Origin of the sequence: Streptomyces aquilus (assembly GCF_003955715.1) — a bacterium.
GTDB lineage: Bacteria > Actinomycetota > Actinomycetes > Streptomycetales > Streptomycetaceae > Streptomyces > Streptomyces aquilus.
In genome coordinates this window covers 4,617,883-4,674,859 of the sequence record NZ_CP034463.1, presented here as the reverse complement: position 1 = coordinate 4,674,859, position 56,977 = coordinate 4,617,883, and the positions used below count along the sequence as shown (strand labels likewise).

Here is a 56,977-nt window from a genome sequence, read left to right as displayed (position 1 = left end):
ACGGCGTGCAGACCGCGCCGACCCCGCCGATGCCGGTGGCGTACGAGGAGCCGATGCCGGTCGCGTACGAGGACACGTACCGGCCCGCCTACGACCTGCCCGGCGCACCCGCGCCCGCGTCGGCGCCCGAGCCCGCCTCGCGCGCCGGAGCGAGTCGGCGGGCCGCGCGCCGGCGGAAGATGCGGGGCGCCGAGCGCGCGGACAGCACCATGCGCCGACTGCTGCCGCAGGCGCTGGTCGTCGCGTTCCTCGCGGGCGGGACCACCGCGTTCGTCGCCAAGGACAAGGCGATCGAGCTGAACGTCGACGGCAAACCGCGCACCCTGCACACCTTCGCGGACGACGTGACCGAGCTGCTCGCCGAGGAGGGCGTCGACGTGGGGGCGCACGACGTGGTCGCGCCCGCCCCCGGGACGGCGCTCAGCAGCGGCGACGAGATCGCCGTGCACTACGGGCGCCCCGTCCGGCTCACGATCGACGGGCAGCGGCGCGAGGTGTGGACGACGGCGCACACGGTGGAGGGGGCGCTCAAACAGTTCGGGGTGCGCGCGGAGGGCGCGTATCTGTCGGCCGCACGCTCCCAGCGCATCGGGCGCGAGGGGCTCGCGCTGGACGTACGCACCGAGCGCGCGGTCACCGTCATGGCCGACGGACGGTCCCGGACCGTCCGCACCAACGCGGCGACCGTGCGGGAGGTGATCGAGGAGGCCGGCATCACGCTGCGCGGGCAGGACACCACGTCGGTCGCGCCGGGGAGCTTCCCGCGCGACGGGCAGACGGTGACCGTCCTGCGGATCACCGGCACCAAGGAGGTCCGCGAGGAGACGATCCCGTTCCGGGTCGAGCGCCGTGAGGACGCCTCGCTGTTCAAGGGCACGGAGGTCGTCGAGCAGGCCGGACGGGAAGGGGTGCGGCAGGTCACGTACTCCCTGCGCACCGTCAACGGCGTCAAGCAGAAGCCGCGGCGGATCAGGACCGCGGTGGTGCGCGAGCCGCGGGCGCAGGTGGTGAAGGTGGGGACCAAGCCGCTGCCGACGTCCGTGCAGGGAGCGGACGGGCTGAACTGGCAGGGCCTCGCGACGTGCGAGTCCGGGGGCCGGCCGAACGCGGTGGACCCCTCGGGGACGTACGGCGGGCTGTACCAGTTCGACACCCGCACCTGGCAGAGCCTCGGCGGCAGCGGCCGCCCCCAGGACGCCCCGGCGGCGGAACAGACGTTCCGGGCGAAGAAGCTGTACGTAAGGCGGGGAGCGAGCCCCTGGCCGCACTGCGGGCGGCGGCTGCACGGCTGACGGCCGCGGTGCGGGGGGCGCAGGCGCGGCCGGCGGTCGCGGTGCGGGGTGGCGGAGGCGTGGTCGGCGGTCGGGGTGCGAGGGGGCGGAGGCGTGGCCGGCGGTCGCGGTGCGAGGGGCGGAGGCGTGGTCGGCGGTCGCGGTGGGCGGGCGAGCGGTGTCGGGACCGGCGCAGCCGCCCCCGTACCCTTGTCCCGTGACCAGCAGCCCCACCCCCGACGCCCTCCTCGGCCCCGCCGACATCCGTGAGCTCGCGGATGTTCTCGGTGTGCGGCCGACCAAGCAGCGCGGACAGAACTTCGTCATCGACGCGAACACGGTCCGCCGGATCGTGCGCACCGCCGACGTACGGCCGGACGACGTGGTCGTGGAGGTCGGGCCGGGGCTCGGGTCGCTCACGCTCGCGCTGCTGGAGGTCGCCGAGCGCGTCACGGCCGTCGAGATCGACGACGTGCTCGCCGCCGCCCTGCCCGCCACCATCGCCGCGCGCATGCCGCAGCGGGCCGAGCGGTTCGCGCTGGTCCACTCCGACGCCATGCACGTCGAGGAGCTGCCGGGGCCGCCCCCGACCGCGCTGGTCGCGAACCTGCCGTACAACGTCGCCGTGCCCGTGCTGCTGCACATGCTCGACACGTTCCCGACCATCGAGCGCACCCTCGTGATGGTGCAGGCCGAGGTCGCCGACCGGCTCGCCGCCGGGCCCGGCTCCCGGGTCTACGGCGTGCCGTCCGTGAAGGCCAACTGGTACGCCGAGGTCAAGCGGGCCGGTTCCATCGGGCGCAACGTCTTCTGGCCCGCGCCCAACGTCGACAGCGGGCTCGTGTCGCTGGTGCGGCGGGCCGAGCCGATCAAGACCAGCGCCTCCAAGCGTGAGGTCTTCGCCGTCGTGGACGCCGCGTTCGCACAGCGCCGCAAGACCCTGCGGGCCGCCCTGGCCGGCTGGGCGGGGTCCGCGGCCGCCGCCGAGGCCGCCCTCGTCGCCGCCGGGGTCTCGCCGCAGGCACGCGGGGAGTCGCTGACGGTGGAGGAGTTCGCGCGGATCGCGGAGAACAAGCAGGACCCGGAGCCGACGCCGGAGAACAAGCCGGAGCAGGAGCCGGAGAACAAGCAGCAGCCGCAGCCGGAGCAGGAGCAGGAGCAGCAGTGAGTGTCACCGTCCGCGTTCCCGCGAAGGTCAACGTCCAGCTCGCCGTCGGCGCCGCGCGTCCCGACGGGTTCCACGACCTCGCCAACGTCTTCCTCGCCGTCGGGCTGTACGACGAGGTCACGGTCACGCCCGCCGACGAGCTGAGCGTCACCTGTGAGGGCCCGGACGCCGCCCTCGTCCCCCTCGACCGGACGAACCTCGCGGCGCGCGCCGCGCTGATCCTCGCCGAGCGCCGCGGCATCGAGCCCGCCGTGCACCTCCACATCGCCAAGGACATCCCGGTCGCCGGCGGCATGGCCGGCGGGAGCGCGGACGGCGCCGGTGCGCTGCTCGCCTGCGACGCGCTGTGGGGTACGAACGCCTCCCGTGAGGAACTCCTCGACATCTGCGCCGAGTTGGGCAGCGACGTGCCGTTCAGCCTGGTCGGCGGGGCGGCGCTCGGGACCGGGCGGGGGGAGAAGCTGACCGCGCTCGACGTCGGCGGGACCTTCCACTGGGTGTTCGCGATGGCCGAGCGCGGGCTGTCCACCCCGGCGGTGTTCCGCGAGTTCGACCGGCTCACGGAGCACGCGGACGTGCCCGAGCCCGTCGCCTCCGAGTCGCTGCTCGACGCGCTCGCCGAGGGCGACCCGGACGCGCTCGCCGCCGCCGTCTCCAACGACCTCCAGCCCGCGGCCCTCTCCCTCTTCCCGGAGCTCGCCGACACCCTCGCCGCGGGCCGCACCGCCGGTGCGCTCGCCGCGCTGGTGTCGGGGTCGGGGCCGACGACGGCGTTCCTCGCGCGCGATCCGCGGTCCGCGGCGAAGGTGGCCGAGGCGCTGCGCGCGTCCGGTACGTGCCGTTCTGTGCGGGTGGCGTCGGGACCCGCGCCGGGCGCGACCGTGGTGGCCGGAAACTGACGTTCTCCTGACTGTCCCCGAAGATCCACAAGACCCTCACCAAGTGCGGGTTGACTGCATGAATATGCAGGTCAGGTGTAACCCACGCCACAGTACTTTAATGTTCACCAATGCGGTTCCTGGCCCTTTTTCGCCCCCTCTGTGTCATCGGAACGGCTGGCATGATCAGCCATCCCCGGTCCCCATTACCGGTGGTATTTCATGGCGAGAGGAAGTCCCCCCATGGGCCACATGGATCACTTCAGTGCCGGCTGGATCACCCCCGTCCTTTCCTATGTCATGGCGTGCGTCGGCTCGGCGCTCGGGCTGCGCTGCACCGTCAGAGCGCTCGAAGCGGACGGTGCCTCGAAACGGAACTGGCTGACCCTCGCCTCCGTCGCCATCGGCTCGGGCATCTGGACCATGCACTTCGTCGCCATGCTCGGCTTCAGCGTCGAGGGCACGCCGATTCGCTACGACATCCCGCTCACCGTCCTCAGCCTGCTGATGTCCATCGGCGTGGTCGCGGCCGGCGTCTTCACCGCCGGGTACGGCAAGTCCCGGGTCACGTCGGTGGCGTTCGGCGGTCTCGGCACGGGAGTCGGGGTGGCCGCGATGCACTACACCGGCATGGCCGCGCTCAACCTGCACGGCCAGGTCGACTACGACCCCGCGCTCGTCATCGCGTCCGTCGCGATCGCGGTCGTCGCGGCGACCGCCGCGCTGACGCTCACGCTGATTGTGCGCGGCGGTGTGCTGGCCGCTCTTGCCGCGCTGGTCATGGGGCTTGCCGTGAGCAGCATGCACTACACCGCGATGTACGCCGTGAGCATTCAACTGTCGCCCAGCAGTGCGGGGTTGGCCGGTGCCACGCCGACCGAGTTCATCTTTCCGTTGGCCGTGGTGCTGGGGTCGTTCCTGTTCCTCGCCGCTGCGTACGTCGCGTTGTCGCCGACCGGGAAGCGGCACGAGTCGGCTGTTGCCGCGGAGATTCTTCGTGAGGTCGAGCTGGCTACCGCGTAAGGCCGCCAACTGATCCGCTGCGCCATGGGGTGTGGCGTCCGCGGGTTCGTTGTGGCTGGTCGCGCGGTTCCCCGCGCCCCTGACGGGGCGCTGTCCGGCCGTACCCGGAAAACCGTCCCGAATGAGGTCCACCCTTATGCGCGTTCTTCGCAGTACTACCGGCCGGCTCCGGCCCAGATCCGTCCGAGCCAAGATCGTCTCCCTGCTCATGCTGCCCATCGTGTCCCTCATGGCGCTGTGGGGATTCGCCGCCGTGACGACCGCGTCCAGCATCGGGGACACCGAGCGGGCCAAGGACGTCAACGCCGAACTGCTCACGCCTGTCGGTGAGTTCGTCACCGCGTTGCAGGCCGAGCGGACCGCCGTCATGGGGCGTCGGGCCGTGCCCGCCGATGTCCGCAAGGCCACCGACCGGGCCGCCTCCGCGCTGCGGGACGGCATCAACGCCTCCAGTTCGGACGCCGCGCTGCTCGACGCGGGCCTTCCCCGGCGCATCGACAAGCTGAAGCGGGCGGCCGGCGGGCTCGCGGAGCTGCGCACCGAGGCGACCGCCAAGGGCGCCAAGTCCACGGTGGCGTACGCCGGGTACTCCGCGATCGTCGAGGACGCCTTCTCGGTCGCGGGCGGCCTCACCGGCGACCAGAGCACCGATGCCGCGTCCGACGCGCGCGTGGTGCTCGAACTCGCCCGCGCGCGCGAGACGTTGGCCCAGGAGCAGGCGCTGCTCGGGGCGGCGCGGGCGGCCGGGACGCTGACCGGGCAGCAGTACGCGCAGTTCGTCGGCGCGGTCGCCACCCGCAGCCGGCTGCTCGAGCCCGCGGTCGCCGACCTCAAGGCCGAGCACCGGGCGGCCTACGAGGAGATCCTGGACGGCGACGCGTACGCCGGGCTCCAGGCCGTCGAGAACCGGGTGCAGAGCGCCGGACCGGGGACCTCGGCGGTGGCGTCGGGGCTGCTGCGCGGCTGGGACACGGACGTCGCCGCGACGCTCAAGGACCTGACGGCCGCCGAGACCGGCGCCGGTACGGGCGCCACCGCGAAGGCCGACCCGTTCGGCTGGGACACCCTCGGCGCCTCCGGGGTCGCCGTGGTGCTGGGTCTCGTCGGTGTGCTGCTGTCGCTGCTGGTGTCCGTGCTCGTCGGGCGCGGGCTCATCGTCGAGCTGCTCGACCTGCGCAACGACGCCCTGGAGGTGGCCGGCCGCCGACTGCCGCAGGCCATGCGGAAGCTGCACGCCGGACAAGGCGTCGACATCGACGCCGAGGCCCCCCTGCGGCGCCTCGTCGGTGACGAACTCGCCCAGGTGGGAACCGCGTTGACCGCCGTGCAGCGGGCCGCGCTCAAGGCGGCCTCCGAGCGCGCCGAACTCCTCAGCGGCATCTCCGGCGTCTACGTCAGCCTCGCCCGCCGCAGCCAGGTCCTCCTCCACCGCCAACTCGACCTGCTGGACGGCATGCAGCGCCGCCGGCAGGACCCGCAGGAACTCCAGGACCTGCACCGCGTCGACTACCTGGCGACCCGCATGCGCCGCCACTCCGAGTCCCTGCTCATCCTGTCCGGCATCGCCCCCGGCCGCGGCTGGCGGGACCCGATCCCGCTGGCGGACGTGCTGCGCGCCGCCGTCGCCGAGATCGAGAACGCGCCGCGGGTGCAGATCTGGGCCGTGCCGAAGGTGTCCGTGCTCGGCGGCTCCGTCGCCGACGTCATCCACCTCCTCGCCGAACTCGTCGAGAACGCCGCCGCGTTCTCCCCGCCCAGCGCCAAGGTGCAGCTGCGCGCGGCCCGGATGCGCGACGGTGTGCTCATCGAGGTCGAGGACAGCGGCTTCGGCATGAACGAGGAGGCCCTCGCCGAGGCCAACCGCAAGATCCAGTCCGAGAAGGTCGACCTCCTCGACGCCAAGCAGATCGGCCTGTTCGTGGTCAACCGGCTGCGCGAGCGGCAGGGGCTGCGGGTGGAGTTGCGCTCCTCGCCGGGCGGCGGGGTCACGGCCGCGATCCTCATCCCCGAGGCGCTCACGCGGGACGACATGCCGGTCGGCGAACGCGCCGGCGGCGGACGGGGACTGGCACCGGCGGCGGCACTGATCCAGCAGCAGCGGCCGGGCTTCGGTGGCGCCGGGGCGTGACCACGTCTTCGCGCTATCTCCACACCGCGTACCGCGAAAGCGGTACGCGAGGGAAACCAACGGCCTCTAGGGTCACTTGACACTTCGAACGCCACCGGCGTCCGGCCAGCCGGACGCCGCCCGGCGCGCTGTCGAGTGACCCCCCTTGGAAGGCAAGGCACGTCCGTGTCCGAACAACCCCCCACCCCCTCCCACCGCCGCAAGCGGTCCCTCTCCCGGCGCGGCGTGATCGGCGCCGCCGGAGCCGTCGCCGCCGGGGCCGCCCTGACCCCGGTGGTCTTCGCGGCCGGCTCCGACGCCGACTCCGGTACGGCCGAGGCCGGTACGACACCCGAGAAGTTCCCGACGACCCGCTCGGACGCCACCACCGGCGCCGGCCCGGCCACCATCGCCTTCGCCGCCTCCTACGTCGGCGTCCGCTGGGCCGGCGACCGCGAGGGGGCCTCTCTGCGCCTCGCGGACGGCGCCTGGAAGACCCTGAGCGGCGGCTGCGCGACCGTCGACGACGGCGGCACGGCACTGGTCGCGGCCGGCGACGTCACGTCGTACGAGGTGAAGGCGGCGGACGGCACGACCGACGTGCGCTCGCTCGCGATCGACACCACCGACGGCCCGCAGCGCACCGTGCGGGTGCCCGCGGAGCCCACCCGGGTGCGCGGCGTGCGCTATCTGTCACGGCCGGCGTGGGGCGCGGACGAGTCGAAGCGGTACAAGGACGGCGTCGTCAACTCGCCGGAGAAGTACTACCCGTTGCAGGCGATCACCGTCCACCACACGGACACCCCGAACGGCGACGCCGACCCGGCCGCTACCGTCCGGGCGATCTACGAGTATCACGCGGTCACCCTCGACTGGGGCGACATCGGCTACCACTTCCTCATCGACGAGGCCGGGGTCGTCTACGAGGGCCGCTACTCCGGCGACGACGGCGTGCCCGCCTTCGACCCGGACGGCAACGTCGTCACCGCCTTCCACACCGCCGGCTACAACTCCGGCAACCTCGGCATCGCGCTGCTGGGCACCCTCACCGACCAGGGCCCCACGGACGCGGCGAAGGCCTCGCTGACCCGCCTGGTCAAGGTCGTCGCCCGCTTCAAGGGCCTCGACCCGCAGGCGAGGATCACCTACACCAACCCGGTCAACGGCGTGACCAAGGACGTGACCACCGTCGGCGGACACCGCGACTGGCTCCAGACCGAGTGCCCGGGACAGACGATGTACGACCTTCTCGACGAGGTCAGGGCGGCCGCAGAGCGCTGACCTGCGCGGGGATCGGTCGGTCGGCGGCGCGCATTAGGCTGGGAGGCTGATCGATCCCCCTCGTCAGGAGAGAAATGGCCGTCAACCTGGTCAATGTCGAGAACGTCAGCAAGGTGTACGGCACCCGTGCCCTGCTGGACGGCGTCTCGCTCGGCGTCTCCGAGGGCGATCGGATCGGTGTCGTGGGCCGCAACGGCGACGGGAAGACGACCCTGATCCGGATGCTGGCCAAGCTGGAGGAGTCCGACACCGGCCGGGTCACGCACTCCGGCGGACTGCGCCTCGGCGTCCTCACCCAGCACGACTCCCTGGACTCCACGGCGACCGTCCGCCACGAGGTCATCCGGGACATGGCCGACCACGAGTGGGCCGGCAACGCCAAGATCCGGGACGTGCTCACCGGGCTCTTCGGCGGGCTCGACCTGCCCGGCTTCCCGCAGGGCCTCGACACCGTCATCGGCCCGCTCTCCGGCGGCGAGCGGCGCCGCATCGCGCTGGCCAAGCTGCTCATCGAGGAACAGGACCTGATCGTCCTCGACGAGCCCACCAACCACCTCGACGTCGAGGGCATCTCCTGGCTCGCCCAGCACCTGCGCGAGCGCCGCTCCGCGCTCGTCTGCGTCACCCACGACCGCTGGTTCCTCGACCAGGTCTGCACCCGCATGTGGGACGTGCAGCGCGGTGACGTCTACGAGTACGAGGGCGGCTACTCCGACTACGTCTTCGCCCGCGCCGAGCGCGAGCGCATCGCCGCCACCGAGGAGACCAAGCGGCAGAACCTGGTCCGCAAGGAGCTGGCCTGGCTGCGCCGCGGCGCCCCCGCCCGTACGTCGAAGCCGCGCTTCCGGGTCGAGGCCGCCAACGAGCTGATCAAGGACGTGCCGCCGCCGCGCGACAAGAGCGAGCTGATGAAGTTCGCCTCCTCGCGGCTCGGCAAGACGGTCTTCGACCTGGAGGACGTCACCGTCCAGGCCGGCCCCAAGGTCCTCCTCAAGCACGTCACCTGGCAGCTCGGCCCCGGCGACCGCATCGGCCTCGTCGGCGTCAACGGCGCCGGCAAGACCTCGCTGCTGCGGGCCATGGCCCAGGCCGCCCGCACCGAGGGCGAGGCGCAGCCGGCCGGCGGGCGGGTCGTCGTCGGCAAGACGGTCAAGCTGGCCTACCTCTCCCAGGAGGTCGCCGAGCTCGACCCGAACCTGCGGGTCCTGGAGGCCGTCCAGCAGGTCCGCGACCGCGTCGACCTCGGCAAGGGCCGCGAGATGACCGCCGGGCAGCTGTGCGAGACGTTCGGCTTCTCCAAGGAGAAGCAGTGGACGCCGGTCGGGGACCTGTCCGGCGGTGAGCGCCGACGGCTCCAGCTCCTGCGTCTGCTGATGGACGAGCCCAACGTCCTCTTCCTCGACGAGCCCACCAACGACCTCGACATCGAGACCCTGACCCAGCTGGAGGACCTCCTCGACGGCTGGCCCGGCTCGATGATCGTCATCTCCCACGACCGCTTCTTCGTCGAGCGCACGACCGACCGCGTCTTCGCCCTCCTCGGCGACGCCACCCTGCGGATGCTGCCGCGCGGGATCGACGAGTACATCGAGCGCCGCCACAAGATGGAGGAGGCCGCGGCCGCCGCCACGCCCGTCGTGCAGAAGGCCGTCCCCGAAAAGAGCGCGGCCGACCAGCGCGCCGCCAAGAAGGAACTCCAGAAGATCGAGCGGCAGCTCGACAAGCTCTCCGAGAAGGAGACCAAGCTGCACGCCCAGATCGCCGACCACGCCACGGACTTCGCGAAGGTGGCGGAACTCGACGCCCAGCTGCGCGACTTGGCCGGCGAGCGCGAGGAGCTGGAGATGCGCTGGCTGGAACTCGCCGAGGACGCGTGAGCCGCCCGGGGGCGGCGCCTGCGGGCGGCGCGCGCGCCGCGTGAAGAGGGCGTGAAGGCGCATAACAGTGGCATCACGGGCCGGTCCTCCCTTCGGTACAGGGGGTGATCGGCCCGGGTTTCTGTCAGTCCCGAGTGATAGAAAGAGCCGTCTGAGAACTTTCTGAGTACGACTCTGAGCCGTTACGTACCTCAGGGCGTGGCTAAAAATCAGTGAACGAGGGGGAACGCGCTGATGACCCAGCCGCCCGGTTTTGGAGCACCGCAGGACCCGCCGCCGCAGGGCGGTTTCGGCGCACCGCCGCCGCCCGCGGGCCCGCCGCAGACGCCGCCTCCACCGCAGGGTCCGCCGCAGCCCGGTTACGGCTACCCGCAGAAGGTCGACCAGCCCGGTCCCTACGGCCAGCCGCAGCAGCAGCCGGGTCCGTACGGCCAGCCCGGTCCCTATGGTCAGCCCCAGCAGCCGGGCCCGTACGCCCAGCCCGGTCCCTACGGTCAGCCCCAGCAGCCCGGCCCCTACGCCCAGCCCGGTCACGGCTACCCGCCCCAGCCGCAGTACCCCGGCGGCCCCGGCACCCCGCCCGGCAACTCCGGTTCCCGCAACCCCTTCAAGGGGAAGCCGGCCCTCGTCGTGGCCGCCGCCGTGGCGGGCCTGCTCGTCGTCGGCGGCGCGGTGTGGGCGGTCGGCAGCGGGGGCGACGACCCGAAGAAGCCGGTCGCCGAGGAGAGCGACAGCGCCAAGCCGTCCGCCTCCGACGACCCGGTCAACCCCGGTGACGGCGACGGTGGCGGCGGCGAGGAGCAGGAGGACCTCAACGCGGGCCGCCAGGCGGGCGAGTCGAAGGTGCTCTGGTACAAGACCGGGCCGGACGCGCCCGGTTCCGGCGCCGACGCCCCCGGCATGTGGATCACCGACAAGACCGCGGTGAAGGCGGCGTACAAGCAGCTCTTCGGCTACCAGGTCGGCGACGGCAACCCCGCCTGGGACCCGATCACCTTCGACCAGAAGATCTGCGCGGTCACCCCGCAGAAGACCGCCGCGAACAAGATCGTCGTCGCCTACATGAGCGGCAGCAGCGACCGCGCGGAGTGCAACAAGCTCCAGGAGGTCGACCTCGACACCGGCGCCAAGGGCTGGACCGGGGAGGTCGCCGACGGCGACCTGTTCGACTCCACGCTCCAGATCGAGCTGACCATCACCGGCAAGACCCTCATGGTGGGCCGCTCGATGTCCGGCACCGCCTACGACGTCACCAACGGCAAGAAGCTGTTCGACAAGGAGAAGTACGGCGACGCCTGCTTCCCCAGCGCCTTCGCCGGCGGCCCCAGGCTGATCGCCGTCTCCTCCTGCGACGCCTCCGGGAAGAACGAGCACGACGAGGTGCAGGAACTGGACCCGACCACCGGCAAGGCCAGGTGGACCCAGAAGTTCGACAAGGGCTGGCGGGTCGCGCGCGCCTACTCCGTCGACCCGCTCGTCATCTACAGCACCAACGAGGACAAGAACGCCTGGAACATCTCCACGTTCACCTCGGGCGGCAAGTTCCGCTCCCAGGTCGCCTTCGACGAGGACTTCAAGCCCGCCTGCGACTGGGCGATCTTCGCGCGCGACCTGACCGGCTGCACCGGCACGGTCGCCGACGCGAACACCCTCTACCTGCCGACCGAGGCGACCAGCGGCGCGAACGAGATCGTCGCGGTCAACCTGGCCAACGGCAAGGAGAAGTGGCGCGTGAAGTCCCCCGCGGACGAGACGATGCTGCCGCTGAAGATCGAGAACGGCAAGCTCATCGCGTATGTCGAGCCGTCGTACGACGCGGGCGGCCAGGTCGTCTCCATCGCGACGACCGGCTCCGACCACAAGCCGGCGAAGCTGCTCCAGAACCCGGCGTCCGCCGCCAAGGTCGAGGACGGCTTCTACTCCAAGGCCATCGACTGGGTCGGCGGACGCTTCTACCTCTCCACCACCCGGCTGAGCGGCGACGACGACACGCAGGAGAAGTTGATGCTCGCCTACGGCAAGTAGCCCTCCCCGCCGCTCGATCGTCCGCTTCCGTCCCCGCTCCTCCGAGGTAACCCGCCATGACCCAGCCGCCGCCCCCGCCGAACCAGCCCCCGCCCGGGGGAGGCTTCGGCCCGCCCCAGGACCAGCCGCCGCAGCAGCAGCCCGGATACGGATACCCGCAGGCTCCGCAGGCACCTCAGACGCCCCCGCCCCCGCAGGGCCCGCCGCAGACCCCGCCCGGTCAGGGCTACGGCTACCCGGGCCAGCCGCCGCAGCCGCAACAGCCGTACGGCCAGCAGCCGGCCCCGGCGCCGAACCCGTACGGTCAGCCGCCCACCCCGGCGCCGAACCCGTACGGTCAGCCGCAGCCCGGTGGTTACGGCCAGCCGCAGCCGAACCCCTATGGCCAGCAGCCCGGTTACGGCTACCAGCAGCCGACCATGCCGCTCCAGCCGCAGGCCGGGCAGCCGGCCGGCGGGCGGCGGATCAACTCGCAGCTGGCGATCATCGTCGCGGCGGTCGTGGCGATCGCCCTGATCGTCGGCGGCGGTCTGTGGTACGCCAACTCCTCCGGCGACGACGGCAAGAAGGACACCGCGAACAGCAGCGGCGGCACCGGCGGTGGCGGTGGCGGCGACGAGAAGGGCGGCACCAGCAGCAAGGGCGAGGAGAAGGTCCCGGCGAACACCGCCGCCTCCGTCCTCTTCCAGGTCCCGCAGCCCGAGGTCAAGGCCGACACCACCATCACGGTCAACGGTTCCTGGCTGACCGACACCGTGTACGCCAAGAGCGGCATCGCCGAGGTCGTCGGCTACGACCCCGACAAGGGCACCGAGAAGTGGACGATCAAGCTGCCCGGCCCGGTGTGCGCGGCCAGCCGCCCGATGACCGACAAGCATCTGACGGCCATCGCCTACGAGCCCGCGATGCCGACCAAGGAGAGGCCGTCGGCCGGGTGCAGCCAGGTCTCGGCGATCGACCTCGACGCGGGCAAGCAGCTGTGGACGAAGACCGCCAAGGCCGGTGACCGGCTGATCACCTGGGACAACGTCACCGTCAGCGCGAACACCGTCGCCACCGGCTCCACCAACGGCGGCGCCGCCTGGGACATCACCACCGGCAAGTCCCTGTGGTCCCCGAAGCCGACCGACTCCTGCTACGACGCGGGCTACGGCGGCGGCGCGAAGCTGGTCGCGGTCCGCAAGTGCGGTGGCTTCGACGCACGCCAGCTGCACATCCAGACCATCGACCCGGCGTCCGGGAAGGTGATCTCGGAGTACAAGATGTCGCAGGGCATCGAGTACGCGAGCATCGTCTCCACCGAGCCGCTCGTGGTCGCCGCCGAGGTCGGCGAGGACACCGGCGCCAGCGGCATCTCCGACGTCTTCTCCATCGACAACAAGACCGGCAAGCTGCGTACCCGCATCTCGCTGCCGGGCGACGAGTACGCGGCCAGGTGCGACGGCATCTACCGGACCGAGTACTGCTTCCAGATCGCCGTCGGCAACGACAGGGTGTACGTGCCGACGGAGGCGCACCAGGGCGCCGGCAGCGGCTACAGCCGGACCAACGAGATCGTCGCCTTCGACCTGGCCACGGGGAAGCAGACCGGTCAGCGCGCCGACGCGGGCGACGGTTACACGATCAGCCCGCTGCGCATGGACGGCGGCAATCTGATCGCGTACAAGAGCCCGCCGTACAACAAGGGCGGACAGATCGTCAGCATCGACGGCGGCACCTTCAAGGAGACCAAGCTCCTGGAGAACCCGGCGACCAAGCCGGTGCGCGACGTGGAGACGAGCATGCTCCCCGACTCGGCCGAGTACATCTACCACGACGGCCGGCTGTTCATGTCGGAGGTCTACGCGAGCGATTTCGGCAGCAGTACGGGTGAGAAGGAGTACCTGGCGATCGCCTTCGGCGCGAAGTGATCGCACCATCGCCTCCACGCACTGCCCCGTCCCTGCTCAGGGACGGGGCAGTGCGCGTACCACCCATCAGTCTCGAATGACGGAAATTCCGTCGATCCGGGGCACTTCTCACCGGTAGGGGGAGCGCAACGTCGAACAAGCGTGTAGCTTCCGGGGGCATGAAGAGCGGGGGAGCCGGGCGGGGGCTCCTGTCCGTGCGGAGGGGGGACTGGGGGGTTGCTCGATGGGAGTGCGGCTCATGGTGGTCGACGACCACCGACTGCTGGCCGAGGCACTGGCCTCGGCGTTGAAACTGCGGGGGCATCGGGTCCTCGCCGCGGCGGCACCGGCCGCGGGGGCGGCGGAGCTGGTGATCACCCGGGCGCCGGAGGTGTGCCTGCTGGGCACGGCGACCCCGGCCGAGCCGGGCATCTTCGACCCGGTGGTGAAGATCAAGCGGGACCGTCCGCAGGTGGCGGTGCTGGTGCTGGGCCCGGTACCGAGTCCGCGGGGCATCGCGGCGGCCTTCGCCGCGGGCGCCTCGGGCTATGTACGGCACGACGAGCGCATCGAGGGCGTCGAGCGGGCGATCATGAAGGCGCGGGCGGGTGAGGCGGCGGTGGCACCTCAGCTGTTGCAGGGGGCCTTCAGCGAACTGCTCAACCCCGCCGCCCAGCCCGACGACGAGGGCCAGCGGCTGTTGCAGATGCTGACGCCGCGGGAGGTGGAGGTGCTGGTCCGGGTCGCCGACGGCGAGGACACCCGGCTGATCGCGGCGGGCATGGGCATCGCCCCGTCCACGGCCCGCACCCATGTGCAGCGGGTGCTGATGAAGCTGGGGGTGGGATCGAGGCTGGAGGCGGCGGCGCTGGCGGCGCGTACGGGGCTGCTGGACCGGGCGGGTCCGGTGCCGCACTCTCCTCCTGACCTGGGGGCGGGGCCGGAGTCGTAGCGGACTCCGGCCCCGTCCGGGACGAGGGGGCTACTCGCCCGGGTGGCCACCCGGGTGGGCGCCCGGCCCGTCGCCCGCCACGTCCTCCGGAGTGACCTCGGGCGTGGTCGGCGGCGTCGGCCGCAGCTTCAGCCAGACCAGGAAGAAGATGCCGAGGAGCAGCATCCCGATCCCGGTCCACAGGTTGATGTTGACGCCCTCGGCCTTGTCGAGGGTGGCGTCGGAGGGGTTGACGCCGGCGATCGTGACGATGACGCCGTACAGCACGAACAGGCCGCCGATGATGCGGCGCAGGTCGAAGATGCGGGCCGCGGTGGCGGACTTCGCCTGGAGTTCGGCGACTTCCCGCTGGACGTCCTGCTCGGAATATCCGTGATGGTCGGACATGGTCTCTCAATCCTCCCGCGACTAGAACGAGAACGGGATGTAGCAGGCGGCGGCCAGCACGATCGCGCCCCAGCCCAGCAGGGCCGGCCTGCGGTACCAGGCGTCGTCGCCCTCGGCGGGGGCCTCGGACATGCCGGGGGAGCGGGTGCCGTAGACCAGGCCCTGGAGCTCCTCGGCCGGCTTCGGCGCGGTGAACAGCGACACCGCGACCATCACGACCGCGCCCGCGACGAAGCCGACGATCGCGGAGACGAAGTTGGCGCCCTGGTCGGAGGGGATGTCGATGATGCCCTGCTTGTAGATCCAGAAGTAGTTCACCATCGCCGCGACCGTGCCCGCGAGCAGGCCCCAGAAGCCGGACTTCACCGATGCCCGCTTCCAGAACATGCCGACGATGAAGACCACGAACATCGGCACGTTGAAGAAGGAGAACAGCGTCTGGAGGTAGCTCATGATGTTGGAGAAGGACGAGGCGAGGAACGCCGTGCCCACCGACGCGCACACGCCGATCACCGTGATCAGCCGGCCGAAGCGCACGTAGTACGCGTCCTCGCGGCCCTTGACGACGTACCGTCCCCAGATGTCGTTGGTGAACACCGTGTTGAAGGACGACACGTTGGCCGCCATGCCCGCCATGAACGCGGCCAGCAGGCCGGTCACCGCGATGCCCAGGACACCGTTCGGCAGCAGCTGTTCCATCAGGTACGGGATGGCGTCGTTGTACTGGTAGCCCGACTGCTCCGTGCCGAAGCCGGGGATCAGGGCGGCGGCGGTCAGGCCCGGGATCATCACCAGGAAGACGATGAAGATCTTGGGGAACGCGGCGATCAGCGGGGTGCGCTGGGCGGCGCTCAGGTTCTTCGCGGACAGGGCGCGCTGGACCTCGGCGAAGTTCGTCGTCCAGTAGCCGAAACTCAGCACGAAGCCCAGGCCGAGCACGATGGTCAGCCAGTTCGCGCCGAGCGGGTTGTCCGAGCCGATGCCGGTACCGCCCCAGGCGGTTGTGAAGTTCGCGCCGTGCTCGGCCGTCAGCTTGTCGGTCAGGCCGTCCCAGCCGCCGACCTTCTTCAGGCCCAGCACCACGATCGGGATGAGGGCCGCGAGGATCACGAAGAACTGGAGCACCTCGTTGTAGATGGCGGACGACAGACCGCCGAGGGTGATGTACGCCAGCACGAACGCGCCGGCGACCACGATCGCCACCCACTGCGGCCAGCCCAGCAGCGCCTCGACGACGATCGCGAGGGCGTACAGGTTCACACCGGCGATCAGGATGGCGGCGAAGGCGAACAGGGCCGAACTCAACAGGTGTGCCCATTTGTCGAAGCGCAGCAGCAGCATCTCGGGGACCGAGCGGACCTTGCTGCCGTAGTAGAAGGGCATCATCACCAGGCCCAGGAAGACCATGGCCGGGATGGCGCCGATCCAGTACCAGTGCACGGTGTACGCGCCGTACTGGGCGCTGTTGGCGGCCATGCCGAGGATCTCGGTGGCGGCCAGGTTGGCCGAGATGAAGGCGAGGCCGGTGATCCAGGCGGGCAGCGACCGCCCGGAGAGGAAGAAGTCGAGACTGGTCTTCACCGATCTGCGGGCGGCGAAGCCGATGCCCAGGACGACGACGAAGTAGATGGCCAGGATCGTGTAGTCGAGCCAGTTCGTGGGGAGACGTAGCTCGGCGGCCAGATATGTCGCATGTGTGGGGGTCTGCATGGATTACTCGCTTCGTTGCGTGAATAGATCCAGAGCGGAACCTACGCCTCCGCGTTCAGTAATTGAACACTTTTATTGATGCTCTTTGTTTGATTGTGATGTTGACTCCTCTGTCGAGTTATGGTTACTTGTGTTTAGTTCTGTTTGAGTGAAGGAGTCCGGCGGTGAAGAAGACCTCGACCCGGCTGGCCGACGGTCGCGAGCTCATCTACTACGACCTGCGTGACGACACGGTGCGGGACGCGGTCGACCGCCGCCCGCTCGAGCGGACCGTCACCACGTCGGAGATCCGCCGCGACCCGCTGCTCGGCGACTCGGTGGCCATCGCCTCGCACCGACAGGGCCGCACCTACCACCCGCCGGCCGACGAATGCCCCCTGTGCCCGTCCGAGGGCGACCGGCTGAGCGAGATCCCCGACTCGTCGTACGACGTCGTCGTCTTCGAGAACCGCTTCCCCTCCCTGGCCGGTGACTCCGGCCGCTGCGAGGTCGTCTGCTTCACCTCCGACCACAACGCGTCCTTCGCCGACCTCACCGAGGAGCAGGCGCGTCTGGTCCTGGAGGCGTGGACGGACCGGACGTCCGAGCTGTCGCATCTGCCCTCCGTTGAGCAGGTGTTCTGCTTCGAGAACCGCGGCGCCGAGATCGGTGTGACCCTCGGACATCCGCACGGGCAGATCTACGCGTACCCGTTCACCACGCCTCGCACCGCCCTGATGCTGCGCCAGGTGGCCCAGCACAAGGAGGCGACCGGCGGCGAGAACCTCTTCGACAGCGTGCTGGAGAGCGAACTCGCCGGTGAGCGGGTCGTCCTGGAGAGTGAACACTGGGTCGCGTTCGTGCCGTACGCCGCGCACTGGCCCTACGAGCTCCACCTGTACCCGAAGCGCCGCGTGCCGGACCTGCTGGGCCTGGAGGAGGACGCGCGCTCAGAATTCCCCAAGGTTTATCTGGAACTCTTGAGGCGCTTCGACCGGATCTTCGGCGAAGGTGAGCCCGCCACGCCCTACATCGCCGCCTGGCACCAGGCGCCGTTCGGGCAGCTGGAGGAGTTCGAGGGTGTCAGCCGTGACGACTTCGCGCTCCACCTCGAGCTTTTCACCATCCGCCGCACCTCCGGCAAGCTCAAGTTCCTCGCGGGTTCCGAGTCCGGCATGAGCGTGTTCATCAACGACATCCGGCCGGAGGCCGCGGCCGAGCGACTGCGAGAGGTAGCGAGTTCATGAGCGGTAAGTACCTGGTGACGGGTGGCGCGGGTTACGTCGGCAGCGTGGTCGCCCAGCATCTGCTGGAGGCGGGCCACGAGGTCGTCGTCCTCGACAACCTCACCACCGGCTTCCGCGAGGGCGTCCCCGCCGGCGCCAGGTTCGTCGAGGGCGACATCCGCGACGCCGCCAAGTGGCTGGACTCCTCCTTCGACGGCGTGCTGCACTTCGCCGCCTTCTCCCAGGTCGGCGAGTCGGTCGTCAAGCCCGAGAAGTACTGGGACAACAACGTCGCCGGCACCATGGCGCTGCTCGGCGCGATGCGCGAGGCCGGCGTGCGCAGGCTCGTCTTCTCCTCCACGGCCGCCACCTACGGCGAGCCGGAGCAGGTCCCGATCGTCGAGACCGCGCCGACGCGGCCGACCAACCCCTACGGCGCCTCCAAGCTCGCCGTCGACCACATGATCACCGGCGAGGCGGCGGCCCACGGCCTGGGCGCGGTCTCCCTGCGCTACTTCAACGTCGCGGGCGCGTACGGCGCCTACGGCGAGCGGCACGACCCCGAGTCGCACCTCATCCCGCTGGTCCTCCAGGTCGCCCAGGGCAAGCGGGACGCCATCTCGGTCTTCGGCGAGGACTACCCGACGCCGGACGGCACCTGCGTCCGCGACTACATCCACGTCGCGGACCTGGCCGAGGCCCACCTCCTCGCCGTCGAGGCCGCCACCCCCGGCGAGCACCTCATCTGCAACCTCGGCAACGGCGAGGGCTTCTCCGTCCGGCAGGTCATCGAGACCGTCCGCCAGGTCACCGGCCACCCGATCCCCGAGGTCGTGGCCCCCCGCCGCGGCGGCGACCCGGCGACCCTGGTGGCCTCGGCCGCCACCGCCCGCGAGAAGCTGGGCTGGAACCCGTCCCGCGCGGATCTCGCGGGGATCGTCGCGGACGCGTGGGAGTTCGCGCAGAACATCTCGAGGGAGCAGTAGTGCGGGCACAGCAGGTCCGGGCCGGTTTCGTGGAGCTCTACGGCACCGAGCCCGAGGGTGTCTGGTCGGCGCCGGGGCGCGTCAACCTCATCGGTGAGCACACCGACTACAACGACGGCTTCGTGATGCCCTTCGCGCTGCCGCACACCGCTGTCGCCGCGGTCTCCCGCCGCGCCGACGGCGTGCTGCGGCTGCACTCGGCGGACATCGAGGACGGCGTCGCCGAGCTGCGCCTGGACGACCTCGCCCCGGAGTCCGACCGCGCCTGGACGGCGTACCCGGCGGGCGTGGTCTGGGCGCTGCGCGAGGCGGGCCACGCCGTCACCGGCGCCGACATCCACCTCTCCTCGACGGTCCCGTCCGGCGCCGGCCTGTCGTCCTCGGCCGCGCTGGAGGTCGTGGTCGCCCTCGCCCTGAACGACCTGTTCGAACTGGGCCTACAGCGCTGGCAGTTGGCCCGCCTGTGCCAGCGCGCCGAGAACGTCTACGTCGGCGCCCCCACCGGCATCATGGACCAGACGGCGTCGGCGTGCTGCGAGGAGGGCCACGCGCTCTTCCTCGACACCCGGGACCTGTCCCAGAAGCAGATTCCCTTCGACCTGGCCGCCGAGGGCATGCGCCTGCTGGTCGTCGACACCCGGGTCAAGCACTCCCACAGCGAGGGCGAGTACGGCAAGCGCCGCGCCGGCTGCGAGCGGGGCGCGGCCCTGCTGGGCGTCGACGCGCTGCGGGACATCCCCTACGCCGACCTCGACGCGGCCCTCGCCCGGCTCGGTGACGACGAGGAGGCGGTCCGTCTGGTCCGGCACGTCGTCACCGAGGACGAGCGGGTCGAGAAGGTCGTCGACCTGCTCAGGTCGGGTGAGACGCGGGCGATCGGCCCGGTCCTGGTGGCCGGTCACGCCTCGCTGCGCGACGACTTCCGCATCTCCTGCCCGGAGCTGGACCTCGTCGTCGACACGGCGATGAGCGCGGGCGCCCTGGGCTCCCGGATGACCGGCGGCGGCTTCGGCGGCTCGGCGATCGTGCTGGCGGACGTGGCCGACGTCGACACCATCACCAAGGCGGTCGAAGAGGCCTTCGCCGCGGCCGGGTTCACCGCACCGCGCGTGTTCGAGGCGGTGCCGTCACCGGGGGCGCGCCGGCTCGTCTGAGATCCCGGGCCGGCCCCGCACCCACCTGACGGGGGGCGGGGCCGGCCCATGCTTTGCCCGCGTTGGCGCGATCTTGGCGAATTCCCGGCGAATCCCTGACGCCGCCCCGAGTAGCGTCGCTGTGTTCGAGTGGATGCGGACGCAAACGGGGGCACGATGAGCGACCTGTCGGTCGACTACGCGGTACTGAACCGCGTCAGGCACAACCTCGACCACATCGCCGAGCTGATGAAGAAGCCGGGCCGCGAGATGCGCGACGTCACCGGCGACTCCATGGGCGTGCCCGAACTCGCCCGCCGCATGGACCACTTCGGCGAGGAGTGGTCGTACGGCATCAAGCAGCTGACCAGGTTCTCCGAGAAGGCGTCCAAGGCGCTGCTCAAGGTCGAGGAGTCCTTCGAGAAGCTCGACCACGAGCTGGCCGAGGCGCAGCGGCGGCGGGGCGGCAAGTAGCGGTGGCGAAGGCGGAGGACTTCCCGGCGCTCGGCTTCGTGCCCTGCCCCGGTGATCACGAGGCCGCCGACGAGGTGGCGAAGACGGTCCGTCGTACGGCGACGGCGCTGGCGGAGATCTCCCAGGTGCTGCACGGCACCGGCGCCGGCGACTGGAAGGGCCGGGCGGCGGAGGCCTTCCGGGAGAAGTTCGACGACGAGTTCCGCCCCCGCGTCGACGACGCCCGCGACTCCTTCGCCGGCGCGGCCACCGCCCTGGAGGACTGGGCCTCCCACATGGCCCACCAGCAGGCCGCGGCCCGCCGCCTGGAAGCCCGCGCCGCCGAGGCCGCCGGCCAGGTGGACAGCGCGCACGCCAAGGCGAAGCAGCTCAAGGACGCCAAGGACAGCGACGCCCACGCCGTGCACGACGCCGACCGGGCCGTCCACGCCCGCCAGGCCGAACTCGACGACCTGCGCCGCCAGGCCCACCGGATGTCCGAGCAGTACCACGCGCACGGCGAGGACATCGCCGAGCGCCTCAGGGCCGCCATGGACATCGCCCCCGACGAGCCCGGCATCTGGGACCGCCTCGGCGACGCCATCGCCGACCTCGGCAAGGCGCTGGCCGAGCTGCCGGGCCAGGTCGGCGAGTTGCTCGCGGACGTCGGCGACTGGCTGAAGGCCCACGCGGACTGGATCACCGTCGCCGCCTCCGTCGTCGGCGCCATCGCGATCTTCTGCCCCGCGCTCGCCCCGCTCGCGATCGGCCTGAGCGCGCTCGCCCTGTTCGCACACGCCGCGTCGTACGGCATGAGCGGCCTCTTCCCGCCCACCGGCGACCACATCGGCAACTGGCTCACCCTCGGCGGTGACGCCCTCGGCATGATCCCCGGCGTGGGCGCGGCGAAGTCGGGCCTGACGGCCGGGTTCAAGGCGGGCCGGGCCGCCGAGGGCTTCGTCGCGGGCACCCGCGTCGGCATCAGGACCGCCGCCGTGACGGCGAAGGACGCCATGAAGGCCGCCGACCCGGTGGCCAAGATGATCGACCGTCCGGTCATGGCCGTGGCCACCCGCCTCGGCGTCTCCCGCGGCGCCGCCCTCACCGCCACCGAGGGCGTCCAGGCCGCCGCCACCCTCGCCTGGACGGCCCCCACCGCCCTCAACGCCTACGCCACCAGCACCGGCCGCTACGACGCCGCCACCTGGGGCACCGGCGTCGGCAACATCACCATGGGCACGGGCGGCGGGAAGTTCGGCGGCCTGGTGGCGGTGGGCAGCGCGATCGGGCTGGGCGCGTGGGAGCTGACCGACTGATGACCGATGTGGACGTGGCCGATCTCTGGTTCGAACTCCCCGCGGGTTTCGTCGAGTTCGACCTCGCCGAGGACCCGGAGTCCCGCATGCTGCGCATGGCGGACGCGGTCGACACGCTCTTCACCGACGCGACCCCCGAGCAGAAGTTCAGCCTCGTCATCTCCGGCGAACACGTGCTGACGACGATGATCGCGGCCGGCGCCGCTCACGTCTCCAGCTGCCTGCTGCGCATGCCAGGCGACGAACCCTCCCAGGCCACCCTCTGCGTCCTCGTCGAACGCCCCGCCACCGGCCCCGAGGTCCAGGACCGCCAGGCCGCCGCCCGCCGCACGGCCGCCCAGTGGCGCGAGCTGCACCCGGACGCCGAGGTCGGCCTCGTCATGCTGCCCTACGGCATCTGCGCGCTCTGCGTCCGCGAACAGCACCTGGCCGTCCCCGGCGCGCTGTTCGGCCTGCCCGACCCGGTCCCGGCGACGGTCCGCCAGGCCGAGGTCTGGGTGCCGCTGAAGACGGGCCCAGGCGCGGTGCTGTTCGTGCTCACGACGCAGGACGTGCGGCACTGGGCGCAGTACGTCGACGTACTGAGCGGCATAGTGAAGTCGATCTCGGAGGAACGGGTATGAGCGGCGAGATCAAGGAGGAGGCCGGGCAGAGGACGCGCACCCGTCGTCCGGTGGCACTGGCGGCGGGGATCGGCGGGTACGCGCTCGCGGTGATCGCGGGGATGTACGTCCTGGCGGACGCCGTGGGCCCCGCCCTCCAGATCCCCCTGTGGATCGCGCACGCGGTCGTCCTGGCCCTCCTGATCCGGCGGCTGGGTGCGAAGGAGTCGAGCGCGTACGCCGCCCTGTTCGTCGTCCTGACCTCGGCGTCGGCCGTGTACGTCATCGGCCTGGCCCGCGACGACCTCGCCCTCCGGCAGCGCGGCGAGAAGGTCACGGTCACGGTCGTGAAGGAGTGGCGCGACCCGGCCGAGGGCCGCAGGGGCCGCGACTCCCACTACGCGCTCGCCCGCCAGGACGGCACCCGGCTGCCGGGCCCCGCGATGACGACGACCTCGGACCGCTACGACGTGGGCGAGACCCTGACGGTCATCGAGGACCCCGAGGCGAAGCTGGCCCCCGAGACCCCCGGCCAGGCGGACCCCACCGCGGAACTCCTCGGCGCGGCCGCCCTGGCCCTCGCCGCCCTCGGCGCGATCGGCTGGATGACCTGGCGAGCCACCCGGAACGGCAAGGAGAAGCCCAGGAGCACCTCCGGCCCCGAGGCCCGGGCGGCACAGGAGGAGCGGCTCCGCGAGGCCCTGCGCACCCACCCCGCCGACCGCCGCGGTTACATCAAGCTCCACCCCGAGGACTACCCCGCCCTCACCCACCGGCGAGCCGCCCGCATCGCCTGGGAGACGGGCCTGCGCACGGAGGCCGCGGGCAACCGGGGTTCCTGGCGCTTCAAGGAGACGGTGGTGGAGCAGGTCCCGCTCGACTAACGGAGTCTCTTCGTCAGCGTGTACTCCGTGATCCCCGGCGGATAGTCGGGGATCACGCACACCACGTCGTACCCCTGCTTCCGGTAGAACTCCGGCGCCTGGAAGTCCCACGTCTCCACCCGGGACATCGCACAGCCCCGTTCCTCACGTGCGACCCGCTCCGCCTGAGTGAGCAGCCGCGATCCCAGGCTCGCGCCCCGGTGGCGCTCGTCCACCCACAGGTACGTCACATGGAGCCAGGCCGTCCAGGTGTGGCCGACCAGCCCGCCGGCGAGTTCCCCCGCCGCGTCCAACACCCAGACATGGAGCGGAAGTTCGCGTTCGCCCGGGGTGCCGCGCAGGGCCCGCAGCACCGGGGAGGCCGCGGTGTTGGTGTCCCGCAGCCGGATGCGCAGCAGATCGCGCCGGTCTTTGTCGACTTCTGTCTCCATACGAAACATGCGGCTCACCATAAACGCGCTGGACAGCCAGTTCTGCAAATTACCTTCCGCTCCTGCCCCCCGGCCGTACCCTGATGAACAGCACCGGTGGGGGCCGGTGCTGTTCAGGGGGCGAGACAAGTCGGGTACGACACCCGAAGTGGGGGTAGCAGTTCGGGCACGGCGGCGGCCGTGCGCAGCGCCATCGCGCTTCGGGCGTCGTACCTGCGCCTGGTCTTCCGTCTCCCGACGATGGGGTATCCCCTGCTCTTCAAGAGCTTGGGGAAGGGGGTTTCGTGGTTCGCATCCGAGTCCTGGTCGTCGACGACCATCGCATCTTCGCCGAATCGCTCGCCGCAGCTCTGGCGGCCGAGCCCGACGTCGACGTCTCCGCGGCCGGCAGCGGTCCCGCCGCGCTGCGCAGCCTGGAGCGCGCGGCGGCCGAGGGCCGCCGTTTCGACGTGCTGCTGGTCGACGCCGACCTGGGCGGCAACGTCCAGGGCATCCGGCCCGCCGTGCCCGTCCAGGAGGCGGGCGAGGACGGTCTCGTCGACGGCATCTCACTGGTGGCCGGGGTGCGTTCCGCACAGCCCGGTGTCCGGATCGTCGTACTCGCCGAGAAGGACGATCCGCGGCGCGCCGCGCTCGCTCTTCAGGCCGGTGCGTCCGGCTGGGTGGCCAAGGACTGCTCGCTGTCCCGGCTGCTGACCGTCATACGAGGGGTGCTGCGCGACGAGACCCATCTGCCGCCCGCCCTGCTCACCGGGGTGCTGCGGGAGCTGACCGCCGCACGCAAGCACCGCACCGAGAGCGAACGGCTGGTGGAGTCGCTCACCCCGCGCGAGCGCGAAGTGCTGCGCTGCATGGTCGCCGGGCTGGGCAGAAAGGCCGTCGCCGAACGGCTGTTCCTCTCCCCGCACACCGTGCGCACCCATATGCAGAACGTCCTCGGCAAGCTGGGCGTGCACTCCACGCTGGCCGCCGTCGCGCTCGCGCGGCGTGCCGGGGTCGGGCCCGTGGACCTGGAGCCGGCCGGACGCATCCGGCCGGAGGAGACGCACACCGCCTGAGCGGGGCGAGCCCTCAGCCGGGGATGTTGTCGAACGGGGCGGTCAACTGGCGCAGCAACCCGGCCAGTTCGCCCCGCTGGGCCCGGGAGAGCTCCGCGAGGATCGCCCGCTCCTGGTCGAGCAGTCCGGCCAGGGCCTGGTCCGCGCGGTCCCGGCCCTCGTCCGTCAGCCGGACCAGCACGCCCCGGCGGTCCGAGGGGTCCGGCAGTCGTTCCACCAGGCCCTTCTTCGCCAGCCGGTCGATACGGTTCGTCATCGTCCCCGACGTCACCAGGGTCTGCGTCAGCAGCTGCCCCGGCGAGAGCTGATACGGCGTTCCCGCGCGCCTGAGCGCCGTCAGGACGTCGAACTCCCAGGGCTCCAGACTGTGCTCGGAGAAGGCCAGACGGCGCGCGCGATCCAGGTGCCGGGCCAGTCTGCTCACCCGGCTGAGCACCTCGAGCGGTTCCACGTCGAGGTCCGGGCGCTCCCGGCGCCACGCAGCGACCAGCCGATCGACCTCGTCCTCCATGACGATCAGTGTAGTGGTTGTGTCGATGTGAAGTCTCTTGACGTCAAGTCTCTTGACGTCAAGAGATATGGAGGGGCACAGTGGATCTCATGACGACTTGGGACCCCGCCCAGTACCTGCGCCACGCCGACCACCGCGCCCGCCCCTTCATCGACCTCCTCGCCCGCGTACCGGACCTTCCCACCGACCCGGCACGGATCGCGGACCTCGGCTGCGGCCCCGGCAACGTCACCGCCCTCCTCGCCGACCGCTGGCCCACCGCCCGCGTCACCGGCTACGACAACTCGCCCGAGATGCTCGACAAGGCGCACGCCGAGCACGCCGGCCCCACCCCGGGCGGCGGCAGCCTCGACTTCGCCCACGCCGACGTACGGACCTGGGCGCCCACCGGCTCCTACGACCTCGTCATCAGCAACGCCACGCTCCAGTGGGTCCCCGGGCACGTGGAGCGCTTCGCCGACTGGATCGGCGCCCTCGCGCCCGGCGGCACCCTCGCCTTCCAGGTCCCCGGCAACTTCGGCGCCCCCAGCCATCGGCTGATGCGCGAACTCGCCGCGTCCTTCGGCCTCCCCGTCGCCCTGCGCCACGACGATGCCGTCCACACCCCCGAGGCCTACCTCGCCCGCCTCACCGCCCTCGGCTGCACCGCCGACGTCTGGGAGACGACGTACATCCACCTCCTCACCGGCGAGGACCCGGTGCTGGACTGGGTGAAGGGCACCGGACTGAGGCCCGTCCTCACCGCCCTCGCCGACGACCCGGCGGCCCGCGAGAAGTTCCTGACCGCCTATCGCGCCGCCCTGCGCGAGGCCTATCCGGCGGGCCCGCACGGCACGCCGTTCCCGTTCCGCCGCGTCTTCGCGGTCGCCCGCAAGGAGGCGTGAGGGATGATCACCGCCGTCGACCATGTGCAGCTCGCCGCCCCGCCCGGCTCCGAGGACCGGCTGCGGGCCTACTACGCCGGCGTCCTCGGTATGACCGAGATCCCCAAGCCGCCCGCGCTCGCGGCCAGGGGCGGGTGCTGGTTCCAGGCCGGGCCCGTCCAGCTCCACCTCGGCATCGAGGCCGCCTTCCGGCCCGCGCTCAAGGCCCACCCGGGGCTGCGGGTCACCGACATCGAGACCTACGCCGCTCGCCTGGAGACCCGGGGCGCCACCGTCACCTGGGACACCGACCTGCCGGGACACCGGCGGTTCTACTCCTACGACCCCGTGGGCAACCGGCTGGAGTTCCTGGAACCGCGCGTTTGAGCGGGCCGGTCACGGTTCACCCGGCAGCCGGGAAACACCAACGCGATCGGGAGTGAGTGACGTGGCGAAGGACCAGAAGGCCAAGGCCAAGAAGGAACAGGCCAAGGGCAAGGCCAAGGAGACCGTCGGCCGCGCGGTCGGCAACGAGCGGCTGACCACCAAGGGCCGCGCCGAGCAGATGAAGGGGGACGCACGCCAGGCGAAGGAGAAGGAGAAGGACATCTTCAAGCACTGACGTCCTGAAGCACTGCACTGACGTCCTGAAGTACTGCACTGACGTCCTGAAGTACTGCACTGACGTCCTGAAGTACTGCACTGACGTCCTGAAGCACTGAGGATCGGGTCGCCGCCGCCCGGCTCAGCTCTTGCGGCGCCCTATCAGATGCGGCTTCGCCTCCAAGCCGTCCAGGCCGTGCCAGGCCAGGTTCACCAGGTGGGCCGCGACCTCCGCCTTCTTCGGGCGGCGGACGTCCAGCCACCACTGGCCCGTCAGCGCGACCATGCCGACCAGCGCCTGCGCGTACAGCGGGGCCAGCTTGGGGTCGAAGCCGCGGCTCTTGAACTCGCGGCCCAGGATGTCCTCCACCTGCGTGGCGATGTCCGAGATCAGCGAGGCGAAGGAACCCGTCGACTGCGGGATGGGGGAGTCACGGACCAGGATGCGGAAGCCGTCCGTGTACTCCTCGATGTAGTCGAGGAGCGCGAACGCCGCCTGCTCGCACAGCTCGCGCGGATGCCCCGCCGTCAGCGAGCTGGTCACCATGTCCAGCAGCCGCCGCATCTCGCGGTCCACGACCACCGCGTACAGCCCCTCCTTGCCGCCGAAGTGCTCGTACACCACCGGCTTGGAGACCCCGGCCTTCGCCGCGATCTCCTCCACCGACGTGCCCTCGAAGCCCTTCGCGGCGAACAGGGTGCGGCCGATCTCCAGCAGCTGGGCGCGGCGCTCGGCGCCCGTCATCCGTGTGCGACGGGTGCGCCGCGGCTTGTCATTGCTCTCGGTGCTGCTGGAGTCGGTCGCCACGGCGTCAATCATGCCGCCTCGACGGTGTCCTTCCGGCGTCGGGAGCCGTCTTCACCGGTGTTGCGGCGCGAATCGATACGCGAGCGTGACGGCCAGCGCACGTCGTACGCCCACCCGGCCAGCTCGAACCAGCGGATCAGCCGCGCCGAGGAGTCCACCTGGCCGCGCATCACACCGTGCCGCGCCGACGTCGGGTCCGCGTGGTGCAGGTTGTGCCAGGACTCGCCGCACGACAGCACCGCCAGCCACCACACGTTGCCCGAACGGTCCCGCGACTTGAACGGCCGCTTGCCCACCGCGTGACAGATCGAGTTGATCGACCAGGTGACGTGGTGCAGCAGGCAGACCCGGACCAGCGAGCCCCAGAAGAAGCCGGTGAACGCGCCCCACCAGGACATCGTCACCAGACCGCCGATCACGGCCGGCAGGGCCAGGGACAGCATCGTCCAGTAGATGAAGTTCCGGGAGATCGAACGGATCGCCGGGTCCTTGATCAGATCCGGCGCGTACTTGTCCTGCGGCGTCTGCTCCTCGTCGAACATCCAGCCGATGTGCGCCCACCACAGGCCCTTCATCAGCGCCGGGACCGTCTCGCCGAACCGCCACGGGGAGTGCGGGTCGCCCTCGGCGTCGGAGAACTTGTGGTGCTTGCGGTGGTCGGCCACCCAGCGGACCAGAGGGCCCTCGACCGCCATCGAGCCCGCGATCGCCAGCGCGATCCGCAGCGGGCGCTTGGCCTTGAAGGAACCGTGTGTGAAGTAGCGGTGGAAACCGATCGTGATGCCGTGGCACCCGAGGTAGTAGAAGAAGACCAGCAGGCCGAGGTCCAGCCAGCTCACCCCCCATCCCCACGCCAGCGGCACCGCCGCCAGCAGCGCGAGGAACGGGACGGTGATGAAGAGCAGCAGCGTGATCTGTTCGATCCCGCGCTTCTGCTCCCCGCCGAGGGTGGCGGAGGGCATGGGTGAGCCGTCATTCGCCTTCGGGGCGTCTTCGATCACATCGGAGCTCGTGGTCATGGGGCGTCCCCTGTGGGGTTCGAGGGTGGGAGAAGAACCGTGGTACCGGTAACCACGCGAGAAGCAGAGCGGGACTTCCCTACGGTTCCGTAACCTACGGCGTCGTAAGTATGGCAGCGCGTCGTCCCACGGCAAGAGCCCAAGAGCCTGCGCGTCCGCACCGGCACCTATCCTGGAGTCGTTCGGACAGCGCGGTCCGCTCTCATTTCTTCCCGGATGATCCGGCCCGTATGCGGCAGCCGCCGCGCGACGGTCACCCGGGTTCCCTCCCGGACGAGCTTCAACACTGCAAGGAGCCGCACCTGTGAGCAGTGCCGACGACCAGACCACGACGACGACCTCCAGTGAGCTGCGCGCCGACATCAGGCGACTCGGTGACCTCCTCGGCGAGACCCTCGTCCGGCAGGAGGGCCCCGAGCTGCTGGAACTCGTCGAGAAGGTCCGCCGCCTCACCCGCGAGGACGGTGACGCCGCCGCCGAGCTGCTGCGGGGCACGGAACTGGAGACCGCCGCCAAGCTGGTGCGCGCCTTCTCCACCTACTTCCACCTGGCCAACGTCACCGAACAGGTGCACCGAGGCCGCGAACTCAGAGCCAAGCGCGCCGCCGAGGGCGGCCTCCTCGCCCGCACCGCCGACCGCCTCAAGGACGCCGACCCCGAGCACCTGCGCGCCACCGTGCAGAACCTCAACGTGCGCCCCGTCTTCACCGCGCACCCCACCGAGGCCGCCCGGCGCTCCGTCCTCAACAAGCTCCGCCGCATCGCCGAGCTGCTGGAGACCCCGGTCCTGGAGACCGACCGCCGCCGCTACGACACCCGCCTGGCCGAGAACATCGACCTCGTCTGGCAGACCGACGAGCTGCGCGTCGTACGCCCCGAGGTCACGGACGAGTCCCGCAACGCGATCTACTACCTCGACGAACTGCACGCCGGCGCCGTCGGCGACGTCCTGGAGGACCTCACCGCCGAGCTGGAGCGCGTCGGCGTCACCCTCCCCGAGGAGACCCGCCCCCTCACCTTCGGCACCTGGATCGGCGGCGACCGCGACGGCAACCCCAACGTCACCCCCCAGGTCACCTGGGACGTCCTGATCCTCCAGCACGAGCACGGCATCAACGACGCGCTCGACATGATCGACGAACTGCGCGGCTTCCTCTCCAACTCCATCCGCTACACCGGAGCCACGGAAGAGCTGCTGGAGTCCCTGCGCGAAGACCTCGAACGCCTCCCGGAGATCAGCCCGCGCTACAAGCGCCTCAACGCCGAGGAGCCCTACCGGCTCAAGGCCACCGCGATCCGCCAGAAGCTGGAGAACACCAAGCTCCGCCTCGCCAAGAACACCCCGCACGAGCCGGGCCGCGACTACCTCGGCACCAGCGAGCTGCTGGGCGACCTCACCCTCATCCAGACCTCCCTGCGCGGACACCGCGGCGGCCTGTTCGCCGAGGGCCGCATGAACCGTACGATCCGTACGCTCGCCGCCTTCGGCCTCCAGCTCGCCACCATGGACGTCCGCGAACACGCCGACGCCCACCACCACGCCCTCGGCCAGCTCTTCGACCGCCTCGGCGAGGAGTCCTGGCGCTACGCCGACATGCCCCGCGACTACCGCGGCAAGCTGCTCGCCAAGGAGCTGCGGTCCAGGAGGCCGCTGGCCCCGACCCCGGCCCCGCTGGACGCCGCCGGCGAGAAGACCCTCGGCGTCTTCCACACCGTCAAGCGCGCCCTCGACGTCTTCGGACCCGAGGTCATCGAGTCGTACATCATCTCGATGTGCCAGGGTGCCGACGACGTCTTCGCCGCGACCGTCCTCGCCCGCGAGGCCGGCCTCATCGACCTGCACGCCGGCTGGGCCAAGATCGGCATCGTGCCGCTCCTGGAGACCACCGACGAGCTCAAGGCCGCCGACACCATCCTGGAGGACATGCTCTCCGACCCCTCCTACCGGCGCCTGGTCGCGCTGAACGGGGACGTCCAGGAGGTCATGCTCGGCTACTCGGACTCCTCGAAGTTCGGCGGCATCACCACCTCCCAGTGGGAGATCCACCGCGCCCAGCGCCGCCTGCGCGACGTCGCCCATCGCTACGGCGTCCGCCTGCGCCTCTTCCACGGCCGCGGCGGCACCGTCGGCCGCGGCGGCGGCCCCTCGCACGACGCGATCCTCGCCCAGCCCTGGGGCACCCTGGAGGGCGAGATCAAGGTGACCGAGCAGGGCGAGGTCATCTCCGACAAGTACCTGGTGCCGTCCCTGGCCAGGGAGAACCTGGAGCTGACGGTCGCCGCCACCCTCCAGGCCTCCGCCCTGCACACCGCCCCCCGCCAGTCCGACGAGGCCCTCGCCCGCTGGGACGCGGCGATGGACGTAGTGAGCGACGCCGCCCACGCGGCCTACCGGCGCCTGGTCGAGGACCCGGACCTGCCGAACTACTTCCTCGCCTCGACACCGGTCGACCAGCTCGCCGACCTGCACCTCGGCTCGCGGCCCTCCCGCCGCCCCGGCTCCGGCGTCTCCCTCGACGGGCTGCGCGCCATCCCGTGGGTGTTCGGCTGGACCCAGTCCCGGCAGATCGTCCCCGGCTGGTTCGGCGTCGGCTCCGGCCTCAAGGCGCTGCGCGAGGCCGGCCTCGACACCGTGCTCGACGAGATGCACGAACAGTGGCACTTCTTCCGGAACTTCATCTCCAACGTCGAGATGACCCTCGCGAAGACCGACCTGCGCATCGCCCGCCACTACGTCGACACCCTCGTCCCGGCCGAGCTCCAGCACGTCTTCGCCACCATCGAGGCCGAACACGCCCTCACCGTCCGCGAGGTCCTCAAGGTCACCGGCGAGAACGAACTCCTCGACGCCCAGCCCGTCCTGAAGCAGACGTTCACCATCCGCGACGCCTACCTCGACCCCATCTCCTACCTCCAGGTCGCCCTGCTCAAGCGCCAGCGCGACGCGGCCGCGGCGGGCGAGGAGCCCGACCCGACCCTGGCCCGCGCCCTCCTCCTCACCGTCAACGGTGTGGCGGCGGGCCTGCGCAACACCGGCTGAGACCCCCGCGCATACGACGGTGCCCCCGAGGCTCAACCCCGGGGGCACCGTCGTGTCAACGCTGACGCGTCATGCCTTACGGCGGCGGAACACCAGGTAGCCGCCCGCGGCCACCAGCGCGGCCGCGGCACCGCCCAGCAGGCCCACCGGGGCGCCGTTGCCGGTCTCCGCGAGGTCACCGCCGTCGCCGTCGCCGCTGCCGCCACCCTGGGCGGACGGCGACGAGGACGCCGAAGGCTCCGAGGACGACCCGCCGGCGGGCGCCGACTCGGACGGCGAGGCGGAGGGCGAGGAAGAAGCGGACGAGGAAGCCGACGGGGAAGCCGACGAGGACGGCGTCTCACTCGGCTTGCCGTCGTCCGAGCCCTCGCAGTCGGTCCAGAAGACCTTGTGCTTGGCCGCGCCCTTCTCGCCCTCGAAGTTCCAGAACAGCTTGTAGTGACCGTCGGGCAGCGACAGGTCCTGGGTCCGGCCGTGACCCTCGGCGTCAAGGGTGATCTCGCCGGACTTCACCGTCTCGCCCTTGACGTCGGCCGTCGGCGCCCAGGCCTCGATGTGCCAGTCCACCTCCTGGACGCCGTCGAAACCGAACGCGTCCAGATAGAACGTGCAGACGTGCGGCTCGTTGCGCCGCAACTCCTCGCCGGTGGAGGCGTCGTGGATCTTCACAGTGCCGTTGTCACCGGGAGCGGTGGCGTAGGCGTTCGGGGCCGCGAACAGGGCGGCGGCGGTGACGGCGGACAGGGCGCCGGCACGGATGAGGGTACGCATGGGGCAGTCCATCTTCGAGATGTGACAGGGAAGATGTGGAGGGGGCGGCTCAGCTTCCAGCCCCGACTGACCTCAGGTCAATCACGAACAGACAACACTCACACCCTCCACAGAAACGCAGAACGGCGAAAGGCGTCAGATCGTCACGAAAGCAGCGGTGAGCAGGACGACACCCGCCCCCGCCATCACCCACGCGCCCCGCGTACGCTCCAACCCGCCCGCCACCACGACCGACGCCAGCAACAGCGCACCACCCAGCGGAACCCAGGCGTAGAGAACCCCGGCCGGACCGGACCGTACGACCTCGTCACTGCTCGGCTTCACGACGACCGCGTACGTCTCGCCCTTGCGCACCGCCACCGTCTTCTCGATGACGACCTCGGCCCGCGCCGTGGACCCCTCGGAGACCGGCGTGTACGGCCCGCTGCACGTGTCCTCCCCGCACCGCGTCACCTCGATCGTGCCGCTCTCCCGGCCCTTCGTCAGCATCACGTGCTGCGCGGTACCCCACGACGCCCACACCCCCGCCACCAGGATCAGCACCGCGACCGCACCCATCGCCGCGAGCCGCCCGAACCGGAGGGCGGCAGCCGAGGCCTGGCGGGCGGAGACAGAGGCAGGGGCAGGCATGGCCGGGATCATTGGCCATGCCTCAACGGCCCGTCAACCTGGGCCGGTTCCGCGACCGGACAAGTCAGGAGTTGTACGTGCTTTGCGCCCGCTCCAGCCCCTCGATCACCAGACACTCCACCGCGTCCGCCGCCCGGTCCACGAAGTAGTCGAGCTCCTTGCGCTCCGCGGAGGAGAAGTCCTTCAGCACGAAATCCGCGACCTGCATCCGCCCCGGAGGCCGCCCGATCCCGAACCGCACCCGGTGATACTCCGCGCCGAACGCCTTCGTCATCGACTTCAGCCCGTTGTGCCCGTTGTCCCCACCACCGAGCTTCAACCGCAGCACCCCGTAGTCGATGTCCAACTCGTCATGCACGGCCACGACGTTGGCGACGGGCACCTTGTAGAAGTCCTTGAGCGCGTTCACCGGCCCACCGGACAGGTTCATGTACGACATCGGCTTCGCCAGGATCACCCGGCGGTTCAGCGGCCCCGGCGGCCCGATCCGCCCCTCCACGACCTGCGCCTGCGCCTTGCCGGCCCGCTTGAACCTCCCCCCGATCCGCTCGGCCAGCAGATCGGCCACCATGAAACCGACGTTGTGCCGGTTGGCCGCGTACTCCGGCCCGGGGTTGCCGAGGCCGACGATCAGCCAGGGGTCGTTGGCGGGGCTCGTCACGTCCATCTCTCCTCGATACGCGCCAGCCGCCACTCCCGTACGGAAGCGGCGGCTGACGAATTCTTGCAGAGCTCCTGCGAGCTCCCGCAGAGCCTCACAGCTCCTGCATGCAGAGCCTCAGGCTCAGGCCTCGGCGGCCTCGTCGCCCTCGGCAGCCTCCTCCGAGGCCTCCTCGGCCTGCGCGGCCAGGACCTGGAGAACGACAGCGTCCTCGTCGACGGCGAGCGTGGTGCCGGCCGGCAGCTTGATGTCCTTGGCGAGGATGGAGGCACCGGCCTCCAGGCCCTCGATGGAGACCGTGACGGACTCGGGGATGTGGGTGGCCTCGGCCTCGACCGGAAGCGCGTTCAGCACGTGCTCCAGCAGGTTGCCACCGGCGGCCAGCTCGCCCTCGGTGTGGACCGGGATCTCGACCGTGACCTTCTCGCCACGCTTGACCAGCAGCAGGTCGACGTGCTCCAGGAAGCCCTTGATCGGGTCACGCTGAACCGACTTCGGGATCGCCAGCTCGTTGGTCTTGCCGTCGATGTCCAGGGAGATCAGGACGTTCGGCGTACGCAGCGCCAGCAGCAGGTCGTGGCCCGGGAGGGTCAGGTGCAGCGGGTCGGCACCGTGACCGTAGAGAACACCGGGAACCTTGGCGTCACGGCGGATGCGGCGGGCAGCGCCCTTGCCGAACTCGCTGCGGGTCTCGGCGGAGATCTTTACCTCGGACATGCGGATCACTCCTCGTATGGGTGAGAGCGGACAAGGTCACCCGGCCACGAACGGCCTGCTACGAAGAGCGCGTCGATAACGGAGGCGTGGCCTCCCTCGCCGAGCAACCTCGGCAGTCTACTCGGCAGGGGAGGCCACAGAAAAATCGATCATCAGCGCCCGCCGGGCGCGGGCGATCATGCAGAAGCGTTTTTACGGCTTCGGGAAGCGTGGAGCGCAGGACTCACTGCTCGTCGAACAGGCTCGTCACCGAACCGTCCTCGAACACCTCACGCACCGCACTCGCGATCGTCGGCGCGATCGACAGCACCGTCATCTTGTCCAGGTCACGACCCAGCTCACCCGGCGTCGGCAGCGTGTTCGTGAACACGAACTCACTCACCCGCGAGTTCTTCAGCCGGTCGGCGGCCGGACCCGACAGCACACCGTGCGTCGCCGTCACGATGACGTCCTCCGCACCATGCGCGAACAGCGCGTCCGCGGCCGCGCAGATCGTGCCACCCGTGTCGATCATGTCGTCGACGAGAACACAGACGCGGCCCTTCACCTCACCGACCACCTCATGCACGGTGACCTGGTTCGCCACGTCCTTGTCACGCCGCTTGTGCACGATCGCCAGCGGAGCGCCGAGACGGTCGCACCAACGGTCGGCGACGCGCACGCGCCCCGCGTCAGGAGAGACGACCGTCAGCTTGTCCTTGTCGACCTTCGCCCCCACGTAGTCCGCCAGCAGCGGCAGCGCGAAGAGGTGGTCGACCGGTCCGTCGAAGAAGCCCTGGATCTGGTCCGTGTGCAGATCGACGGTGAGAATGCGGTCCGCACCGGCGGTCTTCATCAGATCGGCGATGAGACGGGCCGAGATCGGCTCACGCCCACGGTGCTTCTTGTCCTGACGCGCATAACCGTAGAACGGCACGATCACGGTGATGGAACGCGCCGACGCCCTCTTCAGGGCATCGATCATGATCAGCTGCTCCATGATCCACTTGTTGATCGGAGCCGTGTGGCTCTGGATCAGGAAGCAGTCCGCACCACGCGCCGACTCCTGGTAACGGACGTAGATCTCGCCATTGGCGAAGTCGAAGGCCTTCGTCGGGACGACCCCGACACCCAACTGCTGGGCGACCTCCTCGGCAAGCTCGGGGTGGGCGCGGCCGGAGAAGAACATCATCTTCTTCTCGCCGGTCGTCTTGATCCCGGTCACAGCACTGTCTCCTCAGAGGTGTCTCAGCTGGGTGTCGAGAGACCTCGCCGCTGGGCGCGACGGGCCGTCTCAGCTGGTGGGGTGCGGGTGTGCACTTATCACGGTACGCCGTGTTTGACGCACCTGTTTCCGGTCAGCCGTCGCTACCCGGCTCCCGGGACGCCGCCTCGGCCGCCTTCGCCGCCGCGCTTCCCGGACGCTTACGGGCCACCCAACCCTCGATATTCCGCTGCTGGCCACGGGCCACGGCCAGCGAACCGGGCGGCACGTCCTTCGTGATCACCGACCCTGCGGCGGTGTAGGCGCCGTCCCCGACCGTGACAGGCGCCACAAACATGTTGTCCGAACCCGTCCGGCAGTGCGACCCGACGGTGGTGTGATGCTTGTCCTGCCCGTCGTAGTTCACGAACACGCTCGCGGCACCGATGTTGGAGTACTCACCGATCGTCGCGTCACCGACGTAGGACAGGTGGGGAATCTTCGTCCCCTCCCCGATCGAGGCGTTCTTGGTCTCCACGTACGTCCCGATCTTGCCCTTCGCGCCGAGCCGGGTACCGGGCCGCAGATAGGCGTACGGCCCCACGCTCGCGGCCGGGCCGATGTGCGCCCCGTACGCCACGGTGTTGTCGACCCGGGCTCCGGCGCCGACATGGGTGTCGGTCAGACGGCTGTTGGGACCGACCTCGGCGGTGGAGCCGACGTGGGTGGTGCCGTGCAGTTGGGTGTTGGGGTGGACGACGGCGTCCTGATCGAAGGTGACGGTCACGTCGACCCAGGTCGACGCCGGGTCGATGACGGTGACTCCGGCGAGCATGGCCTCGGTCAGCAGCCGGTCGTTGAGAATCCGGCGGGCCTCGCTGAGCTGGACGCGGTTGTTGATGCCGGCGATCTCACGGTGGTCGGCGGCGACGGAAGCCCCGACACGATGACCGGCCTCCCGGAGGATCCCGAGAACGTCGGTGAGGTACTCCTCGCCCTGCGAGTTGTCGGTACGGACCTTCCCGAGAGCGTCGGAGAGCAACTGCCCGTCGAACGCGAAGACTCCGGAGTTGATCTCCCGGATCGCGCGCTGCGCGTCGGAGGCGTCCTTGTGTTCGACGATCGCGGTGACGGCACCCGAGGCGCCGTCCCGCACGATCCGCCCGTACCCGGTCGCGTCCGGGACCTCGGCGGTGAGGACGGTGACGGCGTTGCCGTCGGTGGAGTGCGTCGCGGTGAGGGCGCGGAGGGTCTCACCGGTGAGAAGGGGAGTGTCACCACAGACGACGACCACAGTCCCGTCGACGACACCGCCCAGCTCTTCGAGCGCCATCCGTACCGCGTGCCCGGTGCCGTTCTGCTCCGCCTGCACGGCGGTCCGTACGTCGGGGTCGATGACGTTGAGATGCGCGCCGACCTTCTCACGCGCGTGCCCGACGACGACGACCAGATTCTCGGGGTCCAACTCACGGGCTGCGGCCAGCACATGGCCCACGAGGCTGCGGCCGCAGAGCTCGTGGAGAACCTTGGGTGTGGCCGACTTCATACGGGTGCCCTCACCCGCTGCGAGAACGACGACGGCTGCCGGGCGGTTGGCGCTCACGGGATGCCCTTCGGCTGTGGAGGGGGTGGGGTGACATCCGCAGGATACCGGGGCGTTTATTGGGGGACATGAGTGTGGGCCCTGACTGTGCTGTCAGGGCCCACTACTTGTCATGCTCCCGGGGAAGGAATCGAACCCTCATTCAATGGACCAAAACCATTTGTCCTGCCTTTAGACGACCCGGGATGGTTCGTCCGCTATGTCCGATTCTCTAGATCGGTGCGGTGTGCAGCCCCTACTATGCCGTACCACCAGCCTTCGATGCGACGGTACAAGTCGGCTCCCTTCAGGACTCTGACGGCCAGGCAGCCGCGGTAGGAGTCGCCGGTGTTCTTCCGTACCGTCTTCGGGTTGTGTTTCTTCGGCGTGGTTTTGTAGAAGACGGAACGGTCGGCATCGACGAGTTCGGCCCAATACTGTTCGGCGGCGGCCACGTCGGCGGTCTCGTGGATCATCACGGAGTACCGCAGTCGTTCCCGCTCGATGCCGAGAAGGTCGAGCCAGGCGTGGAAGACCTTGATCATCCCAGGGTCGCTGTTGACGAAGATTACGTTCTCTCGGCGGGCGTACGGCTTGTCCTTGCCGCCTTCGGCCCAGTAGAGGGCGACGCCGGCAATGAACAGATCCCGATCGGACAAGTCGCCGATTTCTGCGGTTGCGGCTGCCTTGGTTTGCTGGCGCTGCTCATCCCGTACTGCCAGTTCGTGCTCCCGGCGTTTCCGGCCCGCCAGCCTGGCCTGATCCGCGGGGTCACGTCGCTCCGGCTTAGGCAGATCCCGCACCCACAACGAGATCGAACTCTTGGAGCACCCCAGCTCCACCTGGATCTGGTCGCACGTCCAGCCCTGGAGCCGTAGCTCCCGCGCCCTGGCCCTCAGGTCGTCCTTCGCGTTCGGGCGCTTCGTCCATTCCGGAGGGGGCTCGCCCTCCAGGAGGCGGTTGAGGATGTCGTTGTTGTGGACGTGCAGGCGGTCGCGGATCCGGCGTCGGCTGAGTCCTGCCCGCCGTAAGGTCACCGCCCGCTCCCGCAGTCCCTCGAAGTCGGCGTATTTGCCAAGTGAAGTTGCCATAGGCATACCGTCCAGACGGAATCTCCGCTTCCGGGGTCGAACAGGGGCTGGTTCAGCAGTTCGAGGGAAATCGGGTGGTTTCGCTTCTGGCCGGTCACGGCGTGTGGTGTAGGCCAGTACCGGAAACTCACCGGAAAAGCCGCGCCCGCCGCCCGTAGGCTGGGAGGCATGACCACGACGGGGGAAGACCACGCCGCGGCCCGGACGGGGCCGTGGTGGTGGGCCAGGTGGCGTACCGCACTGTTGGACATCGGCCTCGCGTTCGTTTCCGTGCTGGAGTGCGCGGTCGAGGGCGTCGACTTCGCGAGGGACGCGGGGATCCCGACGGCGGCGGGGGTCGTCTTCGGGGCGCTGGCCGGGGCCGCGCTGCTGGTGCGGCGGAAGTGGCCGATCGCGGTGGTGCTGGTGTCCATCGCGATCACGCCTGCCCAGATGGGGTACCTCATGGGCATCGTGGGGCTGTACACCCTCGCCGCCTCCGAACTGCCCCGGCGGATCATCGGGTCGCTGGCCGGGATGTCGTTCGTCGGCATGCTGATCGTGATGTTCGTGCGGGTGCGGCAGAGCATGGAGACGGGGGAGAGCGACCTCGGGGGGTGGTCCGTTCCGTTCGCGGCCATCGCGATTTCCATTGGGCTGACCGCCCCGCCCTTGCTGCTCGGGCTGTATGTGGGGGCTCGGCGGCGGCTCATGGAGAGCTTGCGCGAGCGTGCCGACAGTCTTGAGCGGGAGCTTCAGCTGCTCGCCGAGCGGGCGGAGGAGCGGGCCGAGTGGGCGCGCAACGAGGAGCGGACCCGGATCGCCCGGGAGATGCATGACGTCGTCGCGCATCGGGTGAGCCTGATGGTCGTGCATGCCGCCGCGTTGCAGGCCGTTGCGCGGAAGGATCCGGAGAAGGCCGTCAAGAACGCCGCGTTGGTGGGGGACATGGGGCGGCAGGCGCTGACCGAGTTGCGGGAGATGCTCGGGGTGCTGCGGAGCGGGGACGGCCGTCGCGGTGGTGTGCGGCAGGCTGCCGTGCCGTTGGCCGCTGTGGGGGTTGCCGCTGCCGCTGCTGCTTCGCGGGTCGTCGACGAGTCCGACGGGCCCTGTCTGTCCGAGTTGGAGGAGTTGATCGGGCAGTCGGCGGCCGCGGGGATGGTCGTGGATCTGACCGTGGAGGGCGATGTGCGGTCGTACGCGGGGGAGATCGAGCAGACCGCGTACCGGGTCGTGCAGGAGGCGTTGACCAACGTCCACAAGCATGCGGCGGGGGCGAAGACGCATGTCCGGCTCGCGCATCGGGGGTCGGAGATCGCGATGCAGGTGGAGAACGAGCCGCCGCCGGAGGTGTCGGTGGCGTCGTCGGCGCGGTTGCCGTCCGGGGGGAACGGGCTGGTGGGGATGAAGGAGCGGGTCGTCGCGCTGGGCGGGGTGTTCGTGTCCGGGCCGACGGATGCGGGGGGTTTTCGGGTGTCGGCGGTAATTCCGGCGTCGTAGCGCCGCGTTGGTCGGCGTTGGTCGGCGTTGGTCGGCGTGGCTTGGGGTGGTTCTGGGTGGTTCAGCCTGCCGTGAGCCGTACCGGTTCCATGCCTGCGACGAGGGCGGCCAGCGCGTGGTCGATGTTGGGGCCGAGGTACCAGTCGCCGGTGTGGTCGAGGGCGTAGGCGCGGCCTTCGGTGTCGATGGCGAGGAGGGCTTCGGTCTCGGTCTCGGTGCCGAGGGGGCAGACGTCGGTGTCGAGGGCGCGGCCGAGGTCGGCGAGGGTGCGGGCCATGTGGAGGCCGTGCAGGGGGTCGAGGTGGAGGTGGGCGGGGGCGACCTGGCGGCCGGGGCCGGTGGGGGTGATGTGGAGGCCGCCGAACTCGGCCCAGGCCTCCACCGCGGCGGGGAAGACGGTGTGGCGGTGGCCGGCGGGTGAGGTGTGCTCGCGGAGGGCGTCGGCCCATATCTCGGCCTGTTTGATGTCCCAGCGTCCGGGTTGCCAGCCGGCTGCGCGCAGGGCGGCGTCGACGGGTACGGGGAAGCGGGTGGTGCTGGTGCGGTCGGGGTGCATCTGCCCTTCGATCGTCGAGGTCATGGTCGTGGTGCTGGTGGTGCTGGTGGTGCTGGTGGTGCCTGTGGTGCCTGTGGTGCCGGTAGTGGTGGTGCCGTTGGTCGTGCGTGGGGGTTAGTCGTCCGCCGCCGGGTCGACGATGCGTACGCCGAAGTGGGCGCTGAGGGCGGTGCAGGCGCGGCAGGGGGCGGCGAAGCTGCCGTGGAGGGGGTCGCCGTCCTCGCGGATGCGGCGGGCGGTGAGTTTGGCCTGCTTGAGGGCTTTGCGGGCCTCGCCGTTGGTCATGGGTTTGCGGGCGGCGCGTTTGGTGCGGGCGGCGTCGGCGGCGGCGAGGTGGCGGGAGATGAGGATCGTCTCGGCGCAGCGGCCGGTGAAGCGGTCGCGCTGGGCGGATGTGAGGGTGTCGAGGAAGTCCTGCACGAGGTGGTGCAGGGATGGGGCCTCGTCGCCGCGGGCCGCGGTGCCGGTGAGGGTGGCGCCGCGGACGGAGAGGGCGGCGGCGACGGTGGGGAGTATGCCGTCGCGGCGGTGGCGCAGGGTGGGGGCGTGGGCGGCTTCGCTGCTCCAGCCGATGCGCGGGTCGCCGGACAGTCCGGTCCGCGGGTCGCCAGGTGTGGCCGGTCGCGGTCCTGGGTGCGGTCCCGTCTGCGTCGTATTCATGATCATCATCCCCTCCGAGCATCCCCCCGGATCACACAGAGTGCCAAATGCCGTGGCTGGTGCGGAAGCTGGGGCGGTGCGACACGCCCGGGTTTGGGCGGGCTGTCACGGCGGGGTGACGGCTGGTCACGGAAGCGGAGGGCCGCTGACCGGTGCCCGGTGACCGGTGTCGTCGTACCGCATAGGCTGTCGGCACCCGCATGTATGCGACCGCATGTATGCGACCGCGTGTATGCGACTGCGTGTATGCGGTCAACACGCTGGAGAACGTCGGAGAAGTCGAATACGGGCTGGGGTGGCGGGTCGGAGCCGGGTGGACCGGGGCCGGGGCCGGTCGCCGCGGGTCGTACAGAGTGCCGCAGGGGGCAACCGCCATGACGACAGGTCGGCTCGGGCAGCAAGCCGCGCCGCCGAACGCGGCCTATGCCGGGCAGGTCGTGCATTTCCCGGATCCGGTCCGGGCTGCCCGTCACCCGAGGGGGGTGCGGGTGGACGAGCGCGGCTATCCGGACTTCTCGGCGTATGCCCGTGCGGCTGCGGAGATCGCCGATCCGCCGGAGGGTTTCGGGGTCGACGAGCTGCGGTTGACGGACTATGTGTCGGCGAACGCGGCGCTCGCGGCGACGGGCCATGAGCTGTGGGACACGATCCCGGCGGTCGCGACGCCGCACGGCTGGACGTGGCATCACGTGGTGGGTTCGCGCCGTCTTGAGCTGGTGCCGGTCGAGGTGAAGGCGTTGCTGCGGCATCACGGCGGGATCGCGACGGCGGCGGTGGAGCACGGGAAGCGGGGGACGCGGCCGTTGCAGGAGACGCGGCCCGCGCACTTCGGGTTGCCGAAGTCGGGTGCGGCGGTGTCGGAGTCGCAGGTGCTGGGGGTCGAGGAGGACCTCGGGTACCGGCTGCCGGGTGCGTACCGGTCGTTCTTGAAGGCGGCGGGTGGGTGCGCTCCGGTGGGGACGGCTCTGGACCCGGAGTTGGGTCTGCTGGTCGACCAGCCGTTCTTCACGGTGCGGGACGAGGCGGCCGTCAACGACCTCGTGTACGTGAACAAGTGCCTGCGTGACCATCTGACCAAGGACTACCTGGGCGTCGGCTTCGTGCAGGGCGGGCTGCTGGCCGTGAAGGTGAAGGGCGACCGGATCGGTTCGGTCTGGTTCTGCGCGTACGACGACGCCCGCGACGTCGATCCTTCGCTGGCTCCGGCGGAGCGGGTGGAGCGGCTGTTGCTGCCGTGCGGCGATGACTTCGATGTGTTCCTGTCCCGACTGGCGGGTTCTCCGCCTGAGTTGGAGACGGTGGCGAACCTGATGGTGGACGGCGGTTTCGCGCGGTCCGTGCCGGTGGCCGGCGCCGGAGCCGGAACTGGGGCCGGAACTGGCGCCGGAACTGGGGCCGGAACTGGGGCCGGAACTGGGTCTGTAGCCGGGGCTGTTGCCGGGGCTGGGGAGTGAGCTGACCGATGGTGACGTTCGCGCAGGCGCAGGAGCGCGCGGAAGAGTGGATCAACGGGGACGTTCCCTCGTATCAGCATCGCGAGGTGCGGGTGCGGGAGTTCGAGCTCGGGTTCGTGGTGTGGGCGGAGGACCGTGCGGACGGTCCGCGTTCGGACGGCGGCGCGCAGCGGTTGGTGCTCGCCCGGGACAGCGGGGAGGCCACGTTGTGGCCGGCGCTGCCGGTGGGTGAGGTCATTCGCCGGTACGAGGAGGAGTACGGGCGGGCCGCGGAGGACGCGGCTGCCGCGGCCGCGTCGGCGCCTGCGGCTCGGGTGGATCTCAATCAGACGTCGTTCCTTCTGACGCCGCCGGAGTGGTTGCAGGAGGCGGCGGATCAGTTGGGGATTCCGGATCGGCGGGGGGCCGGGTCTGCGGGTGGTTCCGGGGCCGGTTCTGTGGGTGGCTCCGATGGCGGGGTGGCTGCGGCTGCTGGTTCTGCTGGTTCTGCGGCGTTGCCTGAGACGCAGGCCGGGGTGCCGGTCGGGTCGGGGAATGGGGCTGTGGGGCCCGGTGTGGGTGCAGGCGCAGGCGCCGGTGCCGGCGCGGGTGCGCCTTCAGTGAGTGGTGCGCCGGGGGCGCCCGCTGCGTCGAGTGCGCCGGGGGCGCCTGGTGTCCCTGCCGGGGCGACTCCGTGGGCCGGGACCGACACCAACGCCGATGCGGGCGACGACCGGTCGGTGCCCCTGCCCGCGACCGTGTTCGCACCGCCGCTGAGCGGTACCGACGACGACACTCCGCCGCCTGCGACGCCGCCGGAGGCCAAGACCGCGCTCATGTCGGGCGGCAGCCAGCTTCCGCCGACGGCGCTCGCACCGGCGCTCGACGATCCGAATGCGCCGGGTGCGTCTGTGGGTGCGCCGGCGCCTGGTGGGCCGGGTGCGCCGGGGGCGCCGGGGATTCCTGGCGGGCACGGGGCGCTCGGGGCGCCGGGTGCGCCTGTGCCGGGTGGCGCGGCCTACGGGTATCCGCAGGGTGCGGGGGGCGTGGGTGGTGCGGGAGCGCCGGGTACGCCCCCTCCGGGTGCTCCGCCCATGCCCGCGCCGGGTGCGCCGCAGGGCAGTACGCCGCCGCCTGTTCCGGGTGCTCCTTCTTATGGCTATCCGCAGGGGCCGGGGGGTGCGCCGGGGGCGCCTCAGCCTCCTGTGGGCGCCGGCGGGGTCGGTGGTCCGGGGGCGCCCGAGCGGCCGCTCGCGCCGAACGCCGGGGACATCGCCGACGCCGCGACCAGCAAGGCGGCGCCTCCGCCGCGCCGTGCGCGTGGGGGTGCGACGCCGCCTCCGCCGCCGGGTGCCCCGGGGGCGCCGGGCGCGCGGCCGGGCGGTACGCCTCCGCCTGCGCCGGGTGCGCCTGGTACGCCGGGAGCGCCGGCCGGCGGGTATGTGCCGACGCAGCTCGTGTCCGCGCTCGGGCCCGACGGTCCTGAGGGTGTGCCTGCGGGGCCCGGCGCGTCGACTCCGCCGGGCGCCCCCCAGCCGCCCGGTGCGCCGAACCCGCCCGGCGGTACGCCTCCGGGCGGCATGCACCATGCCGCGACGATGCTGGCCGACCCGGGGCAGATGGGCCCGGGCGGGGGCGCGCCGCAGCCGCCGGGCGCCCCTGGCGTGCCCGGTGTGCCGGGCGCGCAGACTCCTGCGGGCGCCCCGGGTGCACCTCACGCGCCGGGCGCTCCGGGAGTTCCTGGCGCCCCCGGTGTCGCGGGCGCGCCTGGCGGTCCTGGCGTACCGCACGCCCCCGGTGCCCCGGGTACCCCCGGCGCACCGCAGCCTCCTGGCGCCCCGGGTATGCCTGGCGCGCCCGGCGCGCAGGGCTCTGTCGGGGGTGCGCGGGGTGCGGTTCACCAGGCGGAGACCATGCTGGCCGCGCCGCCGGTCGGCGGCCCCGGCGCGCCTCCACCGCCGCACGCCCCGGGTGCACCCGGCATGCCCGGCGCACCCGGTGTTCCGGGCGCCCCCGGCATGGCGCCGGGCGCCCCCCAGCTGATGGCGCCCGGCGCGGTGCCTCCCGGTGCGGTGCCGCCCCCTGGTGGGATGCCGCCCGGTGCCGTACCGCCGCCGGGGCAGCCCGGGCCCGGTCAGGCGCCGGCGTACGGATACCCGCAGCAGGGGCAGCCGACCGTCGGCCCGGGCTACCAGGCCGTGTTGCGCTACCGCGCGCAGGACGGGTCGGAGCAGCAGCTGATCCGGCGTTCGGCGCCGGGTACGCCGCACCCGGAGTGGCAGATCTTCCACGAGCTGCGGGCGATGAACATCCCGCCGGACCAGGTGCTGGAGCTGCACACGGAGTTGGAGTCGTGTGAGCTGCCGGGCGCGTACTGCGCGCGGATGATCCGGGAACAGTGGCCGCAGGCGCGGCTCGCGAGCATCGCGCCGTATGGCACGGACCACGCGAGCCGGCAGCAGGGGATGCAGCAGTTGCTGGCGCACCAGGGCGAGTTGCACCAGGTGGCGGACGGGCCGGCGCGGCCTGGTCCGGTGCGCGCCCCGATTCCGCCGGTGCAGGCGGCGCCGCCGATTCCGCCGGAGGGTGTGGCGCAGGAGCTGGCGGGGGCGTTCGGGCCGGGGATCTTCCGGTTCGAGCAGGCGGCGGTGTCCCGGCAGGGGGTGCCGCCGATGGTGGCGCACTCGTTGGTCGCGGCGGGGCTGCCGATGGACATGGGTCCGTTCTTCTGGGCGCAGGCCCAGCCGGGCCGGCCCGTGCCGACGCTGGCGGAGCTGGCGCAGGAGCGCGGGGTGCAGCCGGCCGCGGACGCGGGGTCGTACCTGGTGATGGGCAGTGACTTCGGCCGGGCGATCTGTGTCCAGTACGGGACGGCGAACATCGTGGCCGTGCCGGTGGAGGCGGGGCCCGGTGGTGCGCCCGTGCCGCCGCAGTTCGTGAACACGGGGCTGCCGGAGTTCCAGCGGTGCCTGGCGCTGCTGGGGCGGATGTGGCGGCTCAGGTTCGGGCTGAACCAGGAGCAGGCGGGCCGTTGGACCGTCGATTTCCAGGCGCAGCTGGCCTCCCTGGACCCGGCGGCGCTGGGTTCGCCGGAGAGCTGGTGGTCGGTGCTGCTCGAGCAGATGTGGGACGGGCTTCTGTAGGCCTGTAGGTCTGTAGGACCTGTCGCGTAGGCGACGCAGAGGGTGCGCAGGAGGCGGGTCCGGTCACGGCGACCGGACCCGCCTCTTCGTCGTCCCGGAGTACCTCGTACGGGAACACCCGGAACGCCTCGGGAAATTCTCTCGCGGTCCTGTCACACCTTCCCTGTCCGCTCCGTCAGTGCAGTGAAAGCGGCTCACAGCAGTGGGCGGCGGCTCACCACTTGTCTCAGGAGGCAGGACATGAAGGCTCGGATGACGAATCCCGCGTACGTGCTCCCCGGTGCGCTGAAGGGCATCGGCACGATCTTCCAGGCGGTCAACGACAGTGGGCTGCCGCAGGAACTCGCGGAGATCGTGGGACTGAGGGCGAGTCAGATCAACGGGTGCGGCGCGTGTGTGTACGGACACGTCCACAACCTGCGGAAGGCGGGGACGAGCGAGGAGCGCATCGCGAGCGTCGTCGCGTGGCACGAGGCGCCCTACTACAGCGACGCCGAGCGGGCCGCGCTGCAACTGACCGAGGTGATGACGCGGCTCGCGGACCGTTCGCACGAGTCGGTGCCGGACGAGCTGTGGGACGAGGTGGCGGACCACTTCGACGAGAAGGAGCTGTCCGGGCTGATCCTCGTCATCTCGCTGACGAACCTGTTCAACCGCATCAACACCACCATCAAGGAGCCGGCCGGCACGACCTGGGGCTGAACTGCGGGCTCTTCGGCCCGCGTTCACCGGTACGGGACACGGCCGTACCTCCGCCTACCGGGGGACGGCCGTGACCTCTGTGCGGAGTGTCGCGTTATGCACTGTTCTGCCTGATACATCAAGATGTGCGCGAAATCATCATTTTGCGTCTTCTTGATGGAGAGGGGTTCCAGGATGAGCGGCACACCTGTCTCGTCCCACGGCTTCGTGGTCGTACGGGGGCGCGGCTACCGTCCCGACCAGGTCGACGCGTACGCCGCGGCGCTCTCGCAGGACCGTGACGCCTCCTGGGAGCGTGCCGCCCGCCTGACCGTCCTCGCCAAGGAGATGGAGGCGGAGCTGGAGGAGCTGCGCGAGACGGTCGCGCGGCTCGCGCCGCAGTCGTACGAGACGCTCGGGGAGCGAGCGCGCCGGATCTTCCAGCTCGGCCAGGAGGAGGCGGCGGCCGTGCGTGACGGCGCGCGTCAGGAGGCGCAGCGCCTCGCGGAGGCGGCGCAGGCGCGCGCGGGCGGCGTGCGCGACGCGGCACAGGCGCACGCCGACGCCATGCACGCCGAGGCGGAGGAGCGCGCCCGCCAGCGCCTTCTCGCGGCGCGCGCCGAGGCCGACGAGATCCGCATCGCCGCCCGGCGCGAAGTGAAAGAGGGGCGCACGGAGGCGCTCGAAGCGTTGCGCGAGGTGCGGCAGCGCACCACCGGCATGCTCGCCGAACAGGCCAGGGAACACGCCGAGCGCTGGGCCGAGGCCGAGCGCGCGGAGACCGAGCGCGCCGCGGCGCTGGACGCCCTGCACGCCGAGCAGGTCGCCCGCGCGGAGGCCGCGCTGTCCGAGGCGAAGCAGGCGTTCGCCGACGCGGAGGCCGCCGCACGCCGCCGCCAGGAGGAGGCGCGGGCCCGGGCCGCCGAGATCCTCGCCGAGGCGCGGCTGCGGGAGGACCGCATCGCGCGCGAGACGGAGCGGGTGCTGCGCGAGCACGGGGAGCGCTGGGACGACGTACGCGCCCACATGGACCTCGTACGCAACAGCCTGACGACGCTGACGGGCCGGGCACCGGCGGAGTAGCCCCGGCGCCCCTCACCGCTCTGAGCGAGACAGCGACCGGCCCTGTGACACCCCACGGAGAAGGACCCCGGTGGGAATCCGCCGGGCCTCCGCTCCCCGCGCCGCACGGCCCCGCCAGAATTCACGGGCCTGCTACTCCTCCCTCCGCGCGCCCGGCCAGAATTCACGGGCCTGCTACTCCTCCCTCCGCGCGCCCGGCCAGAATTCACGGGCCTGCTACTCCTCCCTCCGCGCGCCCGGCCAGAATTCACGGGCCCGCTACTCCCCCCTCCGTACCGCCCCGCCAGAATCCACCGGCGCGCTACTCCCCCCTCCGCACCGCCCCCGCCAGAATCCACCGGCGCGCTACTCCTCCCTCCGCACCGCCCCCGCCAGAATCCACCCCTCCACGGCCTCGTACTGCCGTCGCTGCTCCTCCGCCCCGCGGCGGCCGGAGACGACCGTGCCCAGCCAGCCGAAGGCGAAGCCGGCCGGGATGGAGACGAGGCCGGTGGTGGTGAACGGGAACCAGTTGAAGTCCCGCTCCGGGAACGCCGACACGGGTGAGCCGGAGACGAGGTTGGTGCCCGGCATCAGCAGCAGGACCACCAGGGAGCCGCCGATCAGCGTGCAGAGCAGGCCCGTTCGGGTGTAGCGGCGCCAGAAGAGGCTGTAGACGAGGGCGGGGGCGATCGCGGAGGCGCCCAGGCAGAACGACAGGGTTACCAGCGGCTGGAGGCTGCGGTGCTGGACGAGGGCGGCCAGCAGGATCGCCGGGACGCCCACGGCGAGCGCCGACACGCGCGCGAGGGTCATCTCGCGGCGTGCCGTCATCTCGCGCGCGTGGCCGGCGAAGACGTCGTGGGCGAGGGAGTTGGCGCAGGCGAGGATCATGCCGGCGACCGAGGCCAGCAGGGTGAGGAAGATCGCGGTGGTGACGGTGGTGAAGAGCAGCGTCTCGGCCGTCGAGACCTCCGTGCCGAAGGCGGCCCGGGAGGCCAGCAGATAGGCCGTGTTGCCCTGCGGGTCGGCCTCGGCGATCACCGCGCGTCCGATCAGAGCTGTGGCGCCGAACCCGACGACCGTGATGACGAGCACGAACAGTACGACCGACGACACCGCCCAGGACATCGAGCGGCGGACCGCGCGGGCGCTGTCGGCGGTGTACATGCGCATGGTGACGTGCGGGAGGCAGGCCCCGCCGACGACCACCGTCAGCTGCGAGACGATCATGTCGAGGCGGGGCGCGGGCCCGCCCGCGAACTGGAGTCCGGAGTGCAGGAACGCCGGTCCGACGCCGCTCTGCGCGGCGGCCGCGTCGAACAGCGCGCCGGGATTCCAGTCGTAGCGCTGGAGGATCAGTACGGCGACCACGGTGCCGGAACCCAGCAGCATCACCATCTTCAGGATCTGGATGAGGGCGGTGCCCTTCATGCCGCCGATCGCCGCGTAGCTGATCATCAGCACGCCCAGACCGAGGATGCAGCCCGTCTTCAGGGAGTCGCCGGAGAAGCCGAGGATGAACGCCAGCAGCTGTCCGGTGCCCGCGAGTTGGACCAGCATCAGCGGCAGGAGGGCGGCGAGGGTCACCGCGCTCGCGGCGATGCGTACCGCGCGTCCCGGCATCCGGCGGGCCAGCGCGTCGCCCATGGTGAACCGGCCCGCGTTGCGCAGGGGTTCGGCCAGCAGGAACATCAGCAGCATCAGCGACAGGGCGGTGCTGAGGGCGAGGACGACCCCGTCGTAGCCGCACAGCGCGATCACCCCGCCGGTGCCGAGGACGGTCGCGGCGGAGATGTAGTCGCCGGCGATGGCGAGGCCGTTGCGCATGGGGGAGAGGGAGCCGTAGCCGGTGTAGAACTCGTCGAGGTCGTCGCGGTCGGGTCCGGTCATCACGCAGAGCAGCAGCGTGATCGTGGCCACCGCCGAGAACGCCACCAAGGACATCGCCTGCGCGGAGTCGCTGAATCCGGTCATGACCTGGCCTCCCGCTTGGCGTCGACGGCGGCTTGTCTGCGGATGCGGTCGGCGACGGGATCGACGTACACGCGCGCGGTGTGCTCGTACAGCGTGATCGCCAGCCAGGTGACGGGGAGTTGGAGCAGCGCGAGCAGCAGGCCGGTGGGCAGTCCGTCGGCGACGTTGCTCGTCATGAGGGACGGCGCGCACGCGGACAGGATGAGGAAGAGCGTGAAGTAGCCGAGCGCGGTGAGTGTCGCGACGCGTCGCTGCCGGCGGTAGGCGCCGCGCAGGACGCGCAGGTCGCTGTGGTGGCCGAGGGCGGGGCGGCGCGGACGGCGGTGGGTTGCCGCCGGTTCGTCTTCGAGGGGCGGCTGCCAGGGGTAGGTGGGGTACGCCGAGTGGGTCGGCGGCGGGGACGGGTACGGGGACGCGTACGGGTCGTGTGACATCCCGGTGGCTCCTTGCGCGGCTCGGGTCCGGTGCGGACCGCAGGGAGTTGGGGGGTGGGACGAGCGGAGCCACGCACGCTACTCGTAGGTAGCCGGAGGGTGCGAGCTTTTCACCAAACTGATTGGTCGGTATGCGCTTACTTCTCTGACCTCGGGTGTTACCCGGATTAACTCAGATTTTTGAACGACCGTCAGGGCTACGACGGGTTGAACGAGCGCTACGGACGGTGGTGCGCGCGGGCGAGGTCGCGGTGGAACCGGATCCCCGGGCGGCCGGCGACGACCGTCTCCTCGACGACCGTGAAGGCGTTGCGTGCGAGGACCGCGCGGGAAGCCAGGTTGTCGAGCGTGGTGACGGCCTTCAAGGAGGTCAGTCCGTACGACGTCCCCGCCGTCCGGCACAGCAGCGCCACCGCCGCCGTCGCCACCCCGCGGCCCGCCGCCTTCTCGGCGACGCGGTAGCCCAGTTCGGCGCAGCCGTCCTCGGCGTCGATCAGGTTCACGCGGCCGATCAGGGCGCCGGACGCGTCCAGCACGACGTGGAAGTGGCAGATCCCGGCGTCCTGTTCGGCCAGCCGCGCGCGGTGGATCTCCGCGAAGTCGGCGAAGTAGGCGTCCCCGCGGTCCGAGATCGAGCGGGTGAAGTACTCCCGGTTCTCCCGCTCGAACGCCAGCAGCGCCTCCGCGTGGTCCGCCCGCAGCCGCTCCAGCCTCAGCCCTGTCATGGGCGGCACCTTACGCAGACTCAGTCCGCGAGCACCGGGAATTTCCGCGGCGCCAGGAACAGCAGCACCAGGAACGCCAGCGCCGCCGCGCACGACGCCCCCAGGTACACGGCGTGGACGGCGTCCGCGATGGCCCGCCGGGTCGTCTCGGGGGCCGTACCGGCGTCCAACGCGCGCGTGACGGAGTCGAGGTCGCTCGCCCCGCCGAGCCGGGCGGCCAGTACCCCGTTGGCGACCGCACCGAACAGCGCGGCGCCGAAGGTCTGTCCGATCTGCCGGCAGAACAGGACGGAGGCCGTCGTCGTGCCGCGCTCGGCCCAGCCCACCGTCGACTGCACCCCGACGATCAGGGGCAGTTGGAACAGCCCCAGGGCGGCACCGAGGACCAGCATCAGCACCGTTGGCTGCCAGGCCCGGCCCGGGTACGGCAGGAAGGGGAACGCGAACAGCACCAGCGCCGCCGTCCCGATCCCCAGCATCGCGGTGTTGCGGAAACCGATCCTCCGGTACACGTGCTGGCTCAGCGCGGCCGACACCGGCCAGCTCAACGTCCAGACGGACAGCACGAATCCGGCGGCCACCGGTGCGAGGCCCAGCACCGACTGGGCGTACGTCGGCAGGAACACCGAGGGTGCCACCATCAGCAGCCCCAGCGCGCCCAGCGCCAGGTTCACCGCGGCGATCGTACGGCGCCGCCACACCCACCCCGGGATGATCGGCTCGGCCGCCCTGCGCTCCACGGCCACCACGACCGCCACCAGCGCGAGTCCCGTACCGAACAGGCCCAGTGAGGGCGCCGACAGCCACGGCCAGGCCACCCCGCCCTGCACCAGCGCCGTCAGCAGCACGCCCCCGCAGGCGAACACCGCGAGCGCCCCGGCCCAGTCGATCCGCGGGCGTACGGTCGAGGTCCGTTCCGGCTCGTGCAGATGACGGACGATCAGCCACAGCGCCACGGCGCCGATCGGCAGGTTCACCAGGAAGATCCAGCGCCAGTCCGCGTAGGCCGCCAGGACGCCGCCCACGCCGGGGCCGGCCACCGCGGACACCGCCCACACCGTGGAGAGCTTCGACTGGATCTTGGGGCGTTCCTTGAGGGGGTAGAGGTCGGCGGCGAGCGTCTGGACGGTGCCCTGGAGCGCGCCGCCGCCCAGGCCCTGCACCACGCGGAACGCGATGAGCGCGCCCATGTTCCAGGCGAGCGCGCACAGCAGGGAGCCGAGCAGGAAGAGCGCCGCGCCCGCGACCAGCACCGGCTTGCGGCCGAAGGTGTCGGACAGCTTGCCGTAGACGGGCAGCGTCACCGTCACGGCCAGCAGATAGCCGGAGAACAGCCACGAGAAGACGGAGAAGCCGCCCAGGTCGCCGACGATCTGCGGGACGGCCGTCGAGACGATGGTGGCGTCCAGCGCGGCCAGCGCCATCGCGAGCATCAGCGCGGCCACGACGGCACCGCGCCGGTGCGCGCCGGGCGGGTCCGCGTCCGTCGCGGCGGGCTGTATGTCCGTGTCCCCCTGGTCCACCAAAGATCCTTTCCCCTTGCATCTATCGCCGCGGGACAGCCTCTCACTTGACCCTCACGTGGCGGCAGGGTGCAGCCTGATCGCGCTGAAGGGTGGAGCGGACCCCGAGATCGGCTCCACCCGGGGGTGGACTGCCCCTAGGGGTCTCTCCGTACTACGGCTCGGGGAGGGTTCGTCCCGCCGGAGGACGAGAGGGGCCCCGGCCCGTCCTTAACCTGGCTTTACGCCGCTCAGGAGGGGTTCGGGGCGGCGGACCGCAGGTCGGGGGGTGGGGTTTTCCCCCGCAAAAGACTGCGCTGGGCACCAGCGCGCCGGACCCACGGCGAGCAGCAGACTCAACGACGTAACCAGAACACGGCACCGCTCAGCAGCACACGTGACGCATTCATTGACCGACATAGGAGACATACCGTGACATCGGCTGTGACCATCACCAGGCACGGGGGCACTGGAGGGACTACGGCCGTTGCCGCGCGGGCGCGGCAGGTCGTGAAGGCGTACGGGTCCGGCGAGACCCGCGTCGTCGCCCTCGACCACGTGGACGTGGACATCGCACGCGGCCAGTTCACCGCGATCATGGGCCCCTCGGGGTCCGGCAAGTCCACGCTCATGCACTGCCTCGCCGGGCTCGACACCGTCAGCAGCGGCCAGATCTACCTGGACGACACCGAGATCACCGGGCTGAAGGACAAGAAGCTCACGCAGCTGCGCCGGGACCGGATCGGGTTCATCTTCCAGGCGTTCAACTTGCTGCCCACACTTAATGCGCTTGAGAACATCACGCTGCCCATGGACATCGCGGGCCGCAAGCCGGACAAGCAGTGGCTGGCGCGGGTCGTGGAGACCGTGGGCCTGTCCTCGCGGCTCAAGCACCGGCCCACCCAGCTCTCCGGCGGTCAGCAGCAGCGCGTCGCCGTCGCCCGGGCGCTGGCCGCCCGGCCGGAGATCATCTTCGGCGACGAGCCGACCGGAAACCTCGACTCACGCGCGGGCGCCGAGGTACTGGGCTTCCTGCGGCGTTCCGTGGACGAGCTCGGCCAGACCATCGTCATGGTCACCCACGACCCGGTCGCCGCCTCCTACGCCGACCGCGTGCTGTACCTGGCCGACGGCCGGATCGTCGACGAGATGTACAAGCCGACCGCGGAGGCCGTCCTGGACCGCATGAAGGACTTCGACGCCCGGGGGCGCACGTCATGACCGTCATGAAGACCTCGATGCGCAACTTCTTCGCGCACAAGGGGCGCATGGCCCTGTCGGCCGTGGCGGTGCTGCTGTCGGTGGCGTTCGTGTGCGGCACGCTGGTGTTCACCGACACCATGAACACGACGTTCGACAAGCTCTTCGCCACCACCGCCTCCGACGTCACGGTCTCCCCGAAGGAGGCCAAGAGCGACGACACCCCGCAGAACGGCAAGCCCGCCTCCCTGCCGGCCTCGACCGTCCAGCAGGTCGCGAAGGCGGACGGCGTGAAGTCCGCCGAGGGCGGCGTCAGTTCGATGAACGTGACCGTCGTCAACGACGAGAACAAGAACATGGGGTCGTCCAACGGTGCCCCCACCATCGCGGGCAACTGGACCAAGGGCGACCTGCGGTCCATGGAGATCACCTCCGGGCACGCCCCGCGCGGGCCGACCGAGACCATGGTCGACGCGGACACCGCCGACAAGCACCATCTGAAGATCGGCGACGAGCTGCGCACCATCTCCGTCGTCGGTGACTTCAAGGCGAAGATCGTCGGCATCGCCACCTTCAAGGTCACCAACCCGGGCGCGGCGATCGTCTACTTCGACACCGCCACCGCCCAGCGTGAACTCCTCGGCGCCGAGGGCCGCTTCACCCAGGTCTTCGCCACCGCCGCCGCCGGCGTCAGCGACACCCGGCTCAAGCAGAACGTCACCGAGGCTCTGGGCGGCTCGTACAAGATCCAGACGGCCAAGGAGAACGCCGACGAGAACCGCGAGGACGTCGGCGAGTTCATGAACGTCATCAAGTACGCCATGCTCGGCTTCGCCGGGATCGCGTTCCTGGTCGGCATCTTCCTGATCATCAACACCTTCTCCATGCTGGTCGCCCAGCGCACCCGCGAGATCGGCCTGCTGCGGGCCATCGGCTCCTCCCGCAAGCAGGTCAACCGTTCCGTGCTGGTCGAGGCGCTGCTGCTCGGCTTCGTCGGCTCGATCCTCGGCGTCGGCGCCGGTGTCGGCATCGCGATCGGCCTGATGAAGCTCATGTCCATGGCGGGCATGAACCTCTCCACCGACGACCTCACCATCAAGGCCTCCACCCCGGTGGCCGGTCTGGTCCTCGGCGTCGTCGTCACCGTCCTCGCCGCCTATCTGCCCGCGCGCCGGGCCGGCAAGGTCTCCCCGATGGCCGCCCTGCGCGACGCCGGTACGCCGGCCGACGGCAAGGCCGGCTGGGTACGCGGCCTGATCGGGCTCGTCCTGACGGGCGCCGGCGGTTACGCCCTCTACGCCGCCGCCACCGCCGACACCGCGAAGGACGGCTCGCTGCTGCTGGCCGGAGGTGTCGTCCTCTCCCTGATCGGCTTCGTCGTCATCGGCCCGCTCCTGGCGGGTGGGGTCGTCCGCGTGATCAGCGCGCTGATCCTGCGCGGCTTCGGCCCGGTCGGCCGCATGGCCGAGCGCAACGCCCTGCGCAACCCCCGCCGTACGGGCGCCACGGGCGCGGCCCTGATGATCGGCCTGGCCCTGGTGGCCTGCCTGTCGGTGGTCGGCTCCTCGATGGTCGCCTCGGCCACGTCCGAGCTCGACAAGTCGGTCGGCGCGGACTTCATCGTCCAGGGCAACCAGCGGATCGTCCCGCAGGCCCAGAAGGCCATGGAGCAGACCCCGGGCCTGGCCCACGTGACCTCCTACAAGGAGGTCGAGGCGGTCCTGACCTCGCCCGACGGCAAGAAGGACGACTCCCGGGTGACGGCGGCCGACCCGACGTACGCCCAGGACCTGCGCCGCGCCACGACGGAGGGCACCCTCTCCGCCGCCTACGGCAAGGACTCCATGTCCGTCGGCTCCGACTACGCCAAGGACCACGGCGTCCACGTCGGCGACACCATCACCGTCGCCTTCAAGGGCGGCAAGACGGCGAAGCTCAAGGTCGCGGCCATCACCGACGACGACTCGGCGCTGGACCAGGGGGCGCGCTACCTCTCCATCGCGACGATGAAGCAGTACGTCCCCGCCGACCAGATCCCGCCGAACACGATCATGTTCGCCAAGGCCAAGGACGGCCAGGAGAAGCAGGCCTACGCCGCCCTGAAGAAGTCGCTGGACGACTACCCGCAGTACCAGGTGCGCGACCAGACCGACTACAAGCAGGAGCTGAAGGACCAGATCGGCCAGCTGCTCAACATGGTCTACGGCCTGCTGGCCCTGGCGATCATCGTGGCGGTCCTCGGTGTCGTGAACACCCTGGCGCTGTCCGTCGTCGAGCGGACCCGGGAGATCGGCCTCATGCGGGCCATCGGCCTCTCGCGGCGGCAGCTGCGCCGGATGATCCGCATGGAGTCGGTGGTCATCGCCCTCTTCGGCGCCCTGCTGGGCCTGGGGCTCGGCATGGGCTGGGGCGCCACCGCGCAGAAGCTGCTCGCCCTGGAGGGACTGAACGTCCTCGACATCCCCTGGCCGACGATCATCGGGGTGTTCGTCGGATCGGCCTTTGTGGGGCTGTTCGCGGCCCTGGTCCCGGCGTTCCGGGCGGGGCGGATGAACGTCCTGAACGCGATCGCGACCGACTAGCCACAGCCGACGGGGGAGCAAGGGCCCGGCGCCGAGAAGTCACGGGGGACTTCTCGGCGCCGGGTCCGTGTGTTGGGGGCGCCGGGGCTGTCGGGCTTCGAGGCCGCGGCTGTGTGCGTTTCGGTACGGGGGAGGAGCAGCGTTATCCACAGGCCCGGCACCGCCGCCCGCACCGACGTACGCTGGATACCCCCCGGCCGGTCACGGTGTCGGGCCCTTCGTGTTGCCCACCCACCTTCGTGTCGCCCACTCCAGGACGGAAAGCGCCCCTCCATGAGCCTGCACGGTCTGCTCGACGCCGTAGTCAAGGACACCGCCCTCGCGGAAGCGATCACCGCGGCCGCGGACGGCAACCGTATGCACGTCGACCTGGTCGGCCCCCCGGCGGCCCGCCCCTTCGCGATCGCCGCGCTGGCCCGCGAGGCCGGCCGCCCGGTGCTGGCGGTGACGGCGACGGGCCGCGAGGCGGAGGACCTGGCGGCGGCCCTGCGCTCGCTGCTGCCCTCGGAGGGCGTCGTCGAGTACCCCTCCTGGGAGACGCTGCCGCACGAGCGGCTCAGCCCGCGCAGCGACACCGTCGGCCGCCGCCTCGCCGTCCTGCGCCGCCTGGCCCACCCGCGCCCCGACGACCCCGAGACCGGCCCGGTGTCAGTGGTCGTCGCGCCCGTCCGCTCGGTGCTCCAGCCGCAGGTCAAGGGCCTCGGCGACCTGGAGCCCGTCGCCCTGCGCACAGGCCAGAACGCCGACCTCAACACAATCGTCGAAGCCCTCGCGGCCGCCGCCTACGCGCGCGTGGAGCTCGTCGAGAAGCGCGGCGAGTTCGCCGTGCGCGGCGGCATCCTGGACGTCTTCCCGCCCACCGAGGAGCACCCCCTCCGCATCGAGTTCTGGGGCGACGACGTCGAGGAGATCCGCTACTTCAAGGTCGCCGACCAGCGCTCCCTGGAGATCGCCGAGCACGGCCTGTGGGCCCCGCCCTGCCGCGAGCTGCTCCTCACCGACGAGGTACGCGCGCGTGCCGCCGCCCTCGCGGAGGAACACCCCGAGCTCGGCGAGCTGCTCGGCAAGATCGCCGAGGGCATCGCCGTGGAGGGCATGGAATCCCTCGCGCCGGTCCTCGTCGACGACATGGAGCTGCTCCTCGACGTGCTGCCCAAGGGCGCCATGGCCGTCGTGTGCGATCCCGAGCGGGTACGCACGCGTGCCGCGGACCTCGTGGCGACCTCGCAGGAGTTCCTCCAGGCGTCCTGGGCGGCCACCGCGGGCGGCGGCGAGGCGCCGATCGACGTCGGCGCGGCCTCCCTGTGGTCCATCGCCGACGTCCGGGACCGGGCGCGCGAGCTGGACATGATGTGGTGGTCGGTGTCGCCGTTCGCCGCCGACCTGGAGCTGGAGGCGGACACCCTCCAGCTCGGCATGCACGCGCCC

50 protein-coding genes and 1 tRNA gene (2 of these 51 running past the window's edge) are annotated in these 56,977 nt (G+C 71.0%); 30 read left to right on the top strand and 21 right to left on the bottom strand.

Features of this window, described 5'->3' with window-relative positions; all coding sequences use genetic code 11:
* The 10 genes from EJC51_RS21460 to EJC51_RS21415 all read left to right on the top strand — a co-directional run.
* Window positions 1–1,292: the 3' portion of a resuscitation-promoting factor gene (locus tag EJC51_RS21460; RefSeq protein ID WP_126272577.1), read on the top strand. The gene continues 76 nt to the left of window position 1, outside the view; 1,292 of the gene's 1,368 nt are visible here — the last part of the coding sequence; its start codon lies off the left edge, out of view; its stop codon occupies window positions 1,290–1,292.
* A gap of 196 nt (window positions 1,293–1,488) precedes the next feature.
* Entirely contained in the window at window positions 1,489–2,439 is a 951-nt protein-coding gene (gene rsmA, locus EJC51_RS21455; protein WP_244362771.1) for a 16S rRNA (adenine(1518)-N(6)/adenine(1519)-N(6))-dimethyltransferase RsmA, read from the top strand.
* Window positions 2,436–3,338, top strand: coding sequence for a 4-(cytidine 5'-diphospho)-2-C-methyl-D-erythritol kinase (locus EJC51_RS21450; RefSeq protein ID WP_126272576.1), 903 nt, complete (start codon window positions 2,436–2,438; stop codon window positions 3,336–3,338). Before rsmA ends, EJC51_RS21450 begins: the two co-directional genes overlap by 4 nt.
* A 222-nt stretch (window positions 3,339–3,560) precedes the next feature.
* Complete coding sequence (locus tag EJC51_RS21445) at window positions 3,561–4,340, top strand: MHYT domain-containing protein (RefSeq protein ID WP_126272575.1); 780 nt, start codon at window positions 3,561–3,563, stop codon at window positions 4,338–4,340.
* 208 nt (window positions 4,341–4,548) lie between these two features.
* On the top strand, window positions 4,549–6,468 hold the full coding sequence (locus EJC51_RS21440; RefSeq protein WP_244362769.1) for a sensor histidine kinase: 1,920 nt from the start codon (window positions 4,549–4,551) through the stop codon (window positions 6,466–6,468).
* 165 nt (window positions 6,469–6,633) lie between these two features.
* Window positions 6,634–7,728, top strand: a complete 1,095-nt coding sequence (locus tag EJC51_RS21435; protein WP_244362767.1) for a peptidoglycan recognition protein family protein — start codon at window positions 6,634–6,636, stop codon at window positions 7,726–7,728.
* Window positions 7,729–7,802: 74 nt separating this feature from the next.
* Window positions 7,803–9,605 carry an ABC-F family ATP-binding cassette domain-containing protein gene (locus EJC51_RS21430; RefSeq protein ID WP_126272573.1) on the top strand — a complete coding sequence of 601 codons (1,803 nt, stop codon included), beginning with the start codon at window positions 7,803–7,805 and terminating at the stop codon, window positions 9,603–9,605.
* Between the two features lie 234 nt (window positions 9,606–9,839).
* A complete protein-coding gene (locus tag EJC51_RS21425; protein WP_126272572.1) occupies window positions 9,840–11,630 on the top strand; it encodes an outer membrane protein assembly factor BamB family protein in 1,791 nt (596 codons plus the stop codon).
* 56 nt (window positions 11,631–11,686) lie between these two features.
* On the top strand, window positions 11,687–13,540 hold the full coding sequence (locus EJC51_RS21420) for an outer membrane protein assembly factor BamB family protein (protein WP_126272571.1): 1,854 nt from the start codon (window positions 11,687–11,689) through the stop codon (window positions 13,538–13,540).
* Window positions 13,541–13,763: 223 nt separating this feature from the next.
* On the top strand, window positions 13,764–14,471 hold the full coding sequence (locus EJC51_RS21415) for a helix-turn-helix transcriptional regulator (protein WP_126272570.1): 708 nt from the start codon (window positions 13,764–13,766) through the stop codon (window positions 14,469–14,471).
* 30 nt (window positions 14,472–14,501) lie between these two features.
* Here EJC51_RS21415 and EJC51_RS21410 read toward each other — a convergent pair whose 3' ends face one another.
* On the bottom strand, window positions 14,502–14,858 hold the full coding sequence (locus EJC51_RS21410; protein WP_126272569.1) for a hypothetical protein: 357 nt from the start codon (window positions 14,856–14,858) through the stop codon (window positions 14,502–14,504).
* Between the two features lie 21 nt (window positions 14,859–14,879).
* Window positions 14,880–16,568: a sodium:solute symporter family protein gene (locus EJC51_RS21405; protein ID WP_126272568.1), complete on the bottom strand. Its 1,689-nt coding sequence runs from the start codon at window positions 16,566–16,568 to the stop codon at window positions 14,880–14,882.
* Between the two features lie 164 nt (window positions 16,569–16,732).
* On the opposite strand from EJC51_RS21405, the gene galT reads away from it, so the two are divergent.
* From galT to EJC51_RS21370, 7 genes are all read left to right on the top strand, one after another.
* Complete coding sequence (gene galT, locus EJC51_RS21400; protein ID WP_126272567.1) at window positions 16,733–17,794, top strand: galactose-1-phosphate uridylyltransferase; 1,062 nt, start codon at window positions 16,733–16,735, stop codon at window positions 17,792–17,794.
* Entirely contained in the window at window positions 17,791–18,759 is a 969-nt protein-coding gene (galE, locus tag EJC51_RS21395; protein WP_126272566.1) for a UDP-glucose 4-epimerase GalE, read from the top strand. Before galT ends, galE begins: the two co-directional genes overlap by 4 nt.
* A complete protein-coding gene (gene galK / locus EJC51_RS21390; protein ID WP_126272565.1) occupies window positions 18,759–19,913 on the top strand; it encodes a galactokinase in 1,155 nt (384 codons plus the stop codon). The genes galE and galK overlap by 1 nt, the downstream gene beginning before the upstream one ends.
* A 156-nt stretch (window positions 19,914–20,069) precedes the next feature.
* Window positions 20,070–20,366, top strand: a complete 297-nt coding sequence (locus EJC51_RS21385; protein WP_126272564.1) for a hypothetical protein — start codon at window positions 20,070–20,072, stop codon at window positions 20,364–20,366.
* A gap of 2 nt (window positions 20,367–20,368) precedes the next feature.
* Window positions 20,369–21,661: a putative T7SS-secreted protein gene (locus EJC51_RS49195; RefSeq protein ID WP_126272563.1), complete on the top strand. Its 1,293-nt coding sequence runs from the start codon at window positions 20,369–20,371 to the stop codon at window positions 21,659–21,661.
* A complete protein-coding gene (locus EJC51_RS21375; RefSeq protein ID WP_126272562.1) occupies window positions 21,661–22,284 on the top strand; it encodes a hypothetical protein in 624 nt (207 codons plus the stop codon). The genes EJC51_RS49195 and EJC51_RS21375 overlap by 1 nt, the downstream gene beginning before the upstream one ends.
* Window positions 22,281–23,147 (top strand): hypothetical protein, encoded by an 867-nt coding sequence (locus EJC51_RS21370; RefSeq protein WP_126272561.1) that lies wholly within the window; start codon window positions 22,281–22,283, stop codon window positions 23,145–23,147. Before EJC51_RS21375 ends, EJC51_RS21370 begins: the two co-directional genes overlap by 4 nt.
* Here EJC51_RS21370 and EJC51_RS21365 read toward each other — a convergent pair.
* Window positions 23,144–23,599, bottom strand: a complete 456-nt coding sequence (locus tag EJC51_RS21365) for a GNAT family N-acetyltransferase (protein ID WP_207924840.1) — start codon at window positions 23,597–23,599, stop codon at window positions 23,144–23,146. The two genes, EJC51_RS21370 and EJC51_RS21365, sit on opposite strands and share 4 nt — an antisense overlap.
* 263 nt (window positions 23,600–23,862) lie before the next feature.
* On the opposite strand from EJC51_RS21365, the gene EJC51_RS21360 reads away from it, so the two are divergent.
* Entirely contained in the window at window positions 23,863–24,636 is a 774-nt protein-coding gene (locus EJC51_RS21360; RefSeq protein WP_126272559.1) for a LuxR C-terminal-related transcriptional regulator, read from the top strand.
* Between the two features lie 13 nt (window positions 24,637–24,649).
* On the opposite strand, the gene tamR is transcribed toward EJC51_RS21360, so the two are convergent.
* On the bottom strand, window positions 24,650–25,147 hold the full coding sequence (gene tamR / locus EJC51_RS21355; RefSeq protein ID WP_059196100.1) for a MarR family transcriptional regulator TamR: 498 nt from the start codon (window positions 25,145–25,147) through the stop codon (window positions 24,650–24,652).
* Window positions 25,148–25,236: 89 nt separating this feature from the next.
* Between tamR and EJC51_RS21350 the strand changes: the two genes are divergently transcribed.
* The 3 genes from EJC51_RS21350 to EJC51_RS21340 all read left to right on the top strand — a co-directional run bounded on the left by EJC51_RS21350 (window position 25,237) and on the right by EJC51_RS21340 (window position 26,632).
* Window positions 25,237–26,031: a trans-aconitate 2-methyltransferase gene (locus tag EJC51_RS21350; RefSeq protein ID WP_126272558.1), complete on the top strand. Its 795-nt coding sequence runs from the start codon at window positions 25,237–25,239 to the stop codon at window positions 26,029–26,031.
* Between the two features lie 3 nt (window positions 26,032–26,034).
* On the top strand, window positions 26,035–26,397 hold the full coding sequence (locus EJC51_RS21345) for a VOC family protein (protein WP_059196102.1): 363 nt from the start codon (window positions 26,035–26,037) through the stop codon (window positions 26,395–26,397).
* 61 nt (window positions 26,398–26,458) lie between these two features.
* Entirely contained in the window at window positions 26,459–26,632 is a 174-nt protein-coding gene (locus tag EJC51_RS21340; RefSeq protein ID WP_097265154.1) for a CsbD family protein, read from the top strand.
* A 123-nt stretch (window positions 26,633–26,755) separates the two neighbouring features.
* On the opposite strand, the gene EJC51_RS21335 is transcribed toward EJC51_RS21340, so the two are convergent.
* Both EJC51_RS21335 and EJC51_RS21330 read right to left on the bottom strand, forming a co-directional pair.
* The gene (locus EJC51_RS21335; RefSeq protein ID WP_126272557.1) at window positions 26,756–27,433 is read right to left on the bottom strand and encodes a TetR/AcrR family transcriptional regulator; all 678 of its coding nucleotides are present in this window, start codon (window positions 27,431–27,433) and stop codon (window positions 26,756–26,758) included.
* A complete protein-coding gene (locus tag EJC51_RS21330; RefSeq protein ID WP_126272556.1) occupies window positions 27,430–28,440 on the bottom strand; it encodes an acyl-CoA desaturase in 1,011 nt (336 codons plus the stop codon). The genes EJC51_RS21335 and EJC51_RS21330 overlap by 4 nt, the downstream gene beginning before the upstream one ends.
* 304 nt (window positions 28,441–28,744) lie before the next feature.
* Here EJC51_RS21330 and ppc point away from each other — a divergent pair, with 304 nt between their 5' ends.
* Window positions 28,745–31,480: a phosphoenolpyruvate carboxylase gene (gene ppc / locus EJC51_RS21325; RefSeq protein ID WP_126272555.1), complete on the top strand. Its 2,736-nt coding sequence runs from the start codon at window positions 28,745–28,747 to the stop codon at window positions 31,478–31,480.
* Between the two features lie 69 nt (window positions 31,481–31,549).
* Here ppc and EJC51_RS21320 read toward each other — a convergent pair whose 3' ends face one another.
* From EJC51_RS21320 to EJC51_RS21285, 8 genes are all read right to left on the bottom strand, one after another.
* Complete coding sequence (locus EJC51_RS21320) at window positions 31,550–32,251, bottom strand: LPXTG cell wall anchor domain-containing protein (protein WP_126272554.1); 702 nt, start codon at window positions 32,249–32,251, stop codon at window positions 31,550–31,552.
* Between the two features lie 135 nt (window positions 32,252–32,386).
* Complete coding sequence (locus tag EJC51_RS21315; protein WP_126272553.1) at window positions 32,387–32,893, bottom strand: hypothetical protein; 507 nt, start codon at window positions 32,891–32,893, stop codon at window positions 32,387–32,389.
* Window positions 32,894–32,945: 52 nt separating this feature from the next.
* A complete protein-coding gene (gene pth, locus EJC51_RS21310; RefSeq protein WP_126272552.1) occupies window positions 32,946–33,548 on the bottom strand; it encodes an aminoacyl-tRNA hydrolase in 603 nt (200 codons plus the stop codon).
* A gap of 117 nt (window positions 33,549–33,665) precedes the next feature.
* On the bottom strand, window positions 33,666–34,259 hold the full coding sequence (locus EJC51_RS21305; protein ID WP_126272551.1) for a 50S ribosomal protein L25/general stress protein Ctc: 594 nt from the start codon (window positions 34,257–34,259) through the stop codon (window positions 33,666–33,668).
* Between the two features lie 223 nt (window positions 34,260–34,482).
* Entirely contained in the window at window positions 34,483–35,463 is a 981-nt protein-coding gene (locus EJC51_RS21300) for a ribose-phosphate diphosphokinase (protein WP_059196110.1), read from the bottom strand.
* A gap of 133 nt (window positions 35,464–35,596) precedes the next feature.
* Window positions 35,597–37,045, bottom strand: coding sequence for a bifunctional UDP-N-acetylglucosamine diphosphorylase/glucosamine-1-phosphate N-acetyltransferase GlmU (gene glmU, locus EJC51_RS21295; protein WP_126272550.1), 1,449 nt, complete (start codon window positions 37,043–37,045; stop codon window positions 35,597–35,599).
* A gap of 115 nt (window positions 37,046–37,160) precedes the next feature.
* Window positions 37,161–37,231: transfer RNA gene (locus EJC51_RS21290), tRNA-Gln, on the bottom strand.
* 11 nt (window positions 37,232–37,242) lie between these two features.
* Entirely contained in the window at window positions 37,243–38,115 is an 873-nt protein-coding gene (locus EJC51_RS21285) for a helix-turn-helix domain-containing protein (RefSeq protein WP_126272549.1), read from the bottom strand.
* 168 nt (window positions 38,116–38,283) lie between these two features.
* On the opposite strand from EJC51_RS21285, the gene EJC51_RS21280 reads away from it, so the two are divergent.
* Entirely contained in the window at window positions 38,284–39,594 is a 1,311-nt protein-coding gene (locus EJC51_RS21280; protein WP_126272548.1) for a sensor histidine kinase, read from the top strand.
* Between the two features lie 61 nt (window positions 39,595–39,655).
* Here EJC51_RS21280 and EJC51_RS21275 read toward each other — a convergent pair whose 3' ends face one another.
* Together EJC51_RS21275 and EJC51_RS21270 are read right to left on the bottom strand one after the other, a co-directional pair.
* Complete coding sequence (locus EJC51_RS21275; RefSeq protein ID WP_126277065.1) at window positions 39,656–40,150, bottom strand: SUKH-3 domain-containing protein; 495 nt, start codon at window positions 40,148–40,150, stop codon at window positions 39,656–39,658.
* Window positions 40,151–40,264: 114 nt separating this feature from the next.
* Window positions 40,265–40,819: a YwqJ-related putative deaminase gene (locus EJC51_RS21270; protein WP_126272547.1), complete on the bottom strand. Its 555-nt coding sequence runs from the start codon at window positions 40,817–40,819 to the stop codon at window positions 40,265–40,267.
* Window positions 40,820–41,184: 365 nt separating this feature from the next.
* Between EJC51_RS21270 and EJC51_RS21265 the strand changes: the two genes are divergently transcribed.
* Entirely contained in the window at window positions 41,185–42,264 is a 1,080-nt protein-coding gene (locus tag EJC51_RS21265) for an SMI1/KNR4 family protein (protein WP_244362765.1), read from the top strand.
* A 73-nt stretch (window positions 42,265–42,337) separates the two neighbouring features.
* On the opposite strand, the gene EJC51_RS48770 is transcribed toward EJC51_RS21265, so the two are convergent.
* Entirely contained in the window at window positions 42,338–42,589 is a 252-nt protein-coding gene (locus EJC51_RS48770; protein ID WP_244362764.1) for a hypothetical protein, read from the bottom strand.
* Between EJC51_RS48770 and EJC51_RS21260 the strand changes: the two genes are divergently transcribed.
* From EJC51_RS21260 to EJC51_RS21250, 3 genes are all read left to right on the top strand, one after another.
* A complete protein-coding gene (locus EJC51_RS21260) occupies window positions 42,489–45,386 on the top strand; it encodes an SUKH-4 family immunity protein (RefSeq protein ID WP_244362763.1) in 2,898 nt (965 codons plus the stop codon). The genes EJC51_RS48770 and EJC51_RS21260 overlap by 101 nt on opposite strands.
* Before the next feature lie 240 nt (window positions 45,387–45,626).
* Window positions 45,627–46,088, top strand: a complete 462-nt coding sequence (locus EJC51_RS21255) for a carboxymuconolactone decarboxylase family protein (RefSeq protein WP_126272545.1) — start codon at window positions 45,627–45,629, stop codon at window positions 46,086–46,088.
* A 174-nt stretch (window positions 46,089–46,262) separates the two neighbouring features.
* Window positions 46,263–47,150, top strand: a complete 888-nt coding sequence (locus EJC51_RS21250) for a coiled-coil domain-containing protein (RefSeq protein WP_126272544.1) — start codon at window positions 46,263–46,265, stop codon at window positions 47,148–47,150.
* Window positions 47,151–47,495: 345 nt separating this feature from the next.
* On the opposite strand, the gene EJC51_RS21245 is transcribed toward EJC51_RS21250, so the two are convergent.
* The 4 genes from EJC51_RS21245 to EJC51_RS21230 form a co-directional block, all read right to left on the bottom strand.
* On the bottom strand, window positions 47,496–49,106 hold the full coding sequence (locus tag EJC51_RS21245) for a sodium/solute symporter (protein ID WP_126272543.1): 1,611 nt from the start codon (window positions 49,104–49,106) through the stop codon (window positions 47,496–47,498).
* Window positions 49,103–49,540 carry a DUF485 domain-containing protein gene (locus EJC51_RS21240; RefSeq protein ID WP_126272542.1) on the bottom strand — a complete coding sequence of 146 codons (438 nt, stop codon included), beginning with the start codon at window positions 49,538–49,540 and terminating at the stop codon, window positions 49,103–49,105. The genes EJC51_RS21245 and EJC51_RS21240 overlap by 4 nt, the downstream gene beginning before the upstream one ends.
* Before the next feature lie 218 nt (window positions 49,541–49,758).
* Window positions 49,759–50,265 carry a GNAT family N-acetyltransferase gene (locus EJC51_RS21235; protein WP_126272541.1) on the bottom strand — a complete coding sequence of 169 codons (507 nt, stop codon included), beginning with the start codon at window positions 50,263–50,265 and terminating at the stop codon, window positions 49,759–49,761.
* Between the two features lie 20 nt (window positions 50,266–50,285).
* Window positions 50,286–51,788, bottom strand: coding sequence for an MFS transporter (locus EJC51_RS21230; protein WP_399582548.1), 1,503 nt, complete (start codon window positions 51,786–51,788; stop codon window positions 50,286–50,288).
* Window positions 51,789–52,199: 411 nt separating this feature from the next.
* Here EJC51_RS21230 and EJC51_RS21225 point away from each other — a divergent pair, with 411 nt between their 5' ends.
* The 3 genes from EJC51_RS21225 to mfd form a co-directional block, all read left to right on the top strand.
* Window positions 52,200–52,988, top strand: coding sequence for an ABC transporter ATP-binding protein (locus tag EJC51_RS21225; RefSeq protein ID WP_126272540.1), 789 nt, complete (start codon window positions 52,200–52,202; stop codon window positions 52,986–52,988).
* Window positions 52,985–55,549: an ABC transporter permease gene (locus tag EJC51_RS21220; RefSeq protein WP_126272539.1), complete on the top strand. Its 2,565-nt coding sequence runs from the start codon at window positions 52,985–52,987 to the stop codon at window positions 55,547–55,549. The genes EJC51_RS21225 and EJC51_RS21220 overlap by 4 nt, the downstream gene beginning before the upstream one ends.
* 273 nt (window positions 55,550–55,822) lie before the next feature.
* A protein-coding gene (gene mfd, locus EJC51_RS21215; RefSeq protein ID WP_126272538.1) for a transcription-repair coupling factor crosses the window boundary here: on the top strand, window positions 55,823–56,977 show its beginning. 2,376 nt of this gene lie beyond the right edge of the window; only the first 1,155 of its 3,531 coding nucleotides appear in the window; it begins with the start codon at window positions 55,823–55,825; the stop codon falls past the right edge of the window.

Excerpts from the sequence above, each read along its gene's own strand:
- EJC51_RS21445 (WP_126272575.1), top strand. The coding sequence starts at position 3,561 with ATGGGCCACATGGATCACTTCAGTGCCGGCTGGATCACCCCCGTCCTT.
- EJC51_RS21440 (WP_244362769.1), top strand. The coding sequence starts at position 4,549 with ATGCTGCCCATCGTGTCCCTCATGGCGCTGTGGGGATTCGCCGCCGTG.
- EJC51_RS21430 (WP_126272573.1), top strand. The coding sequence starts at position 7,803 with ATGGCCGTCAACCTGGTCAATGTCGAGAACGTCAGCAAGGTGTACGGC.
- EJC51_RS21425 (WP_126272572.1), top strand. The coding sequence starts at position 9,840 with ATGACCCAGCCGCCCGGTTTTGGAGCACCGCAGGACCCGCCGCCGCAG.
- EJC51_RS21420 (WP_126272571.1), top strand. The coding sequence starts at position 11,687 with ATGACCCAGCCGCCGCCCCCGCCGAACCAGCCCCCGCCCGGGGGAGGC.
- EJC51_RS21415 (WP_126272570.1), top strand. The coding sequence starts at position 13,764 with ATGGGAGTGCGGCTCATGGTGGTCGACGACCACCGACTGCTGGCCGAG.
- EJC51_RS21410 (WP_126272569.1), bottom strand. The coding sequence starts at position 14,858 with ATGTCCGACCATCACGGATATTCCGAGCAGGACGTCCAGCGGGAAGTC.
- EJC51_RS21405 (WP_126272568.1), bottom strand. The coding sequence starts at position 16,568 with ATGCAGACCCCCACACATGCGACATATCTGGCCGCCGAGCTACGTCTC.
- galE (WP_126272566.1), top strand. The coding sequence starts at position 17,791 with ATGAGCGGTAAGTACCTGGTGACGGGTGGCGCGGGTTACGTCGGCAGC.
- EJC51_RS21385 (WP_126272564.1), top strand. The coding sequence starts at position 20,070 with ATGAGCGACCTGTCGGTCGACTACGCGGTACTGAACCGCGTCAGGCAC.
- EJC51_RS21375 (WP_126272562.1), top strand. The coding sequence starts at position 21,661 with ATGACCGATGTGGACGTGGCCGATCTCTGGTTCGAACTCCCCGCGGGT.
- EJC51_RS21370 (WP_126272561.1), top strand. The coding sequence starts at position 22,281 with ATGAGCGGCGAGATCAAGGAGGAGGCCGGGCAGAGGACGCGCACCCGT.
- EJC51_RS21365 (WP_207924840.1), bottom strand. The coding sequence starts at position 23,599 with ATGGTGAGCCGCATGTTTCGTATGGAGACAGAAGTCGACAAAGACCGG.
- tamR (WP_059196100.1), bottom strand. The coding sequence starts at position 25,147 with ATGGAGGACGAGGTCGATCGGCTGGTCGCTGCGTGGCGCCGGGAGCGC.
- EJC51_RS21350 (WP_126272558.1), top strand. The coding sequence starts at position 25,237 with ATGACGACTTGGGACCCCGCCCAGTACCTGCGCCACGCCGACCACCGC.
- EJC51_RS21345 (WP_059196102.1), top strand. The coding sequence starts at position 26,035 with ATGATCACCGCCGTCGACCATGTGCAGCTCGCCGCCCCGCCCGGCTCC.
- EJC51_RS21335 (WP_126272557.1), bottom strand. The coding sequence starts at position 27,433 with ATGATTGACGCCGTGGCGACCGACTCCAGCAGCACCGAGAGCAATGAC.
- EJC51_RS21330 (WP_126272556.1), bottom strand. The coding sequence starts at position 28,440 with ATGACCACGAGCTCCGATGTGATCGAAGACGCCCCGAAGGCGAATGAC.
- EJC51_RS21320 (WP_126272554.1), bottom strand. The coding sequence starts at position 32,251 with ATGCGTACCCTCATCCGTGCCGGCGCCCTGTCCGCCGTCACCGCCGCC.
- EJC51_RS21315 (WP_126272553.1), bottom strand. The coding sequence starts at position 32,893 with ATGATCCCGGCCATGCCTGCCCCTGCCTCTGTCTCCGCCCGCCAGGCC.
- pth (WP_126272552.1), bottom strand. The coding sequence starts at position 33,548 with ATGGACGTGACGAGCCCCGCCAACGACCCCTGGCTGATCGTCGGCCTC.
- EJC51_RS21305 (WP_126272551.1), bottom strand. The coding sequence starts at position 34,259 with ATGTCCGAGGTAAAGATCTCCGCCGAGACCCGCAGCGAGTTCGGCAAG.
- EJC51_RS21285 (WP_126272549.1), bottom strand. The coding sequence starts at position 38,115 with ATGGCAACTTCACTTGGCAAATACGCCGACTTCGAGGGACTGCGGGAG.
- EJC51_RS21280 (WP_126272548.1), top strand. The coding sequence starts at position 38,284 with ATGACCACGACGGGGGAAGACCACGCCGCGGCCCGGACGGGGCCGTGG.
- EJC51_RS21275 (WP_126277065.1), bottom strand. The coding sequence starts at position 40,150 with ATGCACCCCGACCGCACCAGCACCACCCGCTTCCCCGTACCCGTCGAC.
- EJC51_RS21270 (WP_126272547.1), bottom strand. The coding sequence starts at position 40,819 with ATGATGATCATGAATACGACGCAGACGGGACCGCACCCAGGACCGCGA.
- EJC51_RS21265 (WP_244362765.1), top strand. The coding sequence starts at position 41,185 with ATGACGACAGGTCGGCTCGGGCAGCAAGCCGCGCCGCCGAACGCGGCC.
- EJC51_RS21255 (WP_126272545.1), top strand. The coding sequence starts at position 45,627 with ATGAAGGCTCGGATGACGAATCCCGCGTACGTGCTCCCCGGTGCGCTG.
- EJC51_RS21250 (WP_126272544.1), top strand. The coding sequence starts at position 46,263 with ATGAGCGGCACACCTGTCTCGTCCCACGGCTTCGTGGTCGTACGGGGG.
- EJC51_RS21245 (WP_126272543.1), bottom strand. The coding sequence starts at position 49,106 with ATGACCGGATTCAGCGACTCCGCGCAGGCGATGTCCTTGGTGGCGTTC.
- EJC51_RS21240 (WP_126272542.1), bottom strand. The coding sequence starts at position 49,540 with ATGTCACACGACCCGTACGCGTCCCCGTACCCGTCCCCGCCGCCGACC.
- EJC51_RS21235 (WP_126272541.1), bottom strand. The coding sequence starts at position 50,265 with ATGACAGGGCTGAGGCTGGAGCGGCTGCGGGCGGACCACGCGGAGGCG.
- EJC51_RS21220 (WP_126272539.1), top strand. The coding sequence starts at position 52,985 with ATGACCGTCATGAAGACCTCGATGCGCAACTTCTTCGCGCACAAGGGG.